48 protein-coding genes and 1 tRNA gene (1 of these 49 cut by a window edge) are annotated in these 57,671 nt (G+C 42.4%); 27 read left to right on the top strand and 22 right to left on the bottom strand.

The window, feature by feature from the left end; all coding sequences use genetic code 11:
• Nucleotides 1-26: 26 nt before the first annotated feature.
• The 5 genes from rarD to DK428_RS01660 all read left to right on the top strand — a co-directional run bounded on the left by rarD (nt 27) and on the right by DK428_RS01660 (nt 4,569).
• Nucleotides 27-932, top strand: a complete 906-nt coding sequence (gene rarD, locus DK428_RS01680; protein WP_050693819.1) for an EamA family transporter RarD — start codon at nt 27-29, stop codon at nt 930-932.
• Between the two features lie 95 nt (nt 933-1,027).
• Nucleotides 1,028-1,855, top strand: a complete 828-nt coding sequence (gene folP, locus DK428_RS01675; RefSeq protein ID WP_109063765.1) for a dihydropteroate synthase — start codon at nt 1,028-1,030, stop codon at nt 1,853-1,855.
• 48 nt (nt 1,856-1,903) lie between these two features.
• On the top strand, nt 1,904-3,241 hold the full coding sequence (glmM, locus tag DK428_RS01670; protein ID WP_109063764.1) for a phosphoglucosamine mutase: 1,338 nt from the start codon (nt 1,904-1,906) through the stop codon (nt 3,239-3,241).
• 12 nt (nt 3,242-3,253) lie between these two features.
• Nucleotides 3,254-3,721 carry a phosphohistidine phosphatase SixA gene (gene sixA / locus DK428_RS01665; RefSeq protein ID WP_109063763.1) on the top strand — a complete coding sequence of 156 codons (468 nt, stop codon included), beginning with the start codon at nt 3,254-3,256 and terminating at the stop codon, nt 3,719-3,721.
• A 236-nt stretch (nt 3,722-3,957) separates the two neighbouring features.
• Nucleotides 3,958-4,569, top strand: a complete 612-nt coding sequence (locus DK428_RS01660) for a hypothetical protein (RefSeq protein WP_109082627.1) — start codon at nt 3,958-3,960, stop codon at nt 4,567-4,569.
• Nucleotides 4,570-4,590: 21 nt separating this feature from the next.
• On the opposite strand, the gene minC is transcribed toward DK428_RS01660, so the two are convergent.
• Nucleotides 4,591-5,253 (bottom strand): septum site-determining protein MinC, encoded by a 663-nt coding sequence (gene minC / locus DK428_RS01655; RefSeq protein WP_109063761.1) that lies wholly within the window; start codon nt 5,251-5,253, stop codon nt 4,591-4,593.
• Nucleotides 5,254-5,338: 85 nt separating this feature from the next.
• Between minC and DK428_RS01650 the strand changes: the two genes are divergently transcribed.
• From DK428_RS01650 to truB, 7 genes are all read left to right on the top strand, one after another.
• Nucleotides 5,339-5,590: a YcgL domain-containing protein gene (locus tag DK428_RS01650; protein WP_109063760.1), complete on the top strand. Its 252-nt coding sequence runs from the start codon at nt 5,339-5,341 to the stop codon at nt 5,588-5,590.
• Between the two features lie 181 nt (nt 5,591-5,771).
• Nucleotides 5,772-5,848 (top strand) — tRNA-Met (locus DK428_RS01645).
• Nucleotides 5,849-6,002: 154 nt separating this feature from the next.
• Nucleotides 6,003-6,458, top strand: coding sequence for a ribosome maturation factor RimP (gene rimP, locus DK428_RS01640; protein ID WP_109063759.1), 456 nt, complete (start codon nt 6,003-6,005; stop codon nt 6,456-6,458).
• A 24-nt stretch (nt 6,459-6,482) separates the two neighbouring features.
• The gene (nusA, locus tag DK428_RS01635) at nt 6,483-7,979 is read left to right on the top strand and encodes a transcription termination factor NusA (RefSeq protein ID WP_109063758.1); all 1,497 of its coding nucleotides are present in this window, start codon (nt 6,483-6,485) and stop codon (nt 7,977-7,979) included.
• Between the two features lie 15 nt (nt 7,980-7,994).
• The gene (gene infB / locus DK428_RS01630; protein ID WP_109063757.1) at nt 7,995-10,472 is read left to right on the top strand and encodes a translation initiation factor IF-2; all 2,478 of its coding nucleotides are present in this window, start codon (nt 7,995-7,997) and stop codon (nt 10,470-10,472) included.
• Nucleotides 10,473-10,642: 170 nt separating this feature from the next.
• Nucleotides 10,643-11,029, top strand: a complete 387-nt coding sequence (rbfA, locus tag DK428_RS01625; RefSeq protein ID WP_005700694.1) for a 30S ribosome-binding factor RbfA — start codon at nt 10,643-10,645, stop codon at nt 11,027-11,029.
• Nucleotides 11,029-11,949, top strand: a complete 921-nt coding sequence (gene truB / locus DK428_RS01620; protein WP_109063756.1) for a tRNA pseudouridine(55) synthase TruB — start codon at nt 11,029-11,031, stop codon at nt 11,947-11,949. The genes rbfA and truB overlap by 1 nt, the downstream gene beginning before the upstream one ends.
• 46 nt (nt 11,950-11,995) lie before the next feature.
• Here truB and DK428_RS01615 read toward each other — a convergent pair whose 3' ends face one another.
• From DK428_RS01615 to sfsA, 6 genes are all read right to left on the bottom strand, one after another.
• Nucleotides 11,996-12,610, bottom strand: coding sequence for a fused DSP-PTPase phosphatase/NAD kinase-like protein (locus tag DK428_RS01615; RefSeq protein ID WP_109063755.1), 615 nt, complete (start codon nt 12,608-12,610; stop codon nt 11,996-11,998).
• A 12-nt stretch (nt 12,611-12,622) separates the two neighbouring features.
• Nucleotides 12,623-14,077 (bottom strand): glycoside hydrolase family 32 protein, encoded by a 1,455-nt coding sequence (locus tag DK428_RS01610; protein WP_109063754.1) that lies wholly within the window; start codon nt 14,075-14,077, stop codon nt 12,623-12,625.
• Between the two features lie 73 nt (nt 14,078-14,150).
• The gene (locus DK428_RS01605; RefSeq protein WP_109063753.1) at nt 14,151-15,077 is read right to left on the bottom strand and encodes an aminoimidazole riboside kinase; all 927 of its coding nucleotides are present in this window, start codon (nt 15,075-15,077) and stop codon (nt 14,151-14,153) included.
• Nucleotides 15,078-15,098: 21 nt separating this feature from the next.
• Entirely contained in the window at nt 15,099-15,680 is a 582-nt protein-coding gene (locus DK428_RS01600) for a histidine phosphatase family protein (RefSeq protein WP_109090093.1), read from the bottom strand.
• 70 nt (nt 15,681-15,750) lie between these two features.
• Nucleotides 15,751-16,938: a tyrosine--tRNA ligase gene (tyrS, locus tag DK428_RS01595; RefSeq protein ID WP_109063752.1), complete on the bottom strand. Its 1,188-nt coding sequence runs from the start codon at nt 16,936-16,938 to the stop codon at nt 15,751-15,753.
• A 306-nt stretch (nt 16,939-17,244) separates the two neighbouring features.
• Nucleotides 17,245-17,967: a DNA/RNA nuclease SfsA gene (sfsA, locus tag DK428_RS01590; protein WP_109063751.1), complete on the bottom strand. Its 723-nt coding sequence runs from the start codon at nt 17,965-17,967 to the stop codon at nt 17,245-17,247.
• 370 nt (nt 17,968-18,337) lie between these two features.
• Here sfsA and pntA point away from each other — a divergent pair, with 370 nt between their 5' ends.
• From pntA to DK428_RS01555, 7 genes are all read left to right on the top strand, one after another.
• Nucleotides 18,338-19,870: a Re/Si-specific NAD(P)(+) transhydrogenase subunit alpha gene (pntA, locus tag DK428_RS01585; protein ID WP_109063750.1), complete on the top strand. Its 1,533-nt coding sequence runs from the start codon at nt 18,338-18,340 to the stop codon at nt 19,868-19,870.
• Between the two features lie 10 nt (nt 19,871-19,880).
• Nucleotides 19,881-21,305, top strand: coding sequence for a Re/Si-specific NAD(P)(+) transhydrogenase subunit beta (gene pntB, locus DK428_RS01580; RefSeq protein WP_109063749.1), 1,425 nt, complete (start codon nt 19,881-19,883; stop codon nt 21,303-21,305).
• A gap of 143 nt (nt 21,306-21,448) precedes the next feature.
• Nucleotides 21,449-22,531, top strand: coding sequence for a selenide, water dikinase SelD (gene selD, locus DK428_RS01575; protein ID WP_109063748.1), 1,083 nt, complete (start codon nt 21,449-21,451; stop codon nt 22,529-22,531).
• A gap of 208 nt (nt 22,532-22,739) precedes the next feature.
• The gene (locus DK428_RS01570; RefSeq protein WP_005700681.1) at nt 22,740-23,810 is read left to right on the top strand and encodes an ABC transporter ATP-binding protein; all 1,071 of its coding nucleotides are present in this window, start codon (nt 22,740-22,742) and stop codon (nt 23,808-23,810) included.
• A complete protein-coding gene (locus DK428_RS01565; protein WP_005704159.1) occupies nt 23,807-24,676 on the top strand; it encodes an ABC transporter permease in 870 nt (289 codons plus the stop codon). Before DK428_RS01570 ends, DK428_RS01565 begins: the two co-directional genes overlap by 4 nt.
• Entirely contained in the window at nt 24,673-25,524 is an 852-nt protein-coding gene (locus DK428_RS01560) for an ABC transporter permease (protein WP_109063747.1), read from the top strand. The genes DK428_RS01565 and DK428_RS01560 overlap by 4 nt, the downstream gene beginning before the upstream one ends.
• A gap of 19 nt (nt 25,525-25,543) precedes the next feature.
• Entirely contained in the window at nt 25,544-26,635 is a 1,092-nt protein-coding gene (locus DK428_RS01555; protein ID WP_109063746.1) for an extracellular solute-binding protein, read from the top strand.
• Nucleotides 26,636-26,874: 239 nt separating this feature from the next.
• On the opposite strand, the gene DK428_RS01550 is transcribed toward DK428_RS01555, so the two are convergent.
• Both DK428_RS01550 and DK428_RS01545 read right to left on the bottom strand, forming a co-directional pair.
• Nucleotides 26,875-29,913, bottom strand: coding sequence for a glycoside hydrolase family 2 TIM barrel-domain containing protein (locus DK428_RS01550; protein ID WP_109063745.1), 3,039 nt, complete (start codon nt 29,911-29,913; stop codon nt 26,875-26,877).
• A gap of 18 nt (nt 29,914-29,931) precedes the next feature.
• The gene (locus tag DK428_RS01545) at nt 29,932-31,188 is read right to left on the bottom strand and encodes an MFS transporter (RefSeq protein WP_109063744.1); all 1,257 of its coding nucleotides are present in this window, start codon (nt 31,186-31,188) and stop codon (nt 29,932-29,934) included.
• Nucleotides 31,189-31,406: 218 nt separating this feature from the next.
• Between DK428_RS01545 and DK428_RS01540 the strand changes: the two genes are divergently transcribed.
• Nucleotides 31,407-32,402 (top strand): LacI family DNA-binding transcriptional regulator, encoded by a 996-nt coding sequence (locus DK428_RS01540; RefSeq protein WP_109063922.1) that lies wholly within the window; start codon nt 31,407-31,409, stop codon nt 32,400-32,402.
• A gap of 387 nt (nt 32,403-32,789) precedes the next feature.
• On the opposite strand, the gene DK428_RS01535 is transcribed toward DK428_RS01540, so the two are convergent.
• The 7 genes from DK428_RS01535 to DK428_RS01505 form a co-directional block, all read right to left on the bottom strand.
• The gene (locus DK428_RS01535; RefSeq protein ID WP_109063743.1) at nt 32,790-34,058 is read right to left on the bottom strand and encodes an NRAMP family divalent metal transporter; all 1,269 of its coding nucleotides are present in this window, start codon (nt 34,056-34,058) and stop codon (nt 32,790-32,792) included.
• Nucleotides 34,059-34,332: 274 nt separating this feature from the next.
• Nucleotides 34,333-36,162: an excinuclease ABC subunit UvrC gene (uvrC, locus tag DK428_RS01530; protein ID WP_109063921.1), complete on the bottom strand. Its 1,830-nt coding sequence runs from the start codon at nt 36,160-36,162 to the stop codon at nt 34,333-34,335.
• 221 nt (nt 36,163-36,383) lie between these two features.
• On the bottom strand, nt 36,384-37,154 hold the full coding sequence (gene kdsB, locus DK428_RS01525; protein WP_109063920.1) for a 3-deoxy-manno-octulosonate cytidylyltransferase: 771 nt from the start codon (nt 37,152-37,154) through the stop codon (nt 36,384-36,386).
• A gap of 4 nt (nt 37,155-37,158) precedes the next feature.
• Entirely contained in the window at nt 37,159-37,338 is a 180-nt protein-coding gene (locus tag DK428_RS01520; RefSeq protein WP_050694206.1) for a Trm112 family protein, read from the bottom strand.
• 98 nt (nt 37,339-37,436) lie between these two features.
• Nucleotides 37,437-38,414 carry a tetraacyldisaccharide 4'-kinase gene (lpxK, locus tag DK428_RS01515; protein WP_109063742.1) on the bottom strand — a complete coding sequence of 326 codons (978 nt, stop codon included), beginning with the start codon at nt 38,412-38,414 and terminating at the stop codon, nt 37,437-37,439.
• A gap of 18 nt (nt 38,415-38,432) precedes the next feature.
• The gene (gene msbA, locus DK428_RS01510) at nt 38,433-40,181 is read right to left on the bottom strand and encodes a lipid A ABC transporter ATP-binding protein/permease MsbA (protein ID WP_109063741.1); all 1,749 of its coding nucleotides are present in this window, start codon (nt 40,179-40,181) and stop codon (nt 38,433-38,435) included.
• Nucleotides 40,182-40,225: 44 nt separating this feature from the next.
• Nucleotides 40,226-42,655: a DNA internalization-related competence protein ComEC/Rec2 gene (locus DK428_RS01505; RefSeq protein WP_109063740.1), complete on the bottom strand. Its 2,430-nt coding sequence runs from the start codon at nt 42,653-42,655 to the stop codon at nt 40,226-40,228.
• 294 nt (nt 42,656-42,949) lie between these two features.
• Here DK428_RS01505 and dksA point away from each other — a divergent pair, with 294 nt between their 5' ends.
• The 3 genes from dksA to folK all read left to right on the top strand — a co-directional run bounded on the left by dksA (nt 42,950) and on the right by folK (nt 45,457).
• Entirely contained in the window at nt 42,950-43,387 is a 438-nt protein-coding gene (dksA, locus tag DK428_RS01500) for an RNA polymerase-binding protein DksA (protein WP_109063739.1), read from the top strand.
• Nucleotides 43,388-43,503: 116 nt separating this feature from the next.
• Entirely contained in the window at nt 43,504-44,958 is a 1,455-nt protein-coding gene (gene pcnB / locus DK428_RS01495) for a polynucleotide adenylyltransferase PcnB (RefSeq protein WP_204352433.1), read from the top strand.
• Nucleotides 44,951-45,457, top strand: coding sequence for a 2-amino-4-hydroxy-6-hydroxymethyldihydropteridine diphosphokinase (gene folK / locus DK428_RS01490; RefSeq protein WP_109063738.1), 507 nt, complete (start codon nt 44,951-44,953; stop codon nt 45,455-45,457). The genes pcnB and folK overlap by 8 nt, the downstream gene beginning before the upstream one ends.
• Before the next feature lie 188 nt (nt 45,458-45,645).
• Here the strand turns inward: folK and DK428_RS01485 are convergent, their stop codons facing one another.
• The 3 genes from DK428_RS01485 to DK428_RS01475 form a co-directional block, all read right to left on the bottom strand.
• The gene (locus tag DK428_RS01485; protein ID WP_109063737.1) at nt 45,646-46,446 is read right to left on the bottom strand and encodes a M15 family metallopeptidase; all 801 of its coding nucleotides are present in this window, start codon (nt 46,444-46,446) and stop codon (nt 45,646-45,648) included.
• A gap of 66 nt (nt 46,447-46,512) precedes the next feature.
• Nucleotides 46,513-48,648: a phosphate acetyltransferase gene (gene pta / locus DK428_RS01480; RefSeq protein WP_109063736.1), complete on the bottom strand. Its 2,136-nt coding sequence runs from the start codon at nt 48,646-48,648 to the stop codon at nt 46,513-46,515.
• A gap of 71 nt (nt 48,649-48,719) precedes the next feature.
• Complete coding sequence (locus DK428_RS01475) at nt 48,720-49,922, bottom strand: acetate kinase (protein WP_109090092.1); 1,203 nt, start codon at nt 49,920-49,922, stop codon at nt 48,720-48,722.
• Nucleotides 49,923-50,209: 287 nt separating this feature from the next.
• On the opposite strand from DK428_RS01475, the gene yfbV reads away from it, so the two are divergent.
• From yfbV to DK428_RS01455, 4 genes are all read left to right on the top strand, one after another.
• Nucleotides 50,210-50,653, top strand: a complete 444-nt coding sequence (gene yfbV, locus DK428_RS01470) for a terminus macrodomain insulation protein YfbV (RefSeq protein WP_109063734.1) — start codon at nt 50,210-50,212, stop codon at nt 50,651-50,653.
• A gap of 185 nt (nt 50,654-50,838) precedes the next feature.
• A complete protein-coding gene (locus DK428_RS01465; protein ID WP_109063733.1) occupies nt 50,839-51,396 on the top strand; it encodes a CvpA family protein in 558 nt (185 codons plus the stop codon).
• 15 nt (nt 51,397-51,411) lie between these two features.
• Complete coding sequence (gene purF, locus DK428_RS01460; RefSeq protein WP_109063732.1) at nt 51,412-52,923, top strand: amidophosphoribosyltransferase; 1,512 nt, start codon at nt 51,412-51,414, stop codon at nt 52,921-52,923.
• Nucleotides 52,913-53,494 (top strand): UbiX family flavin prenyltransferase, encoded by a 582-nt coding sequence (locus tag DK428_RS01455; RefSeq protein WP_109059947.1) that lies wholly within the window; start codon nt 52,913-52,915, stop codon nt 53,492-53,494. The genes purF and DK428_RS01455 overlap by 11 nt, the downstream gene beginning before the upstream one ends.
• Before the next feature lie 64 nt (nt 53,495-53,558).
• Here the strand turns inward: DK428_RS01455 and DK428_RS01450 are convergent, their stop codons facing one another.
• From DK428_RS01450 to malP, 3 genes are all read right to left on the bottom strand, one after another.
• On the bottom strand, nt 53,559-55,322 hold the full coding sequence (locus DK428_RS01450; RefSeq protein ID WP_109063731.1) for a glycoside hydrolase family 13 protein: 1,764 nt from the start codon (nt 55,320-55,322) through the stop codon (nt 53,559-53,561).
• 55 nt (nt 55,323-55,377) lie between these two features.
• Nucleotides 55,378-57,453 carry a 4-alpha-glucanotransferase gene (gene malQ / locus DK428_RS01445; RefSeq protein WP_109063730.1) on the bottom strand — a complete coding sequence of 692 codons (2,076 nt, stop codon included), beginning with the start codon at nt 57,451-57,453 and terminating at the stop codon, nt 55,378-55,380.
• Nucleotides 57,454-57,592: 139 nt separating this feature from the next.
• Nucleotides 57,593-57,671 carry the 3' portion of a maltodextrin phosphorylase gene (gene malP / locus DK428_RS01440; RefSeq protein WP_109063729.1) on the bottom strand. Its footprint extends 2,312 nt past the window's final position, so only the last 79 of its 2,391 coding nucleotides appear in the window; its start codon lies beyond the right edge, outside the window — the gene reads right to left on this strand; its stop codon occupies nt 57,593-57,595.

Genomic DNA, 57,671 nt, shown 5'->3' with positions numbered 1-57,671 from the left:
CGTTAATCTGATGTGGAGTGATAGTTATGCAACCGATATCCAAAGGTGTGTGGCTGTGTATTTTGTCGCAAAGTTTATTTGGCATTATGTATTTATTCAGCGCGTGGATGCTACCTTTAAGCGGCACAGATGTTTTTGTCTTGCGTATGATAGGTTCATTATTTGCCATATTGGCCATCTTATTACCGATAATGGGCTTAGCCGGTTTGAAAACATTTATTCGCAACGAATTAGGCTCAAGCTGGAAACGTTGGTTGATCTTTTTGATGGGTAGCGCTTTGGCGGGCAGTCAATTTTGGTTATTTATGTGGGCGCCGGTGAATGGTGAAGGCGTGAATGTGGCCGTTGGCTACTTTTTATTTCCCTTAGTGATGGCATTCGGCGGTTATTTGTGGTTTAAAGAACGCTTAACCTTATTACAAAAAATGGCGCTATTTTTAGCCGCACTTGGTGTTGCTCATGAACTGTGGGCGACTCAAACCTTCTCTTGGACCAGTTTATGGGTCTGCTTGGGTTATCCTCCTTATTATTTAAGTCGTCGGGCTATGAAAACGCCTGCGTTACAAGGATTGACGCTAGATATTATTTTTATTTCGATTCCCTGCTTTATTTATTTGGCGTTTCAGCCGAATGTGACGGATATCATTGTCAGTGATTCGCGCTATTGGTTGTTGGTGCCATTGTTGGGCTTGATTAGCGCCGTTTCTGTAACCGCGAATTTAAAATCGGCGTTATTATTGCCGGTAAGTTTATTTTCAATGATGAGTTATCTTGAACCGAGCCTGCTTTTTTTATTTGCCATTTGGTTTTTGCATACGCCGGTGAACGAATCCGCCTATTTGACCTATTTTTTCATTTGGAGCGGATTGCTGTTGTTAATGTTAAATAGCGCTTATGCTTGGCGTGCAAATCAGCGATTGCGTCATGCCTAGGACTAAGGGGATTTTTTGGTAAGTGCAAAAAAATTCGCTTATAATGTACCGCACTTTTAGGCCTCATTGGCTTGCGGATGCGAAACAAATATCTTATGAAATTAACAGCAAAGACTAAAACTCTGGACCTTTCCTCTCCCCAAATTATGGGGATTCTTAATTTTACCCCCGACTCCTTTTCTGATAGTGGTCAATTTTTTCAGTTAGATAAAGCCTTGGTGCAAGTGGAAACCATGTTGCAACAAGGGGCGTCAATCATTGATATTGGCGGTGAGTCCACCCGCCCGATGGCGGAGGAAGTAACGCTTGAACAAGAACTTGAGCGGGTCATTCCCTTGGTAGAGGCGGTGCGTCAACGGTTTGACTGTTGGATTTCGGTGGATACTTCAAAAGCACGGGTAATGCAGGAAGCAGCAAATGCAGGCATGGATTTGATTAATGATATTCGTGCCTTGCGGGAGCCGAACGCATTGCAAACAGCAGTACAATTAGGCTTGCCGGTATGCATTATGCATATGCAAGGGCAACCGCGTACTATGCAACTTAATCCGCATTATGATGACGTGGTGGCTGATGTTTTAAAATTTATGCAACAGAGAACGGAACAATGTTTAACTTCAGGAATCAAAAAAGAGAACCTGCTTTGGGATCCGGGTTTTGGATTCGGTAAAAGTGTTCAACATAACTATCGTTTATTGCAACAATTATCCGTTTTCTGTGAACAAGGCTATCCTGTTTTGGCCGGAATCTCCCGTAAATCAATGATTGGTGCGGTGTTGGATAAAACAGTAGAACAACGTATGGTGGGGAGTGTTTCCGCCGCGTTAATTGCTGCAATGAAGGGGGCCTGTATCCTGCGCGTACATGATGTAGGCGAAACTGCCGATGCGTTGAAAATTTGGCAGGCAACAGTGAATGCATAATTGCGTATTACGCAATATAAAAATATTTTTATTTAGAAGGAATGAAACATGGCTGAACGTAAGTATTTTGGCACCGATGGGGTACGAGGCAAAGTAGGAACCAATCCGATTACACCGGATTTTGTGTTAAAACTCGGTTGGGCAGCAGGTAAAGTATTGGCTACACAAGGTTCCCGCGTAGTATTAATCGGTAAGGATACCCGTATTTCCGGCTATATGTTGGAATCCGCCCTTGAGGCAGGGTTGGCGGCAGCCGGTTTGTCGGCCGCTTTTACCGGACCGATGCCGACGCCGGCAGTGGCTTATTTAACCCGCACTTTCCGCGCTGAAGCGGGAATCGTTATTTCTGCCTCACATAATCCGTATTATGACAACGGTATTAAATTTTTCTCCACTCAAGGTACCAAATTGCCGGATGAGGTAGAGGAAGCAATTGAAGCTATGTTGGAACAACCAATGGATTGTGTGGAATCTGCCGAATTGGGGCGTGCGAGTCGAATTAAAGATGCAGCGGGACGTTATATTGAATTTTGTAAAAGTACCTTCCCGGCACATTTAAGTTTGGAAAATTATAAAATCGTTGTGGATTGTGCTAACGGTGCTACCTATGAGATTGCGCCAAGTGTCATGCGTGAATTAGGTGCAGAAGTGATCGAAATCGGTACGGAACCGGACGGCATGAATATTAATGAAAAATGTGGCGCTACCGATATTAAAGCATTGCAGGCAAAAGTACTGGAAGTTAAAGCGGATGTAGGCTTGGCTTACGATGGTGATGGTGACCGTCTAATTATGGTGGATCATCTCGGGAATAAAGTTGATGGCGACCAAGTATTATTTATTATCGCTCGCGAAGCCTTACGTGAGGGACGTTTAAACGGCGGTGTTGTGGGAACGTTAATGAGTAATATGAGTTTGGAATTAGCCTTAAAACAATTAGCCATTCCATTTGTGCGCGCGAATGTGGGCGACCGTTATGTGTTGGAACAAATGCAGGAGCGCGGTTGGGGCTTAGGCGGTGAAAATTCTGGTCATATTATCATTGCCGATCGTAATACCACCGGTGACGGTATTATCGCCTCATTAGCAGTCTTAACGGCCATGGCGAAACATCGTTTATCTTTAAATGAATTGGCCGATGCGGTGAAGTTATTCCCACAAGTGTTAATCAACGTGCGTTTTGCCGGTGGAGATAATCCGTTAGAAAGCGATGCCGTGAAAACAGTAGCAGCAGATGTAGAAAAACGTTTGGCAGGCAAGGGCCGTATTTTATTACGTAAATCCGGTACGGAACCGTTAATCCGCGTGATGGTGGAATGTGAAGACGGTGTCTTGGCACAAAAATGTGCGGAAGAAATTGCCGATGCGGTGAAAGCGAACGGATAGGTTGACGTGGTTATGCGCTTATTCGTTATGCGTCATGGGGAGGCAGAATTGATGGCGAACTCCGATAAGGAGCGCCATCTCAATGCCAATGGCAAAGAACAATCCTTAATGCAAGGAACATGGCTAAAATCTACCGTACTTTCATTTGATAAAGTGCTTGTTAGCCCTTATGCCCGTGCGTTAGAGACATTCGCTCAGGTGAACTCCGTTTACGATCAAACACTTTCCGATAAGCTGGATATTTGGGATGCTATTACGCCTTATGGTGATTCGGGAGTTGTGGGGAATTATCTTTCCGTGTTGATGGAAGACGGGCTGCAAAATGTGTTGCTTATTTCCCATTTGCCCTTAGTGGGCGATATTGTGAAAGAATTGTGCGGTCGAAATCCTGCGAGTTTTTATCCAGCGACCATTGTGGAGATTCATCTGGATAATGAGCGGGCTGAGGTAAAAGAAATAAAATATTTGAATAAATTTTAATCAATGAACAGTGTGGTATAAATTCCCAATAGTTTTTTGTGGCTATTCTAAACTAAAATAAATTTATTTAATTTTAATAGATTAAGTTAAATTTGACGTAATTCAAACGTTGGACTTTACAAAAATAAACAAAAAAATCATTTCCTTTTATTAAAGTTTTGTTACATAGTAGGTACGTCTTACTTAAATTAATTTGTAAGACGTTTATTTTTTTAATGGTTAATTTAGGAGCAATGATGAAAAAATCAGTTTTAGCCGCATTAGTATTAGGCGTAACTTTATGTGTAACCGGTTGTGACGATGGTAAAACATCTCCGAAAACCGAACAGGCGAAAGCAAGTGTTTCTGATGCTAAAGATGCTGTCGTAAACGCTGCAAAAGATGTGAAAGATGCTACAGCTGAAGCTGCTAAAGATGCAAAAGAGGCTGCATCTCAAAAGATGGATGCTATGGCGACGAAAGCCGGTGAAATGAAAGATGCAGTAGCAGAGAAAGCTGGCGAAATGAAAGATGCTACAGTTCAAGCTGCTAAAGACGCAAAAGAGGCTACATCTCAAAAAATGGATGCTATGGCGACGAAAGCTGGCGAAATGAAAGATGCGGCAACAGAAAAAGCCGGCGAAATGAAAGATGCTACAGTTGAAGCTGCTAAAGACGCAAAAGAGGCCGCATCTCAAAAGATGGATGCTATGGCAACAAAAGTCAGTGAAATGAAAGATGCTGCAGCAGAAAAAGCAGGCGAAATGAAAGATGCGGCGGCAGAAAAAGTTGGTCAAGCTGCTGATGCCGTATCTCAGAAAGCTGCAGAAGTGAAAGACGCTGTAAAAAGCGAAACTGAAAGCAAATAAAAAAGCAGACAAAGCTGCTTTTTAGAAGGGGGTAAAAATTAATTTATCCTTTTCCGCAAAAATCCTGACTGAACGATATAAAAATTCAGTCGGGATTTTTTCTTTGTATAAAAAACGGCTATTTACTGCCACAAATTCGGCATCTAAATATTGTGTGTAAATTGAACCTGAACTGCTGTTTACGCCTGCCATTGCGCGGCCTAATAATTCGCCGTAAATATGAATGTTGCCATCAGCAGCCACTTCAGCACCATGTTCTACATCACCATGAATAATCAGATCACTATTTTTGGCGTAAATTACCTGTTTGTCGATGACATTATGCGACACAATTTTGGTGGGTAAATAGCGTGGTTCGGGAAGTATTTCGGAGACGTTATCAACTTTGCCCAGAATTGGTAAATTGGCGGCAAGAATAAGTTCTCTTTGTAGATTATTTTGCCAATCGGCTACACCGATAAGGTGAATGTTGTATTCTGCTAATAAGTCTTTCAATGCAATTAGATTGACTTTTTCCAACATAGGATTGAACTGCAAAATCACCTCAATATTGTGAAATAATGAGGGGGTGTTTTTGGTTTTTTTTGTCAATGCCCGTTTAATCGCGGTTAAACTTGAACTGTTTATGCTGATAAAAACGGCTGAAAATTGGCCTGTGCGTAGTTCAATAATATCCTGAGCCATAAGCAAAATTCCGATGAAAATAGTTGCTTAATGATAATGAATTATTGCAAAATCGGCAACTTGAACCTTATTGAGGAACAATTTTATGCTATGTGCCATTTATAAAAGCCCAAAAGAAGCGGGCATGTATTTATACATTGAAAAACGTGATCAATTTGCTGCTGTGCCGGAGGCATTACTCAAGGTATTTGGTAAGCCGATATTTGTAATGTTATTCAATTTGGCAGGTAATAAGCCCTTAGTGAACGCGGATAAACTGGATGTGCTACGGCAAATTCGGGAGCGGGGTTTTTATTTGCAAACACCGAAGAAAGACGATTGGTTGTTTAGTCTTTAAAAGTGCGGTCAAAAAAAGAAATGTTTTTCAATGTAGGCAAAGCTAATGGCACCAGAGGAGAGAGTAAATAACGTCAGTGATTTATAAGTCATTTTTCATGGCCTTTTTCCTCGTAGGCTTTTGCGTAATTAAATCTTGCTATTTTGATAGCAAGCGTCTATAATGCGCCACATATTTCGGACGCGGGGTGGAGCAGCTTGGTAGCTCGTCGGGCTCATAACCCGAAGGCCGTCGGTTCAAATCCGGCCCCCGCAACCAATCACAAGTTCAGTAAAAAGAACCCCAATTTTGGGGTTTTTTTATACGATAAATTTGCTGTTTGAATATCAGATAGGGATAGTGAATTATTTGATATTTATTGAAAACTGGGCTTTACGCCCTTTTTTTACGTCTATTGTTTGAGGAGGTTGTTTTGGCAACTTTGGAACAAAAATTACAAGAATTATTGCAAGGCTCGGTAGAAGATCTTGGCTGTGAGCTTTGGGGCATTGAATGCCAACGCGTTGGTCGTTATCTTACGGTGCGTTTGTTTATTGATAAAGAGGGCGGAGTCACCGTAGAAGATTGTGCCAATGTGAGCCGTCAGGTAAGTGCGGTGTTGGATGTTGAAGATCCGATTGCCGATAAATATAACTTAGAGGTGTCTTCACCGGGGTTGGATCGTCCGCTATTTACCTTGAATCAATTTGAGCGCTATCTCGGACAAGAAATTTTATTGCATTTGCGCATTCCTGTGGCGGATCGTCGTAAATGGCAAGGGCAATTAGCGAAAATTGAAAATGACATGATAACGCTGATTGTGGATGGAAAAGAACAAGTGTTAGCGTTTGGAAATATTCAAAAGGCTAACGTCGTACCGAAATTTTAAATTTAGAGAAGGATTAAAGCAGACATGAGTAAAGAGATTCTATTAGCGGCCGAAGCCGTATCCAATGAAAAATTATTACCACGTGAGAAAATTTTTGAAGCTTTAGAAAGTGCGATTGCGCTTTCTACTAAGAAAAAATACGAATATGAAGTTGATGTGCGCGTAACGATTAATCCGAAAACCGGAGAGTTTGATACATTCCGTCGTTGGGCTGTGGTGGAAAATGTAATGAGCCCAACCAAAGAAATCACCTTAGAAGCGGCGCGTTTTGAAAACCCGGATATCCAGTTAGGTGATTATGTCGAAGATCAAATCGAATCGATCGCCTTTGATCGTATTGCCATGCAAACTGCACGTCAGGTCATCAGCACCAAAATTCGTGAAGCGGAACGTAGCAAAATCGTAGATCAATTCCGTGCTAAAGAAGGTCAAATCGTGACCGCGACTGTGAAGAAAAGCAACCGTGACAGCATTATTTTAGATGTCAACGGTGAAGACGGTAATAAAGCGGAAGCGGTCATGTTGCGTGAAGATATGTTGCCACGTGAAAACTTCCGTCCCGGCGACCGTGTTCGTGGGGTGTTATACAAAGTCAGTCCGGAAAGCAAAGGCACCCAACTATTCGTTACCCGTGCCAAACCTGAAATGCTGATTGAATTGTTCCGTTTGGAAGTGCCTGAAATCGGCGAAGAATTAATCGAAATTAAAAGTGCAGCCCGCGATCCGGGTTCTCGTGCAAAAATTGCCGTGAAAAGCAATGATAAACGCATTGACCCGGTGGGTGCGTGTGTCGGTATGCGTGGTGCACGTGTGCAGGCGATTACTAACGAATTGGGCGGTGAACGAGTAGACATCGTGCTTTGGGATGATAATCCGGCACAATTCGTGATTAACGCTATGGCACCGGCTGATGTGAGTTCTATCGTGGTAGATGAAGACAAACACGCTATGGACATTGCCGTGGAAGAAGCTAATTTAGCGCAAGCTATCGGTCGTAACGGTCAAAACGTACGTTTGGCAACGCAATTAACCGGTTGGACATTAAATGTGATGACCACGGAAGAATTAAGTGAAAAACATCAAGCAGAAGATAATAAAGTTTTAAATTTATTTATTAATGCGTTAGAAATTGATGAAGAATTCGCTCAATTATTAATTGATGAAGGTTTCTCAACATTGGAAGAATTGGCTTATGTGCCGGTTCGTGAGTTAACGGCTATCGACGGTTTGGAAGATGAGGATTTGGTAGAAGAGTTACAAACTCGTGCGAAAAATGCCATTACGGCGAAAGCGTTAGCAGAAGAAGAAGCCTTAAAACAAGCGAAAATTGAAGATCGTTTATTAAACCTTGAAGGCATGAATCGCCATATTGCATTTAAATTGGCGGAAAAACAAATTACTACATTGGAAGAATTAGCCGAGCAAGGCGTTGATGATTTAAGCGATATTGAAGAACTCAGTGCGGAACAGGCTGCGGATTTAATTATGGCTGCCAGAAATATTTGTTGGTTCACTGAGTAATAAGGGAGTGAAAAGATGACTGAAGAATTAAAAACGAATGCACCCAAAAAACTTAGTTTAAAGCCGCGTACGAAAACCACTGTGAGCGGTACCAGTGCTTCAGGTAAAAGCAAAGAAGTTCAGGTTGAAGTGCGTAAAAAACGTACTATCCCAACCGAAGCCGCCCTAAAAGCGGAAGAAGCGGCAAAATTAAAGGCAAAACAAGAAGCCGAGCAAAAAGCTGCGGAAGAAAGAGCACAAAAAGAGAAGGCTGCGAAAGAAAAAGAAGCCGCTGAAAAAGCGAAACAAGAGCAAAGTGCGGTCAATAATGCAGTTAAATCTGTCGATTCGGAAAAAGAAAAACGTAAGGCTGAAGAAGCGGAATTGCGTCGTAAAGCGGAAGAGTTAGCCCGTCAAAAAGCGGAAGAACAAGCCCGCAAAGCTGCGGAAGAAGCAAAACGTTATGCAGAACATTCTGATGATGAATCTCTCAGTAATGCTGATGATTATTCCGACTACAATTTAACTTCAAGCTATGCGCTTGAGGCGGAAGATGAGGAAGAGCGTCGTAACGAAAATCGTGGTCGTGGTAAAAATAAAGTTGCCAAAGCGAAAAAAAGCGGCCGTGATGATGAAAGCAATAAAAACGAGCGCGAGTCTAACCGTCGCAATCAAAAAGATGTGAAAGGCGGCAAAGGCAAACAAGCGAAGAAAGGTAGCGCATTGCAACAAGCTTTCACTAAACCGACTCAAGCAGTGAATCGTGATGTTGTTATCGGCGAAACCATTACTGTTGCCGAGCTTGCCGGTAAAATGGCGGTGAAGGCGACCGAAGTGATTAAAACTATGATGAAAATGGGCGCGATGGCGACCATTAACCAAGTGATTGACCAAGAAACCGCACAATTAGTGGCGGAAGAAATGGGGCACAAAGTCATCGTACGCAAAGAAAATGAGTTAGAAGAAGCAGTGATGAGCGACCGTGACGTGGATGCCGAATTAGTCACCCGTGCGCCGGTAGTAACCATCATGGGTCACGTTGACCACGGTAAAACCTCTTTGCTTGACTATATTCGTAAAGCCAAAGTCGCTTCCGGCGAAGCAGGTGGGATTACGCAACATATCGGTGCGTATCACGTTAAAACCGATGATGGCAAAATGATCACCTTCTTGGATACCCCGGGACACGCGGCGTTTACTTCCATGCGTGCTCGTGGTGCAAAAGCGACGGACATCGTGGTGTTGGTTGTTGCAGCGGATGACGGCGTGATGCCACAAACTATTGAAGCGATCCAACATGCTAAAGCGGCGGGCGTGCCGATTGTCGTTGCGGTGAACAAAATTGATAAGCCGGAAGCCAATCCGGAACGTGTTGAGCAAGAATTATTGCAATATGATGTTATTGCCGAAAAATTCGGTGGTGATGTGCAATTTGTCTATGTTTCCGCGAAAAAAGGAACCGGTGTGGACGAATTGCTTGAAGCTATCTTATTGCAATCGGAAGTGCTTGAACTCACCGCTGTGAAAAACGGCATGGCAACCGGTGTGGTGATCGAGTCCTATTTGGATAAAGGCCGCGGCCCGGTAGCCACCATTTTGGTTCAATCGGGTACTTTAAACAAAGGTGATATTCTGCTTTGTGGTTTTGAATATGGTCGCGTGCGCGCAATGCGCAATGAAAACGGTAAAGATATCGATGCGGCAGGCCCGGCCATTCCGGTGGAAGTGTTAGGTCTTTCCGGTGTACCGGCTGCAGGTGATGAAGCCACAGTAGTGCGTGATGAGAAAAAAGCACGTGAAGTGGCGTTATATCGCCAAGGTAAATTCCGTGATGTGAAACTTGCCCGTCAACAAAAAGCTAAACTGGAAAATATGTTCAGCAACATGGCGGAAGGCGATGTGGCAGAGCTCAATGTCATTGTGAAAGCAGACGTACAAGGTTCTGTAGAAGCCATTGTTCAGTCTTTAATGGAACTTTCAACCAACGAAGTGAAAGTGAAAGTAGTGGGCTCCGGTGTGGGCGGTATTACTGAAACCGACGCCACCTTGGCCGCCGCTTCTAACGCGATTATCGTTGGCTTTAACGTCCGTGCGGACGGATCCGCCCGCCGCGTTATCGAAACCGAAAATATCGATTTACGTTACTATTCCATCATTTACGAATTGCTTAACGAAATTAAAGCGGCGATGAGCGGTATGTTGCAACCTGAATTCAAACAAGAAATCATCGGTTTGGCCGAAGTACGCGATGTGTTCCGTCATCCGAAATTTGGCGCCATCGCAGGGTGTATGGTGACCGAAGGCCTAGTGAAACGTCACAACCCAATCCGCGTATTACGCGACAACATCGTGATCTTCGAAGGCGAGTTGGAATCTCTCCGCCGCTTTAAAGACGACGTATCTGAAGTACGTAATGGTATGGAATGTGGTATTGGCGTGAAGAACTACAACGATGTGAAGGTCGGCGACCAGATTGAGGTGTTCGAAGTGGTTGAGATTAAACGCTCGATTTAATCTTGAAAGAAAGTGCGGTCAAATTTGACCGCACTTTTTGCCTAAGGTAACGTGTTACTATAGGTTACATATAGCTTGCCCTTTAGGGCGGCATACAAACTTCTCCAAAAGGGAATAATTATGCTTAACCGCGGGTATATTTACCCACGGATAAATAAAAGAGAAATAAAATGGCTCGAGAATTCAAACGTAGCGACCGTGTCGCACAAGAAATCCAAAAAGAAATCGCGGTGATTTTACAACGCGAAGTGAAAGATCCGCGTATTGGCATGGTGACGGTGTCTGACGTGGAAGTGTCCAGTGATTTGGCTTATGCAAAAGTTTTCGTCACCTTCTTATTTGATCACGATGAACAGGCGATTGCGCAGGGCATGAAAGGCTTGGAAAAAGCTGCACCTTATATTCGTACGCTGTTAGGCAAAGCCATGCGTCTGCGTATCGTGCCGGAGATTCGTTTTATTTACGATCAATCTTTGGTTGAAGGTATGCGCATGTCTAACTTGGTGACAAATGTTGTGCGCGAAGATGAGAAAAAACACGTTGAGGACAAAGACTAATGTCCAAACCGCGTAAACGTGGGCGTGATATTCACGGCGTGTTTTTGTTGGATAAGCCGCAAGGTATGTCTTCCAATGACATCATGCAGAAAGTGAAACGTATTTTTCAGGCGAACAAAGCAGGGCATACCGGCGCGTTAGATCCGCTTGCCACCGGAATGTTGCCTATCTGTTTGGGCGAAGCCACCAAGTTTTCGCAGTTCTTGTTGGATGCCGATAAACGTTATTTAGTGACGGCAAAACTGGGAGAACGCACGGACACATCCGATGCAGAAGGACAGATTGTCGAAACCCATGAAGTGAAGGTCAAAACGCCTGAAATTTTGACCGCACTTGAACAATTTCGTGGGGATATTTTGCAAGTGCCGACGATGTTTTCGGCGTTGAAACACAATGGTAAACCGCTTTATGAATACGCCCGTCAAGGTATTACGGTGGAGCGGGAAGCGCGTCCTATTACGATCTTTGAACTGAGCTTCATCGAATACAATGCGCCCTATTTAACCCTTGAGGTACATTGTTCTAAAGGCACTTACATTCGCACTTTGGTGGATGATTTAGGAGAGGCGTTGGGCTGTGGCGCCCATGTAACGATGTTACGTCGAACGGCAGTGGCGGATTATCCGACAGAAAAAATGTTGGATTGGAATGCGTTGCAAGCTTTGGCAGAATCACAAGATTTGAGTTTGTTAGATGCTTTGTTATTGCCTATAGATACTGCCGTGGCGAAGTTGCCGACGTTAACCTTAGATGAAAGCCAAACACAAGGTATCGGATTTGGTCAACGTATAAAATTCGATAATCCTAATAGTCTACAAGGACAAGTGCGGTTATTTTCCCATGAAAATCGCTTTCTTGGTGTGGCGGTGATTGATGAAAATAACGTGATTCGTCCACAGCGATTAGTGGTGTATGAATAAAAAGTGCGGTGAAATTTCACCGCACTTTTTGTTTCTGTGTTAATTCTTATGAAAGTTCATTCAAGCGAACTTTAATCTTGGCAACATTCTCTTCCGTAAAGAAATTATCAATATTTTTCCAAATCGAATGATAGCCATAAGGTGCTTGTTGCATTTCCCATTTGGCTTCGTTTAAGTCCCAATTTTGATAAATCACACGATACATTGCCACGATTAAACCGGTACGATCGGCGCCGTGATAACAGTGCACTAATACCGGACCATCTTTCTGATGTTGGCGAATTTGCCATAAAATATCCGCCACTTCCCGTGTATTAATTGACCACGTTAATAGCGGCGTATTAATCAAATTGATATTTTTATGTCCGAATGCCTGTACGTCATTATTACGATCAAAAAAACGCAAATTGACAATTGTTTTAATATTTAGTTTGTCTAACAGCGGTTCCGCCTGGCGATCTAATTGTTCGCTACGATAAAAATTATCGTCAATGCGATACAAATTTTCATTTTCACTGATTACCGTTGCCCAGTGTTCCGTGTTGGTAGGTGGTTCGCCGGGAGCAGTTGTGCTACAAGCAACCAAAGCGAATGCGGTTAACGCAAAAAGCGAGTGTTTACAGATTGACCTTAGGGGAAAAGCGGGAAAATTTTTTTGCATAAAGATCCTTAATTAACAAAAGTGAATATTCGGCAAATAGCCAAGAATTAAATCTAATGGATGATGCGTTGTGATTATATTGCTTCTATTGGCAATAAAGAATCGGGATGTCATGGCTTTTTCACCATGATTGAAGAAAATTTCCACAATGGAACGATCAAAGAAAATTTCCACCGTTTGTAGATTGTCAATTTCACAGAAACGTTTGCTATCGAATTTTTCCATTAATTCGGTTTGCTCGCTTTGGCTACGATCTAAGCAAACCAATCCGTTTTCATAAGAAAGGCGCAATGATTGTCCTTTTTCGTTTTGGAAGAAAGTCAAATTAAAGGCCCGGTTATTTGCCTCAAATTTTACATAAGCACGATCTAAATCCGCAATCTCGGCTTTTCCATCAAGATGAAGCATCGAAAGTGCGGTCAGATTTTCATACGTTTTTGCAATCGGGCGTTGATAGATTTTGGTGCCTTCTAAACGTAGTTCTCTCGGCAGGGTTAAGGCCGAATGCCATTTGAATTTGTCTGTCGGATAAGTTAAATCCGGCAAACCGATCCAAGCGAAAAGCACTGCGTGGGTTTTATTATCCAAACCGCCGAAGGTTTGTGGGGCGTAGAAATCAAAGCCTTGATCCAACTCGCCGATATATTCCGCTTTAAAGGTTAAATCCGTTAATTTCCCCACAGCATAAGTCGCATGGTAATTATTTTGGAATTGATGAGCTTCACGATCTTTGCCTTGAGGTGACCAAATAAACACATCTTTATCGCCCAGTTTCAACAAATCAGGGCATTCCCACATAAACACATTGGTATTATCAAACGCCGGCAAGGAAAGCTCACCCAGCAGACGCGGCGTATCTTCAAGATTGTCCATTTCAAAAATAATCGCCGTGCCGGTGAGATTTTCCCGTTGTGCACCGCAGATAAAACGGATTTTACCGTTTTCGGTGAAATAAGGTTTCGGGTCGCGAACGTGTTCCGTATAGCCTTCAGGCGCATTTTCAATTAACGGACGTTTGTTTAACAATTTTCCATCAAGATCGAAGATCGCTAAATTTTGATAAGGCACACGTTGATTATCACTTGGGCGACGGGTGTTGCCCGTGTAGAACATGGCTAATTTATCACCGACTTTTAACGCGCCACCGGAATAACAGCCGTGAGATTCAAAAAGCTCACAAGGAATGAGATCGTCAGCAGATTGATAATGTTGGAAATCTTTAGTGATTAAATGCTTCCAATGTTTCATACCGTGTATGGCATCAAAAGGAAACCATTGATAAAAAAGGTGATATTTCTCGCCATCAAAGATGAGACCGTTAGGATCGTTCATCAGTCCGGTTGGAGGCGCAATATGAAAGTGCGGTCGAAAATCCTTGTCTTTTTGCACGGTTTGAGCAATTTCCGCAAGCTCACCGGATTCTGCCGCAAGGATGCTTTTGTATTTCCCGTTGTTGAAAATATGCATAAGGTTTCTCCCTCCGTGTTTGGGCAGTGAGCACGCGTCAGGAGACGCGCGCTATCAAATTGAATCAATGGGATTAGTTTGCCAAAAATTCTGCTAACTGTGCTTTATTCGGCAGGGCAGACATTGCCCCTTTTGCCGTTGTCGCCAAGGCACCGCTGGCATTGGCTTGGCGGATAATTTGCTCAAGCACAGATATTTCTTTCCAATTTGAATGTTGTGAAAGACCGGAAAGGAGACCGCCTACGAACGCATCGCCTGCACCTGTGGTATCAACCGGTTGTAAGGCTTTGCCGGTAATGACATCTTTTTTACCGGCTAAATGATAGAGCGCACCGTGTTTGCCCAAGGTCACGATAATCAATTTTTCCTGATAAAGTGCGGTGATTTTTTCAAATGCTTCAGTTAAGGTTTGCGTATCCGTGAGTAGCGTCAATTCTTCTTCCGAAAATTTCAATACGTCTGCCAATGCCACCGCCTGCATCACCGTTTCTTTCATGTCTTCAAAACTTGGCCACAGAGATTCGCGCAAATTGGGATCGAAAGAGAAAAATCCGCCGGCGGCTTTAATACGACGAATCGCTTCAAAAGTCGTTTCGCGGGAAGGGTTATTGATTAATGCAATGGAACAGCAATGCAACCATTCGTTAGCTTGGAAATTCGGTAAATCGGCTACCTGCAAAAACTGATCCGCACTTGGGTTTACCATAAAGGTAAAGCTTCGTTCGCCGTTGTCTAAACCGACCACGACGGTAGAAGTGCGTTGCTGTGGATCGAGAATCATATGGTTCGTTTGCACATTTTCCTGTTGCAGGGTTTGTTGCATAAATTCGCCCAATGGATCTTTGCCTACACGACCAATAAACGCACTTTCACCGCCTAAACGGGCAATACCTACCGCCACATTTGCCGGCGCACCGCCCGCACAACGCAAATAATGATTTTCTCCGTCCGGAATTAGATCCACCACGGCATCACCCAGTACCCAGATTTTTTGATTCATCATGCTCTCCCGTTATCAGACTTATAAACTTGAATTCTGTTGATATGTAGGATTTTGAAAAATTTCTACACAAAAACACCCATTTTTTTCATGAAATGATTTTACGAAATGATACTTTCTCAAATATTTTTTTATTTCATGCTGAATAAAACCATGACCGACAATACAGCAATCTTGTTGTAGCAAAGTTGGTATTAATTTTTCAACGCGTTTTTTTTCTTTGTGAATGCTATTTTGCGTTTTATTTAATCCTAGCAACCACAGTATCCTAGAAAGAATAAACCATAAATTAAGCGTTAGCTTTATTTTTGGAATATTTATTATTTTTAGATCAAATTCCTTTAAATCTTCCAGTGTAATTCGTTTATTATTCGGGAATAATGCTTCTGCCGTTTTTTGTGCCCTAATTAGGGGAGAAACAAAGACTTTTTCAATTAATAAAATGTCTTGATATGCTGAGCTTTGTTTAAATGAATTTAATTCATCCAATGCCAAATGTTCGGTTTGGTTATAATTAATCAAACGGTTTTGAGCAACGGTAGAGTCGCATTTACTACCATCGACTAATGGTGTTGCATGTCTGATAAGAACAATTTTAGGCATATCATCAAAAATACAGTTAAAAATAACCGCACTTTATGAAGCCATAAGTGCGGTCGATTTTTGTGATGTTTTATCTCACTGTTACCTTGGCGAACTTGCGTTTACCTACTTGGTAAACCGCCGTGGAGGCGGTGATAACGAGTTTGGCGTCTTCGACTTTTTCGCCGTCAATTTTTACGCCGCCTTGCTGCACCATGCGGTTAGCCTCTGAAGTGGAAGCAACCAAGCCGGCTTCTTTTAATAAGTTGGCAAGCCCGATTTCGCCTTCAAAAGTAAATTCCGGCATCTCATCCGGCATCGCCCCTTTTTGGAAGCGGTTGATAAATTCTTGTTCGGCAGCATCGGCAGCCGCTTCATCATGGAAACGTGCGATGATTTCTTTGGCTAATAAAATCTTCACATCACGTGGGTTTTTGCCGTTCGCCACATCTTCTTTCAATTGGGCGATTTCAGTTAATGGACGGAAAGAAAGTAAGTTGTACCAGTCCCACATTAAGTCATCGGAGATGGACATAATTTTGCCGAACATCTCGCCCGGAGCTTCGGTAACACCGATATAGTTGCCAAGGGATTTGGACATTTTTTTCTCGCCATCTAAGCCCACCAATAACGGTAGAGTAATGGCTACTTGCGGTTTTTGACCGGCAGATTTTTGTAATTCACGCCCCACTAACAAGTTGAATTTTTGGTCGGTACCGCCTAACTCAACATCGGCTTCCAACGCAACGGAGTCGTGACCTTGCAAGAGCGGGTAAATAAATTCATGAATGGCGATTGGTTGATTATTGGTAAAGCGTTTTTTGAAATCATCACGTTCCAGCATACGGGCAACGGTGTAGTTGCTCGCCAAACGAATCATGCCTTCGGTGCCCAATTTACCCAACCAGTCGGAGTTGAATACGATGCGGGTTTTTTGCGGATCCAGAATTTTGTAGATTTGTTGTTTGTAGGTTTCAGCATTGCGTAATACGTCTTCGCGACTAAGCGGTGGACGGGTGGTGTTTTTGCCGGACGGATCGCCCACCATACCGGTGAAGTCACCGATTAAGAAAATCACTTCATGACCAAATTGTTGGAACTGACGTAATTTGTTTAATACAACTGTATGACCTAAATGAATATCCGGTGCGGTCGGGTCGGCGCCGAGTTTCACGCGTAATGGACGATTTTCTTTAAGTTTTTCAATTAAATCCTGCTCGGAAAGAATTTCATCTACACCGCGCTTTAGTTCCGCGAGAACGGTATTCATATCAGTCATGTATTTTCCTAATGTTATTCAATCTGTAGTAAAGGCTACATTATAGAGGTTATTCGATAAATTTGAATTATTTTTAAGGGGAGTAGCAAATTTTAGGCAAAAAAAAACGCCTCTTTGTGGGGGAGGAGGCGTCAAATGTTGGAGTGATTATCTATAGTTATTTAATGTTGAAAATGATAATAGTTATCATAATTAATGTCAAAATTTTTTTATAAAAATTATTTTCAAATAGATAAGGTTTATTTTTTGTTGCGGAATCGCTATTCATCAGTGTTTATTTACACATCCAATACAATAGTTTAGCCGCTATTTATACAGTGGTACGACCTTCGTCAGGTTAAGTGCGGTCGGAATTTTATCTGTTTTTTCAAATTCGGTAGCATAGGCGTAAGCCTCAACGCCTTCGCTTAGCGCGTGGAGAAAGAGTTCGTTATATTTCGGGTCAATATGCTTGGCGATTTGGAAATGGTCAAAACCATCATGTAAGCCACAGAAAAAAATGACGGCACGATGGCCGGCTTTTTTCATGGCGATGAGTTCCCGTAAGTGTTTTTGCCCGCGGGTGGTGACGGCATCGGGAAACATACCGAGCTTTTTGTCGTTATCTACATAAGTGATGGATTTTACTTCCACATAGCAATCGGGCAGATCTTTGCCTTTTAGCAGGAAATCAATACGGCTATTTTCTTCCCCATATTTCACTTCCGGATAAATCTCATCATACATGGCAAGTTCAAGGATTTGTTTTTTCTGCAAGGCATCCAAGGTAAGCTGATTAGAGCGGTGTGTGTTAATACAAACCAAGCTGCCATTTTTCAACTGAGTCAATTCCCAAGAACTTGGATATTTACGCGTAGTGCTGTCGGAGGTGGAATACCAAACCGTGTCGCTTTCCGCGCCACAGCCGATCATGGCGCCGGTATTGGCGCAGTGTAGCGTCGTGATGTCGCTGTTAGGCAGTTGTACATCAGCTAAAAAGCGTTTGTAACGACGGATTAAGGTGGCGGATTGTAGAGGTGGTAATTGCATTGTATTGCCCTTATGCATCAAAGTGCGGTTGACAAAATCCAACGGATTTTGAACATCGGCTATGCCGACTGCCCCGCAGGGGAAGTCATCGCTGAAGTGATGACTCATCATTTTCAGTGTTTCTAATCTGCCGAATGTGAAACGGCGGTAAAAGATTTGCGCGTTAAGATAGCAAAGCGCGCAATGAATTTCTAATTTTTTATGTGCTATCACAAATTACAATAGGGATCACATATTACATAAAAAGCAGAAAAAATTTTTCAGTTTTTAATGGAACAATGGTAGAGTGACGACTAATTTGACAGCTTAAAGGCGTCATTTCGGGCGGGTAAATTTTTACCTAAGTTTTAATCAATCAAAGGGAATCATTATGTTAATTGGTGTACCTAGAGAACTGCTTGATAATGAAAGTCGTGTGGCGGCAACGCCGAAAACGGTTCAGCAAATTTTGAAGCTTGGCTTTGACGTGATTGTTGAACATGATGCGGGTTTTAAAGCAAGTTTTGAAGATCAGGCCTTTGCGGCTGCCGGTGCGAAAATCGGCGATGCGGCACAAGTTTGGCAGGCGGATATTATTTTTAAAGTCAATGCGCCGACTGATGAGGAAATTGCCTTAATAAAAGAAGGCGCAACCTTGGTCAGCTTTATTTGGCCGGCTCAAAATCCGCAATTAATGGAAAAATTATCGGCCAAGAAAATCAATGTGCTGGCCATGGATGCCGTGCCACGTATTTCTCGTGCACAAGCCCTAGATGCATTAAGTTCTATGGCGAATATTGCCGGTTATCGTGCGGTGGTGGAAGCGGCGCATGAGTTCGGTAGTTTCTTCACCGGACAAATTACCGCGGCAGGTAAAGTGCCGCCGGCGAAAGTATTAGTGATTGGTGCCGGTGTAGCAGGTCTTGCGGCGATTGGTGCGGCAAACAGCCTTGGCGCCATTGTACGAGCCTTTGACTCCCGTCCGGAAGTAAAAGAACAAGTAGAAAGTATGGGCGCCAGCTTCCTTGAAATCGATTTCAAAGAAGAAGGCGGTAGCGGTGACGGTTATGCGAAAGTGATGTCCGAGGAGTTTAACCGTCGTGCTCTCGCCCTTTATGCCGAACAAGCAAAAGAAGTGGATATTATCATCACCACTGCGTTAATTCCGGGTAAACCGGCGCCACGTTTGATTACCAAAGAAATGGTGGAATCCATGAAACCGGGTAGCGTGATCGTTGATTTAGCGGCAGCGACCGGCGGTAACTGCGAACTCAGCAAAGCGGGCGAAGTGGTGGTTACTGACAATCAAGTCAAAATCATTGGTTACACCGACTTACCAAGCCGCTTACCAACGCAATCTTCCCAACTTTACGGTACCAACCTTGTCAACTTATTGAAATTACTTTGTAAAAATAAAGATGGTCAAATCGACATCAATTTCGAAGACGTGGTATTACGCGGCGTGACCGTGATTCGTGAAGGTGAAATCACGTGGCCGGCACCGCCAATCCAGGTTTCTGCCCAACCGCAACAAACCAAAGCGGCAAGTGCGGTCAAAAAAGAAGATAAAAAACCGACAGATCCGCGTAAGAAATACGGCATCATGGCTGCGGTTGGTATCCTGTTCTTGTGGCTTACGTCTATTGCACCGGCAGCTTTCCTTTCTCACTTAACCGTATTCGTCTTGGCTTGTGTGGTGGGTTACTACGTCGTTTGGAACGTCAGCCACGCGTTGCACACACCACTCATGGCGGTAACTAATGCGATCTCGGGGATTATCATCGTAGGCGCATTATTGCAAATTTCACAAGGTAAGGTTTTTATCAGCGTGTTGGCATTCATTGCTATTTTAGTGGCAAGTATCAACATTTTCGGTGGCTTCCGTGTCACCCAACGTATGCTTTCTATGTTTAGAAAAGGCTAAGGAGAAAACGATGTCAGAAGGTTTTGTACAAGCTGCATATATTGTGGCAGCGTTGCTCTTCATTATGAGCTTAGCCGGTCTTTCTAAACATGAAACTGCAAAAGCGGGTTGTTGGTACGGTATTATCGGGATGGGTATCGCACTTGTCGCTACCATTTTCGGACCGAAATCCGAAGGCACATTGTGGATCATCATCGCCATGATCATCGGTGGTGCGATCGGTATTCAACGTGCATTAAAAGTCGAAATGACCGAAATGCCGGAATTGGTCGCTATCTTGCACAGCTTCGTGGGTTTGGCTGCCGTATTGGTAGGTTATAACAGCTACGGCTTGCACGACATTCCAACCATGCCGGGCGGTTTAAGTGATACGGAACAGGTGAAATTCCTTGCAGAACAAGCCGCACTTGCCAGCGTGCATAACGTAGAAGTATTCCTAGGTATCTTCATTGGTGCGGTGACGTTCACCGGATCGGTGGTGGCATTCGGTAAATTAAGCGGAAAAATTGATTCTAAAGCCTTAATGTTGCCACACCGCCACAAATTAAACTTAGCGGCGCTTGTGGTTTCTGCGTTATTAATGGTGTCGTTCTTAAATAATCCGGACAATATCTTCCCGGTATTGCTCATGACGGTAATTGCCCTTGCATTCGGTTGGCACTTGGTCGCATCTATTGGTGGTGCTGACATGCCGGTAGTGGTTTCCATGTTGAACTCCTATTCCGGTTGGGCGGCTGCGGCGGCAGGTTTCATGCTTAGCAATGACTTGTTAATCGTGACCGGTGCGCTTGTCGGTTCTTCCGGTGCGATCTTATCTTACATCATGTGTAAAGCCATGAACCGTTCTTTCATCAGCGTTATTGCAGGTGGATTCGGTAATGACGTTCAAGTGTCTTCTGATACGGAACAAGGCGAACACCGTGAAACAACCGCAGAAGAAGTGGCGGAATTATTGAAAAATTCTAGCTCTGTGATCATCACCCCGGGGTACGGCATGGCGGTGGCGCAAGCGCAATATCCGGTGGCGGAAATCACGCAAAAATTACGTGAACGTGGCGTGAACGTGCGTTTCGGTATCCATCCGGTTGCCGGACGTTTGCCGGGCCACATGAACGTGTTATTAGCGGAAGCAAAAGTGCCTTACGATATCGTGTTAGAAATGGATGAAATCAACGACGATTTCGCCGACACCGACACCGTTTTGGTTATCGGTGCGAACGACACCGTGAACCCGGCCGCTATGGATGACCCGAACAGCCCAATCGCCGGCATGCCGGTATTAGAAGTGTGGAAAGCGGCTAACGTGGTGGTATTCAAACGCTCAATGAATACCGGCTACGCAGGCGTACAAAATCCGCTCTTCTTCAAAGAAAACACCCAAATGCTGTTTGGTGACGCCAAAGAACGTGTGGATGACATCTTAAAAGCATTGTAATTTGCGTTTGAATTCACAAATTACAACAAAGTGCGGTCAATTTTGGCCGCATTTTTTATTCTTGTTATAAATTGATTTCAAATAATGAATCTCATGTGTAATGAGGCTATAATTTCCCCGTTTTTGATAAAAATGGAGTAAACATGACAGAACTGGCTTTGCACGGCGTGCAAGATGAATGCGTTGTAACGGATGACATTCGACTGACCCAATATAGTCACGGCGCAGGTTGAGGTTGCAAAATATCGCCTAAGGTTTTAGAGGAAATTTTGCATACCGAAATGGCACCGTTTATTGATCCGAATTTGTTGGTGGGTAATGACACCAAAGATGACGCGGCAGTTTATGATTTAGGTAATGGTACATCGATTATCAGTACCACGGACTTTTTCATGCCGATTGTGGACGATCCTTTTGATTTCGGACGCATTGCGGCAACCAATGCCGTGAGTGATATTTTTGCTATGGGCGGCAAGCCGATTATGGCGATTGCGGTGTTTGGTTTTCCGATTAATAAATTACCTGCCGGTGTGGCGCAACGTATTATCGAAGGCGGTCGATTTGCTTGTCAGGAAGCGGGTATTGCCCTTGCCGGCGGACATTCCATTGATTCTCCCGAGCCGATTTTTGGCTTAGCGGTCACTGGTATTATTGACACGGAAAAAGTGAAACGAAATGCAACGGCACAAGCAGGCTGTAATCTGTATTTAACCAAACCGTTAGGCATTGGCGTGCTTACTACCGCCGAGAAAAAAGGTAAATTAAAAGCAGAACACAAGGGCTTAGCAACCCAATGGATGTGCCAAATGAATCTGGTAGGAAGCGAATTCTCAAACATTGAGGGCGTTACCGCCATGACTGACGTGACGGGGTTCGGCTTGTTAGGCCATTTAGCCGAAATTTGTGAAGGTTCCAACCTCAATGCCGAAGTGGATTTCGTCAATGTTAAAACCTTAGACGGCGTGTATGATTATATCGCTCAAGGTTGCATTCCGGGTGGCACTAACCGCAATTTCGACAGCTACGGACACAAAATCGCAGCGATAACCGATCTACAAAAAGCCGTGTTATGTGACCCACAAACTTCCGGCGGCTTACTGATTGCCGTTAAACCGGAAGCAGAAAGCGAAATGTTCACCGTGGCACAAAAAGCCGGCGTGGAGCTTTCTCCGGTAGGTAAATTAATCGAAAGACAAGCAACACCGGAATTTATTGTGGTGAAATAGCGTTAATTTTCTTATAGAAGTGCGGTCAAAAAATTTGATAGATTTTATGACCGCACTTTTATTTTTTCCTTTCTCAACATCGCCATTTTTATAATGTGATCCTTATCACGAATCCAAGATTCTCCAGCCTATTTAATTGACACCCCATTCTTGCAAGTTTATTAATACATCAATAAATTCAAATAAGCCAAGCAGGAAGGATGTCAACATGGCAAAGTTAGAAATTAAAAATATCACAAAAAAATTTGGTGATTTTTACGCGGCGAATAATATTACTTTTACTGCCGAAGAAGGCGAGTTTGTCACCTTATTGGGGCCTAGTGGCTGTGGTAAAACCTCGTTGTTGAAACTCATTGCCGGCTTTCATGTGGCAGACGAAGGTGAAATTCTGATCGGCGGAAAAAATGTCAATGATGTTCCGCCGGAAAAACGCAATACCGCCATGTGCTTCCAATCTTACGCCCTTTTCCCTCACCTTAACGTCTCTCACAATATTTGCTATGGTTTAAAACAACGTTCCATTGATATTGAAGAACAAAAACAGCGTTTAAACCTCGCCTTGAAACAAATGGATTTAGAGTTTCATAAACTGAAATTACCCAGTGAGCTTTCCGGAGGGCAACAACAACGTGTCGCCTTAGCCCGTGCTATGGTAACCCGTCCGGATGTGATTTTGTTTGATGAGCCGCTTTCGAATTTAGACGCCAAATTGCGCGAAAGTGTACGTTTTGAAATTAAGCAACTTTCCAAGCAATATAATTTAACCAGTATTTATGTGACTCACGATCAGGCGGAAGCCTTAACCATGTCCGATAAAATTATCGTGCTAAATAAAGGGGCGATTGAGCAAATCGGTTCTCCGCAAGATATTTATCATCACCCGAAAAATCGCTTTGTGGCCGATTTTATCGGTATCGCGAATATTACAGAAGCTAATGTAAAAAATATCGGTGAGAACCTGTATGCGGTCAGTTCTATTTTTGGTGATTTCACCGTGTTTTCTGAGAAAAAGCCGGAATCGGAACGGATTTATATTTGCTTCCGACCGGAAGACATTGAATTGTTACCAAACGCCCAAACGGAAGTGGAAAACCAAATTACCGTGGATATTGTCAACACGGCTTTTATGGGCAATATCACGGAAGTGCAAGGTGTTATTAAACGTAATGATGAGGAGAAAAAATTACGTTTGCAACTGACGAAATGCCCGAGTTTTAGCAATAAACTCACCTTTACGATTCCTCGCCACGCAATTAAATTTTTGGAGTCCGTAAAATGAAAAATCTGAAAAATGATCTGAAAGCATGGCTCTTGCTGTGTAGTGGCCTGGGTACGATCTTATTTTTAATGGGATCCACATTCTATATTGTGGTTTCACAAAGCCTCGGTTTGTACAGCATGGGCGGTGAGGAAAGCCAATTTAGCCTGGAATATTGGCAGGCGGTATTAAACAGTCCCGTATTTCAAAATTCGTATATTTATTCCGTAAAAGTATCCTTATTAGGGGCGATTTTATCCATCATCGTGGCTTATCCTATTGCCATGTGGTTGCGTAAAAAATTGCCTGCCAAGGTAACGATCATCACCATCTTGCGGGCACCTATGTTGGTACCGGGATTGGTGGCCGCCTTTTTGTTCGTCAATATGATTTCTTACCACGGCATTCTTAACGAAGTATTCGTTTATTTGGGCATTTGGGACGAACCGAAAACCCTCCAAAATGACGAATTTGGCTGGGGGGTAGTGATTTTACAAATGTGGAAAAACATTCCTTTTGCTTTAATTCTTATTGGTGGGGCGGTCAATTCGTTGAAAACCGATTTATTAGATGCCGCTGCAAATTTAGGTTCGAGCCCTTGGCAACGTTTTCGTTATGTGATCTTTCCGCTGACCTTAGGTGCGGTGCAAGTTTCTTTTATTTTGATCTTTATCGGCGCATTGGGCGATTTTGCCTTTTATAGCATCGCCGGTCCGCGTAGCACTTATTCTTTAGCGCGTTTAATGCAAATGTCCGCCTATGAATTTGAAGAGTGGAATCAAAGTGCGGTCATGGCATTAACCATTATGCTAACCTCAGCCTTTTTCACCATTTTAGTGTCATTACTGATTAAACCATTAGCCGTCAAACGTGGAGAAGTAAAATGAGCAGTTCCGCACAAATCACAACGAAAAATGGTCGATTAATCGCACGTATTTCCTTAACCTTCTTTATTCTTGCCAATTTTATTTGGTTGTTTTTACCGTTTTTGATGGCGGGCCTGTGGTCATTGGTGGATCCGGCAAAGCCTTGGAGTTATCCGGATATTTTCCCACAATCCTTATCTTTTGAACGTTGGAAAATCGTATGGGAAACCACGTCTTTACCGGAGGCTATGTTTAACAGTTATACCATCGCGCCCACGGTTTCTTTGATCACCATTTTGCTTTCTCTACCAACAGCCTATGCTTTTGGTCGCATGGAGTTTAGAGGCAAAAAATTAGCGGAATTATTAACGCTAATTCCCTTGGTTATTCCGGGCATGATTATCGCGTTGTTTTTCAGCCGTATGTTATTGGATTTAAATATTAATAATCCGTTTATCGGCATTGTTATCGGCCACGTCGTGCTCACTTTACCTTACGCTATTCGGATTTTATCCGCGGGTTTTTCTTCTGTTCCGCAAGACCTGATTGATGCCAGTCGTGACTTGGGGGCATCTAAATTTACCGTATTCAAAGACGTGTATATGCCGATGTTAAAACCAAGTTTTTTGGCATCGATTATTTTCTGTTTGGTGAAAAGTATCGAAGAATTTGCTATCGCCTTCGTTATCGGCTCACCGGATTTCATCACTGTGCCAACGATTTTATATTCCTTCCTAGGCTATTCTTTCATTCGCCCAAATGCGGCCGTGGTGTCTATCATCTTGTTGGTGCCGAACATCATTTTAATGATGATTATCGAAAAATTACTGAAAGGGAATTATCTCTCTCAATCCACAGGAAAAGCATAATTTTAAAAAGGAGAAACTTATGCAAAAAAATATTCGTAAACTCATTTCTATTGGTCTTACCGCTACAGCATTGGCTGTAAGCACGCTTGCCTCAGCCGCGACGGATTTAAGCGGAAAATCTTGGGCTGAAATTGAAGAACTGGCGAAAAAAGAGGGAAAGGTCACGGTCAGTGTGTGGTATTTACAGCCGCAATTTCGTAATTTCGTCAAAGCATTTGAAAGTCAATACGGCATTAAAGTCAAGGTGCCGGAAGGTACATTGGACGGCAATATTAATAAACTGATTGCCGAGAAAAACTTGGAAACCGGAAAAATGGACGTTATCGTTCTGAATGCAGATAGACTCGGTAACGTGGCGAAAAATGACATTCTTGTCAAACTCAACAATTTACCGAATTTCGATAAACTGAACCATCATTTGCAAGGGGTAGAATTAGGTGATGTGGCAGTAGGTTATTGGGGTAACCAAACGGGTTTGGCATATGATCCGCTGCGAATTAAAGAAGAGGAGTTGCCACAATCTTGGGCTGATATGGAAAATTATATTGATAAAAATCCGAAAAAATTCGGTTATTCTGATCCGAACGGCGGCAGTTCCGGTAATGCATTTATTCAGCGCGCTTTAGTGTATATCAACGGCGACTATGACTACCGCACCGATAAAATTGATGAAGCCCAAATCGCCAGTTGGAAGAAAACTTGGGATTGGTTTAGCAGTAAAAAAGATGCGTTAATCCGCACAGCCTCCAATGCTGATAGTTTAACCCGCTTAAATGACGGTGAATTGGTGATTGTTTCCGCATGGCAAGATCACTTATTCAGTTTGCAAAAACAAGGTGCGATTACTGACCGCTTGAAATTCTATGTACCAAAATTTGGTATGCCGGGTGGTGGTAATGTTGTGACCGTAGCAAAAAATGCCCCGAATCTGGCTGCATCGCTTGTTTTCGTCCATTGGATTACTTCGCCTGAAGTGCAACAAAAATTAAGCGAAGAATTTGGTGTACGCCCGCTGGATAACCAATCCGGCTTGAAAGACACTATTTTCTTCTCAACGCCATGGCGCAAAGCAGAAATGGAATCTTTCACAAAAGAGGTGATTTCACGTTAAGTTGATGAAAATATGATATGAAATATTGGCTCGCGTTTCTTAGGCGAGCCTTTAATCTAAAAAGTGCGGTCAGATATTGTAACATTTATGAAGTCGTACAATGCCTTTGAAATATGATGAAATAGAAAAGCCCTGATAATACAGGGTTTTTCATTATAGCCAGACTTTGTCTCGCTCTAATGAAAAACCGCCTTCACTGAAGGCGGTTTTTGTTGTAGTTAATTTGATATATTGTCTCTTTATAACCGGATACTTATATTAAAATTAATATTATTTTCTATTAGGCGATATTTTGACTTCAAATTAGGCCCGCAAGAATTTGAACCAATACCACTCATTTTATAATCGATACACAATACATCATACCCCGCGCGAACCAATTCATAAGAATGCGTTTTCTGTGTCAATTCTTCTTGGGTATAAGGTGATAAATTAAAACTAAATGGCTGTTCCGATTCAATCTTAATCAGATCATTTTTAACGTAAAAACACCCATAATGGCTACCATTTTCTTGAGGTTTAAGATAATTAACATGGTTTTTCTCTGCTGTTGTTAAATAAATTCCAAATTGACTTGCTTGATGCTTATCAATATAACTTTCTCCTGCTCCATATCCTAAATAGGTAAAAGGCGTTTTCTGTTTATCTAAGAAGAAACGTAACCCAAAACGAGGTAAAAATGGTAAATGCTCATGGAAAATTGCATCTGTTTTGATATCTAACTCACCATTTGCAGATAACAAATACTGTGTTTCTAATGTCATGATTTTTGATTTTGCATTCGCTACTAATGCACTTTTCACTGACACCACAACGCGATTTTCTTGCAGATGTGCGCAAATATCATAGACTTTAGAATACATTTGATCATAACCGGCATTTTGCCATTGAGAACGAATTAGGCGATCATTATCTGTTGGAGCCCGCCAAATATTCCAAGCTAATGGCTTATAAATAATGGCTTTACCATTGACTTTAATTTCCTCAATTACCCCTGTGACTTTATTAAATTCATAATAGTATTGGCTATTTTGAATAATAATTTGTCTTTTTGTTTCAGTGATTTCTAACGGTTGCTGCTGAGCTTTATCTGATGTAATAGCAGGCGTATATTCTTTACTTAGGATAATTTGATCAAAACCAAAACAGTGCTCAGCTTGTAATAAATCCGTCTGTTTAGCAGAACAATAAGATAGGTTTAACCATAACAATCCGCCTCGCTCTTTAGGAAGTTGAATCGGTAAAAATTGAGAACAATGAGGTTCACAATCAACAGCTAATGTTCCTGTTTCGATTATCTGGCCATTTTTTACCCATTCATATTTAATTTGAATACTATCTTTTAAATTAGTGAAGTCAAAATAGTTATGCACTTCAACCTGATCATTATTTAAGACTGCTCTTACAGGCCGATTGACATTTTTCACTTCTAATAAATTACTGTGCGGAATACGTTCAGGTGAAACCAAACCATCCACACAGAAATTTCCATCATGGATTTTTTCACCAAAATCACCGCCATATCCTAGTTTTGTTGAGGTAATAAATGGCGCATGATCACACCATTCCCAAATAAATCCCCCACAACTTCCTGAATATTTATTAAATGTTTGAAAATAGTCTTCCATATCACCATTTGAATTTCCCATCGCGTGAGAATATTCGCACAATAAGAATGGTTTATTCGTTTGTGATACATCGGAAAAATAGGCATCAATCACCTCTGTATCAGAGTACATTTCACTGTATAAATCTAAATGCTCAGTATTATTTTTATGTGCCGAATGTTGGTAAATACTACTTTCATAATGCACTAAACGATCCGGATCCCGTTCTTTTACCCATTGTGCGCAATACTCAAAATTCTTGCCATACCCCGATTCATTGCCTAAAGACCAAATCAAAATTGAACTGCGATTCTTGTCGCGTTCCACATTGGCTTTAGTTCGCTCTAATAATGCTGTTTGATACAAAGGTTCTTGAGCAAAATAGCAAAAGTTATCTATCATTTGCTGGCGAATGCGTTGTTCTTCATTAGCGTTTTCTACATTCAAAAAGATACTTGGTTCCGGCTGTGAAATAGCTTGGAATGATGCGCCATGACTTTCAATATCACTTTCACTAATTACATAAAAACCATAGCGATCGCAAAGCTCACAAAACCACGGTGAATTTGGATAGTGTGCGGTACGAATGGCATTAATATTATGTTGCTTCATTAACGTTAAATCAGTCATCGCTTGAGCGACTGAAATAGCATATCCGGTTTTCGGATCACTGTCGTGGCGGTTCACACCTTTAAATTTAATAGGTTGCTGATTCAGCAGCAATACGCCATTTTTAATTTCTACCTTGCGGAACCCCACTTTTTGCGTAATGGTTTCGTCTTCCGTGTGGAATACTAAAGTATAAAGCGCAGGGTTTTCAGCATTCCACAGTTGTGATTTGGTTAAAGGAATATTATCAAGATGGATTTGTGTCCGTTGTTCATCCATTGTAATTTTGCATTCTGTCTGAACAATTTGATCCGTTGTATCAAACAATGTCACTCTAATGTCAGCCGCACATTTTGCGAATTTTAGATCGAGATAGATTTGCCCTAATGATAAATCTTCAGAAAGCACCGTTTTAATATGTAAATCTTGCAGATAATTATGTTCCCTTTCCAATAAATAGACGTCTCGAAAAATTCCCGACATTCTGAATTTATCTTGATCTTCCAGATAACTTCCCGCACACCATTTGAGAACAAAGACGGTTAATGTATTTTCACCATGATGAAGATAATCAGTAATATCAAATTCATTGGTACTATGGCTAATCGAACCATATCCTACAAATTTGTGATTTACATACACATAAAGACAAGAATCAACCCCTTCAAAATTCAGTAAATAACGTTTCTTCGGATTTTTATTCAGTTGCACTTGCTTTTGATATACCCCACAAGGGTTCTCTAACAGGATAAAAGGCGGATCAAACGGAAAAGGATAATTAATATTGGTATATTGATGGGTATCAAATCCGTGATTCTGCCAATTTGAAGGCACGTGGATTTGCTCTACAAACGGAATTTCGCTTATCTTTTCAGGCAAATCTTGCATACTTGAATAATAAGCAAATTGCCATTGACCATTCAATGATGTGAAAAATGAAGAGTTTTCTCTAGCAAATTGATCTACCTTATCCTTTTTAGCAAAAGGAATAAAATAGCTATGATGTGGTAATGCATTAATTCGTGTAATTGTAGGATCTTGATAATAATTTGCTAATAACATTTTCCTGTCCTCTGAATTTTAAGCGTTGTTCACTAATTTCTTGGTATTTACTAAAGTAAATACAGAAACTGATGTAAATGCAAGAGCAATACAACCTAAGATAAAATAGGTAGATTGAAAACCATACATGTCATATAAAGTCCCTACGGCAGGCGATAAAATCATATTACCAATCTGCTTTGAAAAGTGACAAGAGACTAAATAAATGGTTGCGGAGAAACGGACTTCAAAAACATCAGTAATATATTTAAATACTCCAACCAAATAGAATGGTACTTCAAACATATGTAATGTTTTTAATACAATCACATGCCATGCTTCTGTTGCAAAAGATGAGCCCATAATGCGAATACTCATAATTGTTCCTGCAATCAATAACGCATTCTTTGCCCCAATACGATTAATCAATAAAGGCACGAAAAACATAATTGTTGCATTTAATAGCTCTCCTCCCGTTGTTACATAACCAAAGAATTTCATTCCTTGTTCTTTAGATTCAAAAAACGTATTGAAGAAATTACCAAATTGCTGGTCAAAAATGTCATAAACACAAGCCACTCCAACAACATAAGTTAATAATGCCCAGAAACGAGGTAGAGAAAAGAGCTTTAAGGCTTGTTTTAGTGTAATTGGACTTTTATTTACACCTAATTGTTCCACTACTTGAACTGTATTATTACCATCTGTTTTTGCAAGGAAAATCAGAACCAATAACACAACGGCAGTGGCGGAACCAAGGCAGAAAACCGCATTCGGTTGAGAACTATACAAATTGCCTGCAATAGAGGCACAGATTGCCCAACCTAACATCCCGAATAGCCGTGTTCTTCCATATTCAAACCCGTTTAAATGGCTGATACGCTCAATGTAGGCTTCTGATGCTGGTGCGCCTGCTTGGAACACAAATCCCATATATGCACCTCCGGCAATAACCCCCAACCATAAATTGGTTTTCAATAACGGAGCAAAAACATAAATAAAGAATGGTGCATAGAAAAGAAGTAATATCGCAAGTAGCCAAAGCAGATGTTTTCGAATACCTAATTTATCAGATAAAAATCCTAAAATAGGCTGAAAGAGTAAAGCAAAAAGAGAAATGAACGAAAAGACGTAGCCAATTTTCTCCCCTTTTAATCCGTGAATATCACCGAGCCAAATCCCTAAAAAAGGATGACAGGTCGCCATAATGAAGAAAAAAGCAAAAAAATACGCACTAAAAATCCAATAATTACTATTGGTTAAGTATTGCGATTTAGATGAAGTTTGATTGCTCATCTCACACCTCTGTGTCTATTTAACATTAAATTGGCTAAAATGTTAACGTTATCACTCATAATGTAAACACATTTATGATGAAAATGTGAAGCAAGTCACAAATGTTAACATTAACATTTGTTTTTTGTGATACAGATCACAAAATAAAAAGTTAACGTTAACTAAAATCGCAAAAAATTTTATGATAAGCAATAAATTCACCAATGATTCGAGAAAAAATGACATCCTTAAAAGACGTAGCACAATTAGCCGGTGTTTCTCTGATGACAGTATCAAGAGCACTCAACAACCCGGAAAAGTTATCTAAAAAAACCTATGACGTAGTCAAAAAAGCAATTGATGAATTACATTATGTGCCGAGTCTTGCCGCGCAAAGTATTCGAGGAAGCTCTGCCAAAACCATCGGTGTGTTATCTTTGGGAACCGCCACAACCCCTTTTTCAGTTGAAATCTTATTAGGGATTGAGCAAACGGTGCGCCAGTTTGGTTGGCATTCTTTTGTAATTAATTGCATAGAAAATGAAAAAGAATCACTAAAACACAGCGTAGAAGCTCTTATTGCACAACGCCCAAATGCGATTATTATTGCGCGAAATGGCTTAAAAAAAGTCAAAGTACCGAAAGCACTACAACACTTCCCGATAGTGTTGGCGAACTGTGTGACGGACGATATCCATGTTGCAAGCTATATTCCCGATGATTTTCAAGGGCAGTTTGAACTTACTAAATTGATTATTGAGCAAGGTTATCAACAACCGCTCTTTTTACATATTCCACATAATTATATCGCCACGGAAAAACGTAAATCCGGGTTTGAAAAAGCATGGTTTTCACAAGAAAAAGCCAGTGAACCCGTATCTTTTTTTATGGAAACTGATGGCGAAGATTATAAAAGAGGTGCCAAGCCTTTAATGGAAATTTTAGAGAATAATGAAAAATTTCCGTTTGATGTCGTGATTTGTGGTAATGACCGAATTTCTTTCGTTGCTTATCAACTGCTATTGAGTAAAGGTTTTCGAATTCCTGAAGATGTGGCGGTTGTGGGATACGATAATACAGTCGGCATGTCGTATTTATTTATTCCGTCTTTAACAACCGTTGAGCTTCCACATTATGAGATGGGTAAACAAGCCGCTTTACATCTTATTGAGCATAGAGCAAATTCTGATATGCATTTATTAAGATGCCCATTAATTATAGGGAAATCTTGTTAACCCTACATAGCTCAAAAAGACAGGGCAATCTATTTTTATAAAAATACAACATGGCTTCATTCTCTATTTTGATATTGTGTGGATGATAAAATATCTTGGTAGGGCTATCGGCATTTATTTGTATCTTTAACAGTTTTAATAGAATTCAAGATATTAGCCATCATTTGGGTTCCTAAAACACAAACATTCCAGCGAAAATTTTGCCACAGGTATAAATTCTTACTATTTGGTGCGATGTAGTTGTTGTGCTAAACCTAAAATTTCTTAGGCATTTTCCTCTATAATGAGAGCTACAATCGTGCGGTCGATTTTCTTGGCGTTTTTTGAAGTAAAAAACATTTTGAAAATCGACCGCACTTTGATCTACTTTTCAAAGAGTGGTCGGTTTTAGCCTAACCAGCCGGCTTGCTGGGCAATAAATAATGCGGCAAAGGCAGTTAAATAGAATAAGCCTATAAAGGACAACCACAATAATCCGCCTTTCACGCTATGTTTGGCTTTCATGGTTAAGGATAAGTTTAACCATGCAAATATCGGCGCAGAAACAAAGGAAGCGATCATGGCAAATTTCAACATCGGGCCAACGGCGTTATTAAAGTAGAAAATAATCGCCAATCCGGAGGCCGCGGCAAGCACCATGGCAATGTTTAAGGTTCTTACCGAGCTTTCGTGTTTACCAAGTAATAAACGCAAGGATTCTACGTTGGTACGGGAATAGCCGTCGATAACGGTAATGGTCGTACCAAACATACACATGAAAGCGATGACGGCGATCAATAAACGCGCCCATTCACCAATGGTGCTGGCATACATATTGATTAATTGTGCGATATATTTACCGCCCACCATTTCCACGGCTTCAGGTGAACCGAATTGTACCAACGCACCAAGTGCTAAGAACACAACCGCTAAAATCGCCGTGCCGATGTAACCCACGTTAAAGTCAAATAAACCGTCTTGATAAGACACTTTGGTCAAGCGACGTTTTGCCACCACCCACATGGAGTTAATTGCCGAAATCTCAATCGGCGCCGGCATCCAACCCATTAAAGCCACTAAAAAGGCCAATTTACTTAATTCCCACGGGGAAGGCGCAACGAAATCTGCCGGTGCGACACCTTGCATACCATTACGCATGAATGCAATCACCACGGCACTGACTGTTGTCACGGTTAATGCGATCATGATGATTTTGGATAGACTGTCTAATAAGCGGTATTTCCCTAACAATAAAATGCCGGTAATCACGACAATTACCAATGAACTCAATACCGGCATTGGCAACGGAATAGGGATGATAAAGGTTAAGATCGCGGCGGTTAATAAGCCCACTGCCGCAGTGTTAATCACCGTAGCAAAGATGTTCAGCGCAAGGAACAACCACAAATAGAATTTCCCTTTTTGACGATAACCTTCCAACAAGGTATTGCCGGTATCTAAGGTATATTGCACGCCGAAACGGAAGAAAGGGTATTTGAATAAATTAGCAAGAATCACAATGCTCACTAATTCCCAACCATAAATCGCACCGGCTTGGGTGGACGCAATAATATGCGAACCACCAACGGCAGCCGATGCCATGACGATTCCTGGACCTAAGGCGGCGAATTTACTCGCCCATGTAGATTTTTCTACTGAATTTGAAACTTCACTCATAAAATGTTCTCTTATCAATTGACTATAAAATACGAAAAAGGACTCATTTATAATAGAATTTAACAACTCAGTAAAGAAAATAAAATTCTGTACAAGAAGGAATTGTAGAGTAAAAAACTAATAATTAACGAATTTTAGATAATGACTTCAAAATAGGAGAAAATACTAAACAATCGTACCAAAAAATTGATTTATTTCAGTGAATAAAATTTTTCATTTAAAAAGAAAGAGCGGTCAAAAATACCGGCGTTTTTGACTGCCCTTTTCTTTTAATCTAATGCTGTAGCGTCTCAAAAATCTTTTCTGCCAATGCTTTTGAGATGCCGGGGACGGAGGCAATTTCATCGAGGGTGGCGTTTTTAACGCCTTGCAAGCCGCCGAGGTATTTGAGGAGGGCTTGGCGGCGTTTGGCGCCTACGCCTTCGATGCTTTCTAAGCCGCTTTGGGTGAAATGTTGTTGGCGTTTTTGGCGGTGCCCGCTGATGGCGTGGTTGTGGCTTTCATCGCGGATATGTTGGATTAAATGGAGCGCGAGACTGTCCGATGGCAAATGCAATTCTTTATCCCATTTGCTTAAAATTAGGGTTTCCAAACCGGCACGGCGATCGACGCCTTTGGCAACGCCAATTAAGTGCGGTCGGTTTTTATTCCATTTTACCTTGAGATTTTCAAACACCTGTAACGCACGGTTGAGTTGTCCTTTGCCGCCGTCAATAAAAATAATGTCGGGGATTTTGTCTTCTTCTAGATCTTTGTCGTAGCGTTTTAACAGTGCTTGCTCCATAGCCGCGTAGTCATCGCCTTTGGTGATGCCGCTGATGTTGAAACGACGGTAATCGGATTTTAGCGGCCCGTCCTGATTGAACACCACGCAGGAAGCGATGGTTTGTTCGCCCATCGTATGGCTGATATCAAAACATTCCATGCGTTTGATGGCATTAATGCCGAGTAATTCCTGCAAGGCAGCATAGCGATCATGTTGCAAGGTAGATTGTTTTAACTTAGTCACTACTGAGGCTTTGGCATTCATTTGTGCGAGTTGCAGGTATTTGCTTTTATCACCTTTGGCATGATCTTGAATGATAACTTTTCGCCCCGCTTGGTCGCTTAACAAGGTTTCCAAATCCGCTTTTTCTTCCAGTTTTTGATCCACGATAATGGTGTTCGGAATAGTTCTGCCTTGGTGTGCCTGTAAATAAAATTGCCCAACAAAGGTTTCTGTAAGCTCTGCCAGATTGGTATTGTTCGGTACTTTCGGAAAATAACTGCGATTACCTAAAATCTTACCCTGACGAATAAACAACACCTGCACGCAAGCCACACCAAGTTGGTAGGCGATGGCGATAATATCAATGTCATCATGGCGATCGTTGGCGACAAATTGTTTTTCAATCACTGCGCGCACCGCCTGAATTTGGTCGCGAATCCGTGCCGCCTCTTCAAAATTCAGTTGCTGACTTGCCTGTTCCATTTGTTTCACTAAATGATCCAACACTTGTTGATCTTTGCCCTGTAAGAACAAGCGGGCAAAATTCACTTGCTGCGCATAGGCTTCGTCTGTCACATAACCTTTTACGCAGGGGGCAAGGCAACGCCCGATTTGATATTGCAAACAAGGGCGCGAGCGATTGTTATACACGGAGTTTTCACATTGCCGAATAGGGAACAATTTTTGCAACAAAGACAAGGTCTCACGCACCGCGCCGGCATTGGGATAAGGGCCGAAATATTCCCCTTGAATTTTCTTTGAGCCACGATAAGAGGTAATGCGAGGATGCGTTTCTTTGGTTAATAAAATATACGGATAGGATTTATCATCGCGCAACAACACGTTATAACGCGGCTGATAGGTTTTGATGTAATTATGCTCAAGCAGTAGCGCTTCTGTTTCCGAGGTGGTAATCGTGGTTTCAATATGATGAATTGATGCCACCAACGCTTCCGTTTTTTTGCTGTTTAACTGCTTACGAAAATAACTGGATAAGCGTTTTTTCAGATCTTTTGCCTTGCCTACATAAATCACCGTGTTGCTATCGTCATACATACGATAAACGCCCGGTAAGTGCGGTACGTTAGCGAGGAATTTTTTTGCGTCGAAAGTGATATCAGGCACAGGAAAGATCTCTTTTGATCGCGCACGCTTCCTAGCGTGTGCAGGTCATTATGTTTATCGATTTTAGGCACGCGTTAGGAAACGCGCGCCAGCGGTTATTGGGGGCATAATTGTAAATTGCTTAATTGCATTGAGAAATACATTATTTTCTACGTTAATTCCGTCTGTCAAATCCCCCCATCCCTCTTTTTTAAAGAGGGTGAGAGGGCGTGTTAATGCGATTTCTTCGCTAAAATCGACCGCACTTTTTCCAGATCTTCAGCCGTGTCCACACCCACAGCCGGCACTTCTTTGGCAAGTTCTACATGAATTTTTTCGCCGTTCCACAGCACACGTAGCTGTTCCAGTTTTTCGATGTGTTCTAATGCGGTCGGTTGCCATTGCACATATTGTTTAATGAAACCGGCGCGATAAGCATAAATCCCAATATGGCGTAGGTATTGTGTGTTCAGTTGCAATTTTGCTACGTCGTCCATTTGCGCGAATTGATCACGATCCCAAGGAATTACGGCGCGGGAGAAATAAAGCACATAGCCGTCTTTGTTGGTCAGTACTTTCACCACGTTGGGATTAAATAATTCTTCCGGCTCGTCGATATTGACCGCAAGGCTTGCCATGTTGACAGGGTATTTAGAGAGATTTTCCGCCACTTGTTTGACGATAACCGGTGGAATAAGCGGTTCGTCACCTTGAATGTTCACGATGATTTCATTGTCGGGGATTGCCAGTTTTTCAACCACTTCAGCTAAGCGTTCCGTACCGGAATTGTGGCTTTCTGCGGTCATGCACACTTCTGCACCAAAGTTTTTGGCGGCGGCAGCCACCAGGTCGTTGTCGGTGGCGATAATCACGCGGGTTGCGCCTGATTGTTTGGCTTGTTCAAAAACATGTTGAATCATCGGTTTGCCGGCGATATCTGCCAACGGTTTTCCCGGCAAACGGCTTGAAGCGTAGCGGGCGGGAATAATAACAGTAAATTGGATCATGTTACTTTTCCTCCGATGGGCTTAATGTTTCCGCTTGTTCCGCCAATAATACCGGAATGCCGTTTTTAATCGGGTAAGCAAGTTTTTCAAAACGACAAATTAAACGTTGATGTTGCTCATCGTATTCCAAACGTCCGTGGCAGGTCGGGCAAGCCACGATTTCTAATAATTTCCCATTCATCATATTGATCTCGATTTGTGTTTATTTTTATTCACAAGCTCTCTCGTTGGCCTGTTTCCCCCGAAAGAATCGTTAGGGTAGCCAACGTTGAAAATATTTCACATTTTTTGACCGCACTTTTGTAGGATCTTTTGAATAAATTGTTGTGCTTTTTCGCCTTGGATTTCTGTCGTTACCGGCACATACCACCAATGTTCTTCTGCAAACGTCATGCATTTTACGGCATCTTTTTCCGTCATTAAGAGCGGTCGATTTTTGTCGAATTTTGCAAAAAGTTCGGGGCTAAATGATTGATGATCCTGAAAGGCCTGCGTTTCCATTAATTGAATACCATGTTGTTGTAACATCGTGAAAAAACGCGGTGGATTGCCGATTCCGGCGATAGCGGTAGCTTGGCTAAATTCATTTAACGGACGCTGTGCTTTTGTGACTAAATTCACGGCATATTGCGGTTTTAAGGTCATTACGGCATCGCTGTATTGGTTTTCCGAACCGTTAGTGATGATGATGTCCACATTTTTTAAACGGCTTGAAAGCTCCCGTAATGGGCCGGACGGTAACAAGAAACCATTGCCTGAACCACGTTCCGCATCCATGATCACCACTTCAAAATCCCGTTGGAGTTTGTAGTGTTGTAAACCGTCATCGCTAATAATGACATCACATTTGGTGTGTTGTAATAAACATTCAATAGCTTGTTGGCGATTTGGTGAAATACAAACGGGAGCTTGTGTACGGGTGGCAATGAGGACGGGTTCATCACCGGCTTCAATTGGATCGCTAGTTGGTGTAACCAACAGAGGATAATTTTTTGCTTTACTGCCGTAACCGCGAGAAATTACCCCTACATTCAAACTGCACTTAGTCAGTTCCTGCACCAACCAAATTACCGCCGGTGTTTTGCCATTGCCGCCTACGGATAGGTTACCGACAATCACCACGGGAATTGGCGCGCGGTAAGATTTCAGTAGATTTAAACGAAACAGAGCGCGGCGAACGGTAGTAATCAACCAAAACAACAGGGAGAAAGGGCAGAGTAGCCATGCTATCCACGAACGGGAGTACCAAAACTGCATTGTTTCTCCTTAATAACGTTATTGACTGAATTGCATATTGTGCAATTGTTTATAAGCACCGCCTTGTGCCAATAATTCTTTATGGTTGCCGCGTTCTTTGATTTTGCCGTGCTCAATCACCAAGATTTCATCGGCTTTTTCAATGGTAGATAAACGATGAGCGATCACTAAAACGGTACGATCTTTTTGGATTTCTTCCAATGCCGCTTGAATGGCACGTTCCGATTCCGTATCTAAAGCGGATGTAGCTTCGTCTAAAATTAATACCGGTGAATTACGCAATAAAGCACGGGCGATGGCTAAACGCTGGCGTTGGCCACCAGATAAACTGGCCCCGTTTTCGCCGATAACGGTATCCAAACCATTTTCCAATTGGTCGATAAATTCCATCGCGTGTGCTGCTTTTGCCGCGTTAATAATTTCTTCACGACTGTATTTGTCTTTTGCCGCATAAGCAATGTTGTTGGCAATAGTGTCGTTAAACAAGTGTACTTGTTGGGATACCACTGCGCAATTTTCGCGTAAATCGGACAAACGATAATCTTGGATATTGACGCCGTCTAACAGGATTTCACCTTGTGTTACGTCATAGAAACGGGTTATTAAATTGGCGATAGTGGATTTCCCCGAGCCGGAACGTCCCACCAAGGCAACTGTTTTGCCATGAGGAATGTGGAAGGAAATGTCATCCAAGGCAGATTCTTCTTTGCCTTCATAACGAAAAGTGACGTTTTTAAATTCAATTTCACCCTTCACTTTTTCTGCTTTGTAAGTGCCGGTGTCTTTTTCCGTTTCCATATCTAAAATGCCAAACAGCGTTTGACAGGCCGCCATACCACGTTGGAATTGAGAATTCACATTAGTTAAGGATTTTAACGGACGCATTAACGCAAGCATGGAAGAGAAAACAACGGTGAAAGTCCCTGCGCTGAGGTGTTGACTCATGATGGAAGGAAATGTCGCTAAATAAAGCACTGCAGCCAAGGCGAAAGAGGCGATGATTTGCACTACAGGATCGGCGATTGCATCAGCTGCCGTCATTTTCATGCCCTTGCGGCGCATATCGTTACTAACATGATTGAAACGTTCTTCTTCTATTAATTGACCACCAAAAGACAGCACCACTTTATGCCCTTTTAACATTTGCTCTGCTGTTGACGTAAGTTCGCCCATGGAATTTTGCATATTGCGACTCAGGGTGCGAAATTTTTTCGAAACCAAGCTGATTAATATGCCGATAATCGGCCCGATAATGAATAGCACCAAAGAAAGTTGCCAACTGGTGTAAAGCATGATCCCAAGTAATGAAATTAAATAAGCTCCTTCACGCACAATCGTGATTAAAGAACTGGAGGAGGCATTGGCGATCATCTCGGAATCATAGGTAATACGGGAGAGTAATTTGCCGGAGGAATTACTGTCGAAAAAACTCACCGGCATAAACATTAAATGCTTAAACAAGCGACGGCGCATGGTCATGACCACTTTGCCGGAAACCCACGCCAAACAATAATTGGAAATAAAACTTGAAATACCACGAAAGATAATGAGCAATACCACAAAAACCGACATTTGTTTTAAAAAGGAGGCGTCCGCTTTGCCGAAACCGTCATCTAATAAAGGTTTGAGTAAGAAAATTAAGCCGGAATCGGTTAATGCGTTTAAAACCAACGCAATACCGGAAACAATCAAACCTGTTTTGTAGGGGCTAATAGTGGGCCATAAACGTTTAAAGGTTTGCATTGTGGAAAGATCTTGATCTTGCATAATAATTTCTGTCTTCAGGTCAAAAATAATGGCGCATTGTACCTTTATTTCGTCTGTAAGCCAATTAATCTGCGATACCACGGTGAAAATTCTGCCCGCGCAGTTTGGATTTTTATTTCGTTATCTTGAAATAATAAGCGGATTTGTCCGTGTTCCGCCGTGTTATAAATTTGTGTATTTTGTCGTCTTAAACGGGCAACCACGTCTTTGTGGGGAAAATGCCAAGGATTCCAACGTCCGCTGGAAATCAGCGCGATCTTAGGTTCCGTTTGTCGCACCAATGCTTCACCGGTGGAGGTTTTACTGCCATGGTGTCCCACTTGCAATACATCAATTTTTCCAAGTTTTGGCAAGATCTTATATTCCACCCCAAGATCCGCATCGCCTGTGAGTAAAATTTGATGTTGTCCATCACTTAGTAATAGTGTGCAAGAATCCTTATTTTCCGCCCTCGGAACGATAGTATCGGGAGATAGCACAGAGAAACTTAATCCTTGCCAATGCCATTTTTCACCGGTTTGGCACAAAGTGCGGTCGATTTTGCGATCGTTTTTTTCTCCATAGATTTTGTTTGACGGGCTAATGAATTTCACTGTCGGGTATACCGCTAAAATATCTTTTGCTCCGCCGGCGTGATCGTTGTCATCATGGCTTATGATCAACCAATCAAGTTCAATACCTTCCCGCTGTAAATAAGGCAAAATTTCTAATCTTGCCATGCTGCCGCCGTTCCAACTTGGGCCGGTGTCATAGAGCACGCCTTTGCCATTTTTAACGATTAATGTGGCGAGCCCTTGCCCTACATCTAAGGTTTCTAATTGCCAATGAGGGCGTGAAATTGACAGATAAATCAATGAAGTAATGCAAAATACCACTAATCCGCCGCCAATGGCATACGCCTTGATTGGTAACCCTAAATCAAGTTTACGCGCGGGGTTTAAGTGAAATCCTTTATTACGGGATTGTTTGGCTAATTCGATGGGGGATGCGATAGGTTTCGGGGCTTTATAAACAAAATGTAATGCGCTTAAAAACGCAATCGTGAGCAAAAGCGTTAGCCATAAACTTTGTTGGAGTGAAACCGTGAGCCATCCGTCTTGCCCATAAGCCAAAAGTGCGATGATTTTTTCCGATAAATTATCGGCGGCCTGCCATGAATACAAGGCGCCTTGGGTGAATACGGCAAACAACACTAAGGGGACCAACAAAAAGCTGTATATGGGCACGGCGATTAAATTGGCTATAAAGCCATTTAAAGAGAGTCCGTTAAAAAAGAAAAGTTGAATTGGGGTAAACAACCATAACAGCCCCAATTGCAGATGAAACAGCGAAAAAATCCACCGCACTTTGTGCCATGGTGAATGGGTAAGGGATGATTGGCGCCATTGTAATAGCGATAGCGGAAAAAATTGATACCAAATCATCAAACTTATGACGGCGCTGACGGACAGCCAGAAACTGGTGGAAAGCAACATAAGCGGATCGATCAAAATCAATAATGCCAATACCCGCCACAATAAACGCCATGGCGTCCAGTATAGCCTTAGGCCTTGAATTACATAGAGTATAACGAGGGCAATCATGGCGCGCAGGGTGGGAATTGCCATGCCCGCCAACTGACTATAAAGCAAGGCAAATAGCAAACCGCATAGTATCGGCAATGTCGGCGTGAGATAACGGGTTGGCAGAAAAAATTGCAGTAGGCGTGCCAAGCCATATCCTAGTAACATGGCAAGGCCGATATGCAAGCCTGAAATGGCGATTAAATGTGCCGTATTAGTTTTTTGATAAATTTGCCAAGTTTCGTTGTCTAACCATGCGCGTTCGCCAAAACCAAGGGCTAATAGCAAGCCTTGTTGGGATAGATTTTCCGTTTGTTTTAGGGCGTTATTGAGAGCTGTTTGTCGCCACGAAAAAACGTTTTCTATTTTGACCGCACTTTGCACGCTTGCCCATGCGCTAATGTGTTTGCCGAAATACCATTGTTGGCGGTCGAAGCCGTTAAAGTTTAAACGGGACGATATTGGGCGCAGACGTAAATCGCCCTCATAACGTTCGCCGATTTTCACGATTTGCGGCGCTTTCCACTGGGCGTAAATACGTTGTTCCGGTAAGTCTTCGGCGAGTTTGGCGACAATGACTACAGTTTGAAAATCTTGTTGGTTCAACACTTCTTGTACGGTGAATTCGGCGTGAAGGATTTTCGGCAAATTGGCAATGTTGTCCGCTTGTTTGAGCAGTGACAGAGCAGGGAAATGCACATAAACAAGTTGGGCAAGTAACAGCAATAAATAGGTGAGTAGCGTCAATGGCTTGGTTAATCTTAAGCCGTAACAAAGCAATGCCATAAACAGCAACGGGAGGAAAACATACAATGCCACCTGCCACGATAAAAGCCATTTATCGGGCAAAAATAATAGTGTTAGCCCACTGAAAATCAGTGTGCCGGCAAATTTATCTAACGAAATATTCACATTTTTAACCGCGCTTTTATCATCCGAAAGAGCGGTAATATGAAAGAAATAAACACGTTAGAAAAAATATGGCAATAAATAATGCGGGCTGAATCGCAAATTTGAAAAAATTTCGGAGAAAACAGTGAAATAATGTGTAAATTCATTTGATCATTTTCGGAAGTTCTGTTATTTATTACGCCTTTCAAAATTTAGGTCCGTTTTAATTGGTGTTACCTTTATAACTAAAGAAGCAACACTTATTGTGGGGTTTTAGAAGTATTAAATGGATGAATTTTTTATTAGGAGATACAAATGAGTAAAGCGTCTTTGAGTTTATTAGCTTTAGCCGGTGTTGAACCGTACAAAGAAAAAAAAGGCGAAGAGTATATGAATGAGCACCAAGTGCTACATTTCAAGAAAATTCTTCAAGCCTGGTATGATCAAATTAGAGATGAAGCTTCTCGAACCGTTGCTCATATGCAAGACGAAGCGTCTAATTTCCCGGATCCATCCGACAGAGCAACACAAGAAGAAGAGTTTAGCTTGGAATTACGCACGCGTGATCGTGAACGTAAATTAATGAAAAAAATCGAAAGCACGTTGAAAAAATTGGACACTGATGATTTCGGTTATTGTGAATCTTGTGGGGTTGAAATCGGAATTAAGCGTTTAGAAGCGCGCCCAACCGCCGATCTTTGTATTGATTGCAAAACCTTAGCGGAGATTCGTGAAAAACAAATGGTCGGTTAAATCACGACAGAATGGATAAAAGTGCGGTCAAAAATATAATATTTTGTGACCGCACTTTTTGATTTATTTTTTGTAATTAACGGAGATGTCTTATTTTTACTTATATTAAAAATCTTTTGAGCAAAAAAATAAAGAATAAAGCTGTCGCTCAAAATGAATTGAAAGTCTTACCTAAAAAACAATCTATTATTGAAACTGAACCTGTTAAAAATAAGGCTCACAGTTCTTCCCACAACAAAAAAAACCTTCATAAAAAAGATTTTAAATACAGCATTAAAGCCTCAATTCATGGTATTACCCCACGCATAATTAATCGTAATGCGTTAACCGTGGTGGAAAAACTACAACGTCAAGGCTATGAAGCCTATGTGGTCGGTGGCTGTTTGCGAGACTTGTTGCTCGGTAAGAAACCAAAAGATTTTGATGTGGCAACAAATGCCCGTCCGGAACAAATTCAGGCTATTTTCCAACGCCAATGTCGTTTGGTGGGGCGCCGTTTCCGCTTGGCGCATATTATGTTTGGGCGTGAAATTATTGAGGTGGCCACCTTCCGCGCCAACCATGCCGAGAGCCACAATGAAAAACATGCCAAACAAAGTGAAGAAGGAATGCTGTTGCGCGACAATGTGTACGGCACATTGGAACAGGATGCGGAACGTCGTGATTTCAGCGTCAATGCCTTGTACTACAACCCGCAAGATAACATTTTAAAAGATTTCTTTAATGGTATTGAGGATTTAAAAAACGGTAAATTGCGTTTAATCGGCGATCCTGTCACCCGTTATCAGGAAGATCCCGTGAGAATGCTTCGCTCTATTCGGTTTATGGCAAAATTGGACATGTTTTTGGATAAACCAAGCGAAATCCCAATTAAAGATTTGGCACATTTATTGAAAAATATTCCACCGGCACGTTTATTTGAAGAAAGTTTAAAATTATTACAAACCGGTCATGGTGTGAAAACTTATCGGTTATTGCGTCAGTATGGTTTGTTTGAATTGCTTTTTCCTCTGTTAAGTAAATATTTTACCGCGCATGAAGACAGCATGACGGAAAAAATGATTCTGCGTTCATTAACGTCTACCGATGAGCGCGTAGTCGATAAACTGCCGCTTAATCCGGCGTTTTTGTTTGCGGCATTTTTTTGGTATCCCTTGCGTGAGCGGGTGGAAGTGCTGAAAAATGAGGGCGGATTGAATAATCATGATGCCTACGCGTTAGCATCAAATGATGTGCTTGAGTTATTATGCAACAGTTTAGCCGTGCCGCGTCGCCACACAACGGTGATTCGTGATATTTGGTCATTGCAATTACAGTTCTTAAAACGCACACAAAAATCCGTGCAACGCGCCATGGAACAGACAAAGTTTCGTGCCGGTTTTGATTTGTTAGCAATGCGTGCGGAAATTGAAGGCGGTGAAACGGTGGATTTGGCTACTTGGTGGCATGAATATCAGTTCAGCAATGATGCTCAGCGGCAAAATCTGATGAATGCATTGCCAAATCAACCAAAACGCAAATATCATCGTCGCAAACGTAGCGGTTCAAGCAAGAAGGCAATTCATGAATAAGGTTTATATTGCTTTAGGTAGCAATTTGTCTGATCCTCAGGCGCAATTAGTGGCTGCGCTACGTGCCATGAACGCCCTACCGAATACCCGTGTTATTGCCGTGAGCTCGTTCTATCAAAGTCAGCCTCTTGGTCCGCAAGACCAACCGGATTATGTCAATGCCGTTGCCTGTTTGGAAACGGATCTTGCGCCTCTTGTCTTATTAGATGAATTACAACGCATTGAACATGAACAAGGTCGAGTTCGACTGCGTCGTTGGGGCGAACGTACCTTGGATTTGGATATATTGCTTTATAGCGATCAGATTCTTCAATCAGAGCGTCTTACCGTTCCTCATTATGATATGCATCATCGTGAATTCGTGGTGATTCCACTCGTTGAAATTGCGCCGGATCTTGTTTTGCCCAAAGGAGAATCTGTTTCCGAATTGACAAAACAGTTTGCTCATCACCGGATGAGTATTGTGAAAGAGAAAGGCGAAATTCACCTAGAAAAGTGACCGCACTTTTATTCAAATAAGCCGATAAAAAAGGTGCATTCAATGCATCTTAAATAAACGCACCGGCGTTTATGTTCATGATGTTCATCTTAAAAATTTTCCGGCCTTTTTCACCGTATCCATGGTGTCATTTGTGAGCCGTCTTAGAACATTTATGAAAGCAAAGTGCGGTGACTTTTTAAAACGTTTTATTTTCGGCAATGTGGGTGAAGTAACTCCGGACGATATTCAAAATGGACGGAATCGTAGTGATACCATTTGCCACCCCAGATAAACCCATGCTTTTCAAAAATACCGACGATTTGTTTGAGCTTCGGATCTTGAATGAGTTTTTGCGGATAAGCGCAAGGGGCGTTGGCTTTGCAACTGCTCCATTGCCAATAGGTGCCAAGCCCGTTCGGCAAAGTGAAATCAATAGCGATACCGAAGGCGTGTGCACTACGACGTTTGGTGCCGCTGATGACTCGGTAATTAAAGGTACCGGCAGGTTTCGTGAGATAAGCGGCTAATGAAGGATGTTGCACGATCTCTTCACCAACAGCCTGTAAGGCTTGCGCGGCACCGTTTACTTGATTAAATTGCAGATTTTTCCCGCTTGGCGCCCAACGTACGGAAACCAAATGTTGGCGAACGGCGGTTTCTGTTTCGCCATACATGGCAGCAAAGAAGGCATCGTTACGAATTCTACCGGGATCGGCATTTTGTTCGGGAATTGGGAAATCTAGCGGATAAGGTTGGGCAAGTTGGTCGAGCAATTCGCCGTGAGTCAATTTGGCGTTAAAATCGCCACCAAAGGCTTTTAACGGTAGCTTTTGTCGATTAACGATTAATTCACCCGTTTGATATTGCACGCTGTTCGGGTATGCCGATTGGTAGCAAAGCCCAGCCTGTTCAGGCGTGACGGCATGTGCAAAGCTAATAATGCAAGTCAAAATAGAGGTAAAGAATAATTTTTTCATAGTCGAAGTAAATATAAGAAAGGCTTTCATTATTGAAAGCCTTTATTTTCGCATTTAAAGTGCGGTCATTTTTTCAAATGTTTTTATGACGTTTATTTATTGTGTTGCTTGAATTGCAGTTAAAGCAATGGTGTACACAATGTCATCTACTAATGCACCACGGGACAAGTCGTTCACCGGTTTACGCATACCTTGTAACATCGGGCCGATAGACACAAGGTCGGCAGAACGTTGAACCGCTTTGTAGGTGGTGTTACCGGTATTCAAATCAGGGAAGATGAATACGGTGGCTTGACCGGCAACCGGAGAATTCGGCGCTTTAGAACGTGCCACATCTTCCATTACCGCCGCATCGTATTGTAACGGACCATCGATGAGTAAATCAGGACGTTTTTCTTTCGCAATGCGGGTCGCTTCTTTCACTTTTTCTACGTCAGCACCGCTACCTGACGTACCGGTGGAGTAAGAAATCATCGCTACTTTTGGATCGATACCGAAGGATTTCGCGGATTCGGCAGATTGAATGGCGATTTCCGCTAATTGTTCTGCTGTTGGATCCGGGTTCACAGCACAGTCACCGTAAACAAGCACTTGATCCGGTAACAACATAAAGAAAATGGAAGAAATAATGGAACAACCCGGTGCGGTTTTGATAATTTGCATTGGTGGGCGAATGGTGTTGGCCGTGGTGTGAACCGCGCCGGAAACCAAACCATCCACTTCGTTGGCTTCCAACATCATGGTGCCGAGTACAACGTTATCTTCCAATTGCTCGCGTGCCATGGTTTCGGTCATACCTTTTGACTTACGCAATTCTACCAAGCGGGCAACATAGTTTTCACGCACGCTGGCCGGGTCAATCACGGTAATGCCTTTGACTAATTGTACGCCTTGGGATTCGGCAACGCGTTTAACATCATCCGGTTTTGCCAACAGCACGCATTCTGCAATGCCACGCTCGGCACAAAGAATAGCAGCTTTAATAGTACGCGGTTCGTCACCTTCAGGTAACACAATGCGTTTGTTAGCTGCACGGGCAAGTTCGGTTAATTGGAAACGGAACGCCGGTGGTGATAAACGACGTAAGCGACCGGAGGCTTCCACCAAACCGTTAACGAAAGAAGGATCTAATTTTTCACCGGTGTAGCGTTTGATATTTTCAATGCGTTCTTTGTCGTCAACCGGTACTTCAAGATTGAAACTTTGTAGATTTAATGCGGTTTGCCATGTGTTGCCTTCAATGCGGAAGACCGGTAATTTTTTGCTTTCAAAGACGTGTTGGCAAAGCTTTTTAATTTGCGGATCTAATTTATAGCCGCCGGTTAATAATAAACCGCCGATTTCGATACCGTTGGATACTGCAAGGGCCGCTGCCACGATCACATCAGGACGGTCGGCAGAAACCACTAATAAGCTACCTGCACGGAAGTGTTCAACCATGTTTGGTAGGCTTCTTGCGCAGAAAGTAATACCACGAATTCGACGGTTGACATCGCCTTCATTGAGAATGGATGCGCCTAAATGTTTGATTAAATCAATGGCACGGGTAGCGATAAGATCAGCAGACCATGGAATACAAGCTAATAATTTAATTTGGCTTTGAGCGAATAATTTAACCAATTCGGATTCGCTGTTATGGCTGTGTTGGAAGGAATCGAATATTTCGCTTAAATCAGGACGGGTTCTGCCGGATTCATCAATTGGGGCGTTAAATTTATTGACGATAACACCCAGTAGGTTTTTATTGCCTTTGCCGCCAAATAGTGAGGCAGCTGCTTCAACACGTTCTTTTAATTGTGTCGGTGTTTCGGTGGATGGTGCCGCTACTAATACGATTTCCGCATCAAGCGCTTGGGCAATTTCGTAGTTAATGCTGTTGGCGAAAGAATGTTTGCGGGTTGGAATTAAACCTTCCACAATCACGATTTCATTGTTTTTGGAAAGACGTTGGTGATTTTCAACAATCTTTTCGAGCAACACATCAGATTGATTCTGACCGATCAGGGATTCTGCCACGCTTAACATAAACGGCTCGGCTGTTTCTAAGGCCGTGCTACTACGTACAATAGACGTGGTGCGATCGATAACGTCTTCACCGGTATTCGGCTGGGAAATAGGTTTCATGAAACCGACTTTTGCGCCTTTTTGTTCAAGTGCGTTGATTAAACCAAGACTTACGCTGGTTAAACCTACGCCGGCGCTAATCGGAATTAAAATAATAGTACGGGACATAACTTACCCTCGATTGGAATAGATGGTTAAAAAGAAACTGCCGAATAAATCGGCAGTTTATAGATTGCGGTTTAGATGCAAAGACGAGCAGTATCTTGTGCAATCACTAATTCTTCGTTGGTTGGAATAACCAGGGCGATTGGTGTGTTGTCGGCAGTAATTACGCCTTCGTTACCAAAACGGGCCGCAAGGTTTTTCTCTTGATCCAATTTGTAACCGAACAGTTTTAAGTGATCTAAGGTGATTTCGCGAACGCGCGCAGAGTTTTCACCAATACCGCCGGTAAATACGATGGCATCTAAACGTTCACCGATAACGGCCATGTAAGAACCGATGTATTTTGCTAAACGATAGCAGAACACGTCTAAGGCACGTTTCGCCGGAATTTCTTTATCGTAGTTATCCTCTGAATAACGGCAATCACTGGTGACTTCGGTCAAACCGAGTAAACCGGATTTTTTGGTTAATGTGGTATTAATTTCTTCTACAGACATTCCTAAAGTGTCGTGCATGTAGAAAACGATTGCAGGATCAATATCACCACAACGGGTACCCATGACCAAACCTTCTAACGGTGTTAAGCCCATAGAGGTATCGATACATTCGCCATGACGAATCGCGGATACGGAACCGCCGTTGCCTAAATGGCAAGTGATAACATTGACTTTGTCTTCTGCTACGCCTAAACGTTTTGCAGCCTCACGGCTTACATAATAGTGGCTGGTACCGTGTGCGCCATAGCGGCGAACGCCGTGTTCGCGGTATAAAGAATATGGTAAGGCGTATAAGAAGGCTTCTTCAGGCATGGTTTGGTGGAATGCCGTATCAAATACCGCAACGTTTTTATCTTTTAAGTGCGGGAATAATTTGAAAGCTTCTTTGATCCCGATTAAGTGGGCCGGGTTGTGTAATGGTGCGAATTGAATAGCATCTTCAATGCCTTTTACGACGTCATCGGTAATGACAACGGAAGAAGTGAATTTTTCACCACCGTGTACGATACGGTGACCGATGGCTACAACACCTTTTTGTAATTCAGGATCAAGAGAGAAAATGTTACTTACGATAAAGTTCAACGCTTCAGAGTGAGCCGCGCCGGCACCTAAATCCGCCTGTCCTTTTTCGCCGTGCAATTTCCATTTAATACGGGCTTCAGGTAAATAGAATGCTTCGGCTAAACCGGATAATTTTTCTTCATGGGTGACAGGATTAAGAATCGAGAATTTTAGAGAAGAACTCCCACAATTGAGGATTAGGACTAATTTTTCAGACATAAGCGACCTATCTTAATTTGAGTTGAACAAAATTCGCTCAAGACAACGAGCGAATAGTAAAATTAAACTGGCATAGGATACACCTTTCGATCGACAAAATAAATTCTCAAGTTTAAAAAATGCGATATTCATCAAAATTTTTTGAAGATTTAAAGAAATTTTATAAGGTATAAATTTTGTGGATTAAATTTAGTTTAAATTATGTACAGAGTTTACGTATGAAATGTAAAAAAAACTGGTTTATGTTATGGTTAGCGCAGTTTTAACAATTTAAAAGTAGAGTAGTGATGAGCTTTTTGAAAACATTAAAAATCGGGCAGCATTATTTAAAAAACTGGCCGTTAGAAATAAAACTGGGGGCAATTTTCCCGGAAAATCGGGTGATTAAAACGACGATCTTCGCCCAAAGATTTATGCCATTTTTGGCCGTATTTTCCATTGTATGGCAACAATTTTATGCAAGAAGTGATTATATGGCTTTGGCAGTTGCCGTATTGACGGCGTTGTTTGCCTTATGTTTACCATTACAGGGGCTATATTGGTTGGGCAAACGGGCTCAGCGCAAATTGCCGTCACAAAGTGCGGTCGCTTTTTGGCATGTTTTTGAATTGCTCAAAGAGAAAAATGAATCCTTACCAAATTTCCCGCAAGACCCGACTTATCAAGATTTAGCCGCATTATTGAATATTGCGCAGAAAAAATTGGATCCGAATTTTTGGCAAGAGCTATAAAGTTCATGAATCATCTCACATTTTTCTATATTCAAATAAGTAAGAGTGATATAGTAGCGCTCCTTTTTGGCATTTGCTGAGGGCATTTTTTAGCATATAAATTATTACGCAAACGTTTTCGTTTTTTGCTAGAATAGCGCCCATTGCAAATGAAAATGACTTTTTCAACGCACAGAGATGATTTAATGATTGATTATATTATTGTCGGCATTATTGTTTTTTCCATTATTGTCAGTTTATTACGCGGATTTGTTCGCGAAGTGATGTCACTTGCCAGTTGGATTGTGGCATTTTTGATCGCAAGTAATTTTTATATGTATCTTGCCGGTCTTCTAACCTCCATCGAATCCTTATATATCCGTAACGGCACAGCTATCGCTATTCTATTCGTTTTATCGTTAATTGTTGGTGCGATTGTGAATTATGTGATCGGGCAATTAGTGGATCGTACCGGATTGAGCGGTACTGACCGCGTGCTTGGTGCCTGTTTTGGTTTCTTGCGCGGGGTATTAATTGTCGCCGCAATCTTATTTTTCTTGGATACGTTTACCGGTTCGAACCAAACCGATTGGTGGAAAGAGTCAAAATTAATACCGCACTTTCGTTTTGTGGTGGATTGGTTCTTCCAACAGTTACAAGCCAATTCCAGTTTCTTAAATTCAACCTTTAATTCGGTGCTGAATCCGGAGCAAGTTGCCACATCGGTTTCAACACCACCTGTTAATCCAACACCAAGCCAATAGAGAGGAACAACGCGAATGTGTGGTATTGTCGGCATTGTTAGCCAAAGCCCTGTGAATCAATCAATTTATGATGCCTTAACCGTATTGCAACATCGAGGTCAAGATGCGGCAGGGATAGTGACAATTGACGATGAAAACCGCTTTCGTTTGCGTAAGGCAAATGGTTTAGTGAGTGATGTGTTTCAACATGAGCATATGTTACGTTTGGCGGGGAATACCGGAATCGGTCACGTGCGTTACCCTACCGCAGGCAGTTCCAGCGTATCTGAAGCGCAACCCTTTTATGTGAATTCGCCTTATGGATTAACGTTGGTGCATAACGGCAACTTGACCAATTCCACCGAATTGAAAGAAAAGCTGTTTAATCTTGCCCGTCGCCACGTTAATACCAATTCCGATTCCGAGCTTTTACTTAACATCCTTGCCTACCACTTCGACCAACCACAAAAATACGTTTTAGAACCGCAGGATATTTTCAACGCCGTCAAATTAACCCATCAAGATATTCGCGGGGCTTATGCTTGTATCGCGATGATTATCGATCATGGCATGGTGGCATTTCGCGATCCTCATGGTATTCGTCCGTTAGTGTTGGGCAAACGTGAAGAACAGGGCAAAACCGAGTATATGTTTGCTTCGGAAAGTGTGGCGTTGGACGTGGTGGGATTTGAATTCATGCGTGATGTGGAACCGGGTGAAGCGATTTATATTACATTCGATGGTCAATTATATGCTCAGCAATGCGCCGAAAATCCGGTATTGACCCCTTGTATTTTTGAATATGTCTATTTTGCCCGTCCGGATTCCTGCATTGACGGCGTTTCCGTGTATGCCGCGCGCGTTCACATGGGACAGCGTTTGGGCGAAAAAATTGCCCGTGAATGGAAAGACATGGATATTGATGTGGTCATTCCGGTACCGGAAACTTCTAATGATATTGCGCTTCGTATTGCTAACGTATTGAATAAACCTTATCGTCAAGGGTTTGTGAAAAACCGCTATGTAGGACGCACTTTCATTATGCCGGGGCAAGCACAACGTGTCAGTTCCGTGCGTCGTAAATTAAATACGATTGCCTCTGAATTCAAAGGCAAAAATGTCTTGTTGGTGGACGATTCTATCGTGCGTGGAACCACGTCTGAACAAATTGTGGATATGGCACGTACTGCCGGGGCAAAAAAAGTGTATTTTGCTTCTGCCGCGCCGGAAATTCGCTACCCGAACGTGTACGGTATCGATATGCCGACCAGTAGCGAATTAATCGCTTTCGGTCGTGATACGAACGAAGTGGCGAAACTTATCGGTGTGGACAAATTAATCTTCCAGGATCTTGCTGATTTAACAGGCGCCGTGCAACAAGAAAATCCGTCCATTAAAGAATTTGATTGCTCCGTCTTTACCGGTTGTTATGTCACCGGCGACATCAGTGAGGATTATTTAGAACAAATCGCCGTGCAGCGCAACGATACTGCCAAGAAAAAACGTGAGAAAGATTCTTCCAATCTTGAAATGTACAATGAAAGATAAAAAACAATTAGTGATTGGCATAACAGGTGCATCAGGTGCCGTTTATGCCATTCGTTTATTAGAGCTACTGAAAGCTCATCCGTTGGTGGAAACCCACCTAATTATCAGCCAAGCGGCAAAACAAACCATCAGCGCAGAAACTAATTACAGCTTGTCGCAAGTGCGAGAACTTGCCGATCATGATTATGATGTACGTGACATCGGCGCGGCGGTTTCTTCTGGTTCTTTTCGCATTAGCGGAATGGTTGTTTTGCCTTGCTCCATCAAAACCTTATCGGGCATTGCCAACTGTTATGCCGATGATCTCATCACCCGTGCAGCTGATGTGTGCTTGAAAGAATACAAACCCCTGATCTTATGTGTACGGGAAACGCCGTTGCATTTAGGACATTTGCGATTAATGACCCGGGCCGCCGAAATCGGCGCCCGCATCGTGCCGCTCATGCCGGCGTTTTATCACCGTCCGCAAACGGTGGATGACATCATTAATCAAGGGGTAAATCGTTTGTTGGATCAGTTAGATATTTCTTTGGAACAAGATTTATTCGAACGTTGGCAGGGAAATAAATAGTCAAAAGTGCGGTAGGTTTTTAAAATGTTTTTCAAAACCCATCGCACTTTTTCATTATGAATCCTTACGATATCAATTGAACGACAAATTCATCAGGTGCGAGGATTATATCTTTATCGGCAACAGACAACATATTACCAAAAACAACCTTGCCCGTTTTCTCTAACGTCATCGGTGTACCGGTGCTGTTATAGCTTGCAACAAGCTTAGAACCATGTTGTTTTAGGTTCACTTGTAAAAGCTGATTATCCAGAACCCGAATCTGCCGTTCACCGTAAATAATGTGTTCTTGATACGCCTTCCTGAAAGCAATAAGTTCCTTCATAAATTTACGCATATTTTGATCTTGTTGCCGTTCATCCCAAGGCATCACTCGCCGACAATCGGGATCGCCACCACCAGCCATGCCTACTTCCGTGCCGTAATAAATGCAAGGTGTGCCACAGTGTAAATACATAAAAGCCAACGCTGATTTCACAGCATTTTTATTGCCTTTTGCCACGGTGAGAATGCGTTCGGTGTCATGGGAATCCAGCATATTGAACATTACTTCGTTGGTTTGCTGGCGATAAAACATCGCTTGGCTATTAAGGCGATGTTGCAAGGTTTGCGCCGAAATGGTCTTGCTTAAAAAATAGTCTTTAATGCTGTTTGCCAGTGGATAATTCATTACGCCGTGAAATTCGTCGCCGTTCAGCCAAGGACGCGCGCTGTGCCAGATTTCCCCCAGAATATAAATATCCGGTTTAATCGCTGTCACCGTTTTGTGGAACTCTTTCCAAAATTGGTGATCGATTTCGTTTGCTACGTCCAAACGCCAAGCGTCAATGTCAAATTCTTTGATCCAGTAAGTGGCGATGTCCAACAGATATTGTTTTACCTGCGGATTTGCCGTGTTGAGTTTCGGCATTTTCGGACGGAATGCAAAGGTATCGTAATTCAGTCGAAGATGAATGTCGGGCGTCCATTCGGTTTCGGTATTAACAGGAAAATGATGAATGTGGAACCAATCACGACAAACGGAATGTCCTCCGTTTTTGATCACATCCTGCCATTGCGGAGAATGGTTTCCGATATGATTAAACACCGCGTCCAACATCACTTTCATACCGCGGCGATGAGCTTCCTGCACGAGTTTGCGGAAAATGGCTTTGTCACCGAAATGGCGGTCGATTTCAACGTAATCGATGGTGTCATATTTATGATTACTCGGCGCTTCAAAAATCGGACAGAAGTAAAGCCCGGTAATCCCTAATTCTGCTAAGTAATCCAATTTATCCAACATGCCGTATAAATCGCCTCCGAAAAAATCTTCATTTGTCGGCGCTGTGTTTGGGTTCCAAGGCAAACTGCCAACGGGTGAAATATTCGGATTACCATTAGCAAAGCGTTCCGGAAAAATCTGGTACCAACAGGTTTCTTTCACCCAAGCCGGCACTTTTACCCGATCGCTGTCATGTAAATAAGGAATGCGAAAGCCGTTAAGCAACACACTATATTGCTGTGGCAGATTTTCCACCACACCTAAATCGCCAAACAGCACATTTTCGCCGTCTTTACCGGTCACTTCAAATAAATACAGCAGCCGACGGTAATCCACCCGTACGTTTGCCAGCCAATAATCATGCAGATCATCGGCGGCGACTTTACGCATTAACGCGCGATACTGGTATTTCCCCGAATCTTCAAAGATCGTGCTGTCACCGTAATGTAACCACACTTGATCCACATCGTCTTTTTTGCTGCGGAATCGAATGTGAATTTCATTCGCCGTGTAAAGATAGGCATATTCCGATTCTGCGCGATGATACAGCGCTGCTTTTTCCATGAAAGTGACCTTTAAATTTACCCGAATTTTTGACCGCACTTTTTGTCGGCGCCATTTACCCTTTACGTTTCGCTTTCACTTCTTTCAACAACGTTTGAATGTCTTTATCGGCAAAAATGGCATCGATATTTTGCGTTAAGCGGCGGCGCCAGTTAGCGTATTCCATACTGGTGCCCGGAATGTTGACCGGTTCGGCCATATCCAGCCAGTCTTCCGGTTGGAAACCAAAGAGGGCGCTGCTGACATCGGCGACATAAGTTTGCAATTGATGGGTAAATTTTTTCGTAACGGCAGAAGACAAAGTTTCATCAATGCCTTTATCCACTGTAATGCCATTTTCGCTAAGGCGCGCCAAGATTTTTTCTTTGGCATCCATTCTGCTATGTCGCAATATTTGCAAGATTTTCGGATTTGGATACACGCCGTATTTTTGTCCCAATTCAAAATCATAACCACGCCAATAACCGTTAATGGTTGGCAAATCATGGGTGCTTAACGTAGTCATCGCCTGATATGGATACGCTTGTAGATTGCGACTTTGTCCTTGTTGATCGAATTCAAAGTAGAAAATTTTATAAGACAAAATGCCTGCATTTTTGAGTTTGCTGACGATTTCTTTAGGTACTGTGCCTAAATCTTCACCAATAATCAAACAGCGGTGACGTTGACTTTCCAAAGCCAAAATCGCAATTAAATCGTCCACCGGATAACGCACATAAGCGCCGTTTGCCGGACAATCGCCTTTTGGAATCCACCAGAGACGTAACAACGACATAATATGATCGATACGCAATGCGCCGCAGTGTTTCATGTTGGCGCGAATCAAATCAATGAACGGTTGGTATGCGCGCTGTTTCAGTATATGAGGATTCATCGGGGTTAAGCCCCAATTTTGACCTTGCGGACCGAGAATATCCGGCGGCGCACCCACAGAAGCGCGCAGACAATACAGTTCTTTATCATTCCAAGTTTCCGAACCGCTACCGGTGACGCCAACCGCTAAATCACGATACATACCAATTGTCATTTGCTGTGCTTTGCATAAGGCATCGCATTCGGCAAGTTGTCGGTCGGCACAAAATTGTAACCATGCGTAGAATTCGATTTCTTCGCCATATTGATGGCGGAATTGGGCGACTGTTTCGGAATGGTAGTCACGGAATTGTGGTGCCCAAAAATCCCAACCCCATTGTTCCGCATAGCGGCTACTTAAATGGGCGTGTAACGCATCGAAGGTGGCTTGCACCTGTAAACTTTCACCGCCATCGCGTACGAAATCGGCAAAGGCTTGTTGTGAAAGTGCGGTCGAATTTTGCTTAAATTCGTCAAACGCAAAATGCAATCCTTTCAGTTTTAACGGAAGCACTTTTCCATAATTCACCCATTCGGCAGCACGTAAATCACTTAATTGTTGTTGCACTTCCGCGGAAGCAAACCATTTTTGTGCACTGTTGCTTTGTTGGAATTCGGGCAGTTGATTCACATCAATGTAAATCACATTCAGCCATTTACGCGAAGAGGGACTGTATGGACTGGCACCGTCAGGGTTTGCCGGGAAGAGCGCATGAATTGGATTTAGACCTAAAAAATCCGCTTGATAAGGCGCTAATTCCTGTAGAAATTGTTTGAGATCACCGAAATCACCCACGCCCCAGTTTTGCGCCGATTTCAAGGTGTAAAGCTGAATAAAGGAACCCCACAACTTTTTGCCTTGTTTTAATTCTTGTGGCTGATAACAACGTTGTGGTGCCACAATAATGCGACATTCCACGGTTTTTTTATGACCGAAAAGCGTTAAATCATGATAGCCGAGCGGTAAATCCCGTGGCAGTTCAATATGATTTTTCTTTACTCTGCCTTCAAGAATCTCTTTGGAATTTTCCAAACGCAGTTGCCATTTCCCTAACCATGGATGTTTTTTATCGGAGGTCGTTAACGGCAAACAGTGCGGTTGATTTTGATAGAGAATTTTCACCGGCGGCAATGGGTTAGTGCGGCTGCGGAGGTGACCGTCAAAGGTTGCCAATAAGGCTTGCTTAATGTGTAACGGCGCACGTATTTTTGAACCGCGCTCATCAAAAAAATAAGGCATGATGCCTGCTTGGTCGAAGGATTTTTCTTTGATAGACATAAGGATTCCTAAAGGATTTTCTTATTTTTCGGCTGGTCGGTGGTGCGCATCTTCCGATACGTACCGCTTATTATTTAGCTGAAGGCACGCGTCAGAAGACGCGCGCCATCAATTATCATCAATGCACTAAAAAGTGCGGTTACTTTTTCAGCCAAATTCGTTGTTGATAGTCACGAATTGAGCGGTCTGAACTGAACGTGCCAAGGCGTGCGGTATTT

Origin of the sequence: Aggregatibacter kilianii (assembly GCF_003130255.1) — a bacterium.
GTDB classification, from domain to species: domain Bacteria; phylum Pseudomonadota; class Gammaproteobacteria; order Enterobacterales; family Pasteurellaceae; genus Aggregatibacter; species Aggregatibacter kilianii.
Note: the sequence above shows the minus strand (reverse complement) of the source record. Positions and strands in the feature narration are given on the sequence as shown.

What these genes read in the sequence shown, in the direction of transcription:
- rarD (WP_050693819.1), top strand. Translation starts at nt 27, where the DNA reads ATGCAACCGATATCCAAAGGTGTGTGGCTGTGTATTTTGTCGCAAAGT.
- DK428_RS01565 (WP_005704159.1), top strand. Translation starts at nt 23,807, where the DNA reads ATGAAAAATCTGAAAAATGATCTGAAAGCATGGCTCTTGCTGTGTAGT.
- DK428_RS01605 (WP_109063753.1), bottom strand. Translation starts at nt 15,077, where the DNA reads ATGAATCAAAAAATCTGGGTACTGGGTGATGCCGTGGTGGATCTAATT.
- infB (WP_109063757.1), top strand. Translation starts at nt 7,995, where the DNA reads ATGACTGAAGAATTAAAAACGAATGCACCCAAAAAACTTAGTTTAAAG.
- DK428_RS01610 (WP_109063754.1), bottom strand. Translation starts at nt 14,077, where the DNA reads ATGCATATTTTCAACAACGGGAAATACAAAAGCATCCTTGCGGCAGAA.
- nusA (WP_109063758.1), top strand. Translation starts at nt 6,483, where the DNA reads ATGAGTAAAGAGATTCTATTAGCGGCCGAAGCCGTATCCAATGAAAAA.
- DK428_RS01555 (WP_109063746.1), top strand. Translation starts at nt 25,544, where the DNA reads ATGCAAAAAAATATTCGTAAACTCATTTCTATTGGTCTTACCGCTACA.
- truB (WP_109063756.1), top strand. Translation starts at nt 11,029, where the DNA reads ATGTCCAAACCGCGTAAACGTGGGCGTGATATTCACGGCGTGTTTTTG.
- pntA (WP_109063750.1), top strand. Translation starts at nt 18,338, where the DNA reads ATGTTAATTGGTGTACCTAGAGAACTGCTTGATAATGAAAGTCGTGTG.
- DK428_RS01540 (WP_109063922.1), top strand. Translation starts at nt 31,407, where the DNA reads ATGACATCCTTAAAAGACGTAGCACAATTAGCCGGTGTTTCTCTGATG.
- dksA (WP_109063739.1), top strand. Translation starts at nt 42,950, where the DNA reads ATGAGTAAAGCGTCTTTGAGTTTATTAGCTTTAGCCGGTGTTGAACCG.
- glmM (WP_109063764.1), top strand. Translation starts at nt 1,904, where the DNA reads ATGGCTGAACGTAAGTATTTTGGCACCGATGGGGTACGAGGCAAAGTA.
- pta (WP_109063736.1), bottom strand. Translation starts at nt 48,648, where the DNA reads ATGTCCCGTACTATTATTTTAATTCCGATTAGCGCCGGCGTAGGTTTA.
- DK428_RS01475 (WP_109090092.1), bottom strand. Translation starts at nt 49,922, where the DNA reads ATGTCTGAAAAATTAGTCCTAATCCTCAATTGTGGGAGTTCTTCTCTA.
- DK428_RS01560 (WP_109063747.1), top strand. Translation starts at nt 24,673, where the DNA reads ATGAGCAGTTCCGCACAAATCACAACGAAAAATGGTCGATTAATCGCA.
- DK428_RS01450 (WP_109063731.1), bottom strand. Translation starts at nt 55,322, where the DNA reads ATGGAAAAAGCAGCGCTGTATCATCGCGCAGAATCGGAATATGCCTAT.
- DK428_RS01545 (WP_109063744.1), bottom strand. Translation starts at nt 31,188, where the DNA reads ATGAGCAATCAAACTTCATCTAAATCGCAATACTTAACCAATAGTAAT.
- msbA (WP_109063741.1), bottom strand. Translation starts at nt 40,181, where the DNA reads ATGCAAGATCAAGATCTTTCCACAATGCAAACCTTTAAACGTTTATGG.
- DK428_RS01455 (WP_109059947.1), top strand. Translation starts at nt 52,913, where the DNA reads ATGAAAGATAAAAAACAATTAGTGATTGGCATAACAGGTGCATCAGGT.
- sfsA (WP_109063751.1), bottom strand. Translation starts at nt 17,967, where the DNA reads ATGCAATTACCACCTCTACAATCCGCCACCTTAATCCGTCGTTACAAA.
- minC (WP_109063761.1), bottom strand. Translation starts at nt 5,253, where the DNA reads ATGGCTCAGGATATTATTGAACTACGCACAGGCCAATTTTCAGCCGTT.
- DK428_RS01615 (WP_109063755.1), bottom strand. Translation starts at nt 12,610, where the DNA reads ATGCAAAAAAATTTTCCCGCTTTTCCCCTAAGGTCAATCTGTAAACAC.
- yfbV (WP_109063734.1), top strand. Translation starts at nt 50,210, where the DNA reads ATGAGCTTTTTGAAAACATTAAAAATCGGGCAGCATTATTTAAAAAAC.
- tyrS (WP_109063752.1), bottom strand. Translation starts at nt 16,938, where the DNA reads ATGACTGATATGAATACCGTTCTCGCGGAACTAAAGCGCGGTGTAGAT.
- DK428_RS01520 (WP_050694206.1), bottom strand. Translation starts at nt 37,338, where the DNA reads ATGAATGGGAAATTATTAGAAATCGTGGCTTGCCCGACCTGCCACGGA.
- DK428_RS01550 (WP_109063745.1), bottom strand. Translation starts at nt 29,913, where the DNA reads ATGTTATTAGCAAATTATTATCAAGATCCTACAATTACACGAATTAAT.
- purF (WP_109063732.1), top strand. Translation starts at nt 51,412, where the DNA reads ATGTGTGGTATTGTCGGCATTGTTAGCCAAAGCCCTGTGAATCAATCA.
- DK428_RS01485 (WP_109063737.1), bottom strand. Translation starts at nt 46,446, where the DNA reads ATGAAAGCCTTTCTTATATTTACTTCGACTATGAAAAAATTATTCTTT.
- DK428_RS01570 (WP_005700681.1), top strand. Translation starts at nt 22,740, where the DNA reads ATGGCAAAGTTAGAAATTAAAAATATCACAAAAAAATTTGGTGATTTT.
- rbfA (WP_005700694.1), top strand. Translation starts at nt 10,643, where the DNA reads ATGGCTCGAGAATTCAAACGTAGCGACCGTGTCGCACAAGAAATCCAA.
- sixA (WP_109063763.1), top strand. Translation starts at nt 3,254, where the DNA reads ATGCGCTTATTCGTTATGCGTCATGGGGAGGCAGAATTGATGGCGAAC.
- folK (WP_109063738.1), top strand. Translation starts at nt 44,951, where the DNA reads ATGAATAAGGTTTATATTGCTTTAGGTAGCAATTTGTCTGATCCTCAG.
- DK428_RS01535 (WP_109063743.1), bottom strand. Translation starts at nt 34,058, where the DNA reads ATGAGTGAAGTTTCAAATTCAGTAGAAAAATCTACATGGGCGAGTAAA.
- DK428_RS01660 (WP_109082627.1), top strand. Translation starts at nt 3,958, where the DNA reads ATGAAAAAATCAGTTTTAGCCGCATTAGTATTAGGCGTAACTTTATGT.
- DK428_RS01600 (WP_109090093.1), bottom strand. Translation starts at nt 15,680, where the DNA reads ATGCCTAAAATTGTTCTTATCAGACATGCAACACCATTAGTCGATGGT.
- pntB (WP_109063749.1), top strand. Translation starts at nt 19,881, where the DNA reads ATGTCAGAAGGTTTTGTACAAGCTGCATATATTGTGGCAGCGTTGCTC.
- DK428_RS01650 (WP_109063760.1), top strand. Translation starts at nt 5,339, where the DNA reads ATGCTATGTGCCATTTATAAAAGCCCAAAAGAAGCGGGCATGTATTTA.
- lpxK (WP_109063742.1), bottom strand. Translation starts at nt 38,414, where the DNA reads ATGCAGTTTTGGTACTCCCGTTCGTGGATAGCATGGCTACTCTGCCCT.
- DK428_RS01465 (WP_109063733.1), top strand. Translation starts at nt 50,839, where the DNA reads ATGATTGATTATATTATTGTCGGCATTATTGTTTTTTCCATTATTGTC.
- folP (WP_109063765.1), top strand. Translation starts at nt 1,028, where the DNA reads ATGAAATTAACAGCAAAGACTAAAACTCTGGACCTTTCCTCTCCCCAA.
- malQ (WP_109063730.1), bottom strand. Translation starts at nt 57,453, where the DNA reads ATGTCTATCAAAGAAAAATCCTTCGACCAAGCAGGCATCATGCCTTAT.